This is a genomic window from Massilia phyllosphaerae (assembly GCF_034659755.1).
GTDB classification, from domain to species: domain Bacteria; phylum Pseudomonadota; class Gammaproteobacteria; order Burkholderiales; family Burkholderiaceae_D; genus Telluria; species Telluria phyllosphaerae.
Genome location: NZ_JAXSQX010000004.1, coordinates 627145 through 683443, shown reverse-complemented (window position 1 = coordinate 683443; position 56299 = coordinate 627145). Strand labels below are relative to the sequence as shown.

Below are 56299 nucleotides of genomic sequence, written 5' to 3'. Positions count from 1 at the left end.
GCTACGTGGTCGGCGGCTTCTACCGCGTGCACGCCGAGCGCGGCATCGACCAGAACCTGAATGCGCCGGGCTCGCAGTTCGTGCCGCTGGCGTTTGCCCAGCAGCACGCGATGCCGGACCTGAAGGCCAAGCCGGGGACGGCGGCGCCGAACCGTTTCTATGTGTACGGCGTGGTGGCAAGGCTGGCGCTGCTGGCGGCGTCACTGGAGCTGGAGCGTACCGATCCGGATCCGGAGATCTATTGATTGACATCGTAGCGTGGGCACCCTGTGCCCACGCGTGACGCAGGCACGGTGTTGGCCGTCATCGAAGGAAAGCCAACTCGATGCAAGCTTCCACGTGGGCACAGGGTGCGCACCCCACGTCCGGTCGACGTTCAGTCCTTGCGCGCCATATAGACGAAATGCGAGCGCAGCGGCGGTACCAGCGCCGTCAGCAGCTCGGGCACCAGCCATGGCAGGCGCGCGATCGCGCGGCTCAGCGGCGGCACCAGCATCAGCGTGCGGTAATGGCGCTTTTCGGCCGGCCAGAAACGCAGCAGTTCGACCTCGCTGACCTTGCGCACGTTGGGATTGCGTGGGTTGTTGTAGCGGAAATCGAAGATCATGGTCCAGCCGCCGGGACGCAGCACGCGCCACATCTCGGCCGCGAGCGCGCGCCGCATGTCTTCGTCGAGGATCGATGAAAATACGGTGTGGGCGCTGACCAGGTCGACGCTGTCGTCGGGGAAGGCGTCGAGCAGGCCGAGGTGCCAGCGCACGCTGGGCGCGGTTTGCACGCGGGCGCGGTCGAGCCGGTCCGGCTGCAGTTCGGTACCGGCCAGGCCGCCGGGCGTGGCGCCCCAGTCGATCAGCTGGCGCAGGAACAGGCCGTCGCCGCAGCCGACGTCGAGCGCGCGCAGCGTCGACAGATCCGGACCGACCGTCGCTGCCAGCAGCCTGGACAGTACACGCGCCCGCTGCGACGACTGGTGCACGATTTCCGGGCGGTGCCAGGCATAGCGCGCCAGCGCGGTGCCGCCATGCCACTGGCGATAGACATGGTTGATGCGTTCGTGCTCGGCCTGGTTCGTCATCGGTTCCTCCCAAGCCGTCATCTTCGCCAAGCACCTCGCATGCGCGCTTGAGAGACCGCAAACACGACCTGAATAGATGACTTTTTGCCAATAGGCATCGGCTGGGTTGACGCGACAGTCGCTTGCGGGTGCTTTCCGCGAGAATCCGTGTTTCCGGCTAAAATCAGGGCATTGCCTCGATTGGAACCCTCATGAAAATCGCTTTTCTCGCCGATCCGCTGTCCGGCTTCAAGACCTACAAGGATTCGACCTTCGCGATGATGCGCGAAGCGGCCGCCCGCGGCCACCGGATCTATGCCTTCGAACAGCGCCACATGGTGCTGGACCAGGGCGTGGTCAGCGCCGACGTCAGCGAGATCGCGCTGACCGGCGACGCCGACGACTGGTACCGCGTGCTCGGCACCGACAGCGTGCGCCTGTCCGAATTCGACGCCGTCCTGCAGCGCAAGGACCCGCCGTTCGACATGGAATACATCTACGGCACCTACCTGCTCGAGCTGGCCGAGCGCCAGGGCGCGCGCGTGTTCAACAAGCCGGCCGCCATCCGCGACCACAACGAAAAGCTGTCGATCGCCCAGTTCAGCCAGTACACCTCGCCGACGCTGGTGACCTCGTCCGGCACCCAGCTGCGCGCCTTCCACGCCGAGCACGGCGATGTCATCTTCAAGCCGCTGGACGGCATGGGCGGCGCCGGCATCTTCCGCGTCAAGGACGACGGCCTGAACCTCGGCTCGATCATCGAAACGCTCACCGACAACGGCGCGCGTACCATCATGGCCCAGAAATACATCCCGGCCATCGTCAAGGGCGACAAGCGGGTGCTCGTCATCGGCGGCAAGCCGGTGCCGTTCGCGCTGGCGCGCATCCCCCAGGGCGGGGAAGTGCGCGGCAACCTGGCCGCCGGCGGCCTGGGCGTGGCCCAGCCGATCACGGAACGCGAACGCGAAATCGCCGAGGCCCTGGGCCCGGTGCTGGCGGCGCGTGGCCTGTTGCTGGTAGGATTGGATGTGATCGGTGATTTCCTGACGGAAGTGAACGTTACCAGCCCGACCTGTTTCCAGGAGATCACCGACCAGACCGGCTTCAATGTGGCCGGGATGTTCATCGACGCACTGGAACAGGCGGTCACAGGAAACTGACATGGTAGGTATTCTGCTGATGACCCACGCACCGCTGGGTCAGGCATTCATCGCCGCGGTAGCACACGTGTTCCGCGGTCCCACGGAGTTGTTCGAAGCGATCGACGTGACGGCGGACCAGGACACCAATGAGGTCAACGAACTGGCGCGCCAGGCGATCAAGCGCCTCGACGACGGCGACGGCGTGCTGGTCATCACCGACATCAAGGGCGGCACGCCGTCCAATTGCTGCAACACGCTGGCGCAGGCCGGCCACGTGGAAGTCATCGCGGGCATCAGCCTGCCGATGCTGCTGCGCGCGATCACGTATCGGCGCGACACCCTCGACGTGGTGGTCGAGATGGCACTGGCGGGCGCGCAGAACGGCGCGGTCAGGGTCGACAACAGGATCCGGGTCGGCACCTGACCGGTCTTTTCAATTGGCGAGACGATAAAAAAACATGATTCAACAGGAACTCGAGATTATCAACAAGCTGGGCCTGCACGCCCGCGCCTCCGCCAAATTCACCCAGCTCGCCGCCCGCTACCAGAGCGACGTCTGGCTCACCCGCAATGCACGCCGCATCAACGCCAAGTCGATCATGGGCGTGATGATGCTGGCCGCCGGCAAGGGCGCCAAGGTGACGCTGGAAGCCGACGGTCCGGACGAGGAAGCGTGCATCGCCGCCCTGACGGCACTCATCAACGATAAATTCGGCGAAGGCGAATGAGCACCTCGAATAACCTGCTGCGCGTTGCACTGCCGCCCTGCGATGCTCGCCGTACTTCTCGTACGGCTCCGCTTCTCGAACGGCATTGCCGCCGCTCGCTACGGTTCTTCGAGGTGCTCTAATGCCGGAATCACGAGCCGGCCGCGGTCACCCGGGAAAATCGATGGCATCGTTCACCCTGCATGGCATTCCGGTCTCGCGCGGAATCTCGATCGGACGCGCGCACCTGCTGACGCCGGCCGCGCTCGACGTCAAGCATTACCTGGTGGCGGAAGAACAGGTCGAGGCCGAGGTCAAGCGCCTGCAGGAAGCCATCGCCCAGGTGCACCGCACCCTGCAGGACCTGTGGACCGACCTGCCCAAGGATGCGCCGACCGAACTGGGCGCCTTCATCGACGTCCACGTGCTGATCCTGTCCGACCCGATGATCTCGGAGGCGCCGCTCGACATCATCCGTTCGCGCCACTACAACGCCGAGTGGGCGCTGGTGACCCAGATCGACGAGCTGTCGGCGCAGTTCGACGAGATCGAGGATGCCTACCTGCGCGAGCGCAAGCAGGACATCCAGCAGGTCGCCGAGCGCGTGCTGAAGGTCCTGATGGGCACCGAGCTGTCGGCGCCGCCGGCGCCGGCGGGCGAGGACCACTTCCAGCCGCAGATGATCGTGGTCGCCCACGACATCTCGCCGGCCGACATGCTGGCCTTCCGCGACCGCTCGTTCGTCGGTTTCGTGACCGACGTCGGCGGCCAGAACTCGCACACCGCGATCGTCGCGCGCAGCCTCGACATCCCGGCCGCGGTCGGCATGAGCCAGGCCTCGCGCCTGGTCGAGCAGGACGACTGGGTGATCGTCGACGGCGATGCGGGCGTGGTGATCTGCAATCCGAGCGCGCTGGTGCTGGAGCAGTACCGGGCGCGCCAGACTGCCCTGATCAAGGCGCGCAAGCGCCTGCTCAAGCTGAAGAAGACGCCGGCCGTCACCCGGGACGGCACGTCCATCACGCTGCTGGCCAACATCGAGCTGCCCGACGACTGTCCGGCGGCGCTGGAGGCCGGTGCCCACGGCGTCGGCCTGTTCCGCTCCGAATTCCTGTTCATGGGCCGCGGCGCCCAGGCGCTGCGGGTGCCGAGCGAGGACGAGCAGTTCGAGCAGTACCGCAAGGCGGTGGTGGCGATGAAGGGCCGCGCGGTCACCATCCGCACCCTCGACGTCGGCGCCGACAAGCCGCTGGACCAGACCGAGCACACGGCGCTGAACCCGGCGCTGGGCCTGCGCGCGATCCGCTATTGCCTGGCCGAGCCGCAGCTGTTCCTGACCCAGCTGCGCGCGATCCTGCGCGCCTCGGCCTTCGGCAAGGTGCGCATCCTGATCCCGATGCTGGCGCACGCCTTCGAGATCGACCAGTCGCTGAACATGATCGCCCAGGCCAAGGCCCAGCTGCGCGAGCAGGGGATGGAGTTCGACGAGGCCATCGAGGTCGGCGCCATGATCGAGATCCCGGCCGCCGCGCTGGCGCTGCCGATGTTCGTCAAGCGCATGGATTTCCTGTCGATCGGCACCAACGACCTGATCCAGTACACGCTGGCGATCGACCGCGTCGACTACGAGGTGGCGCACCTGTACAATCCGCTCCACCCGGCAGTGCTGAACCTGATCGCGATGACGATCGCGGCCGGTGCCAAGGCCGGCATCGACGTCGCCGTGTGCGGCGAGATGGCGGGCGACATCAAGCTGACGCGCCTGCTGCTCGGCATGGGCTTGCGCGAATTCTCGATGCACCCGGCCCAGCTGCTGGCGGTCAAGCAGGAAATCCTGGCGAGCGACCTCAAAACCCTGACCACGCGCACCCGCCGCATCCTGCGTGCGATGGAACCCGGCGACATCGCCGAGGCCGTGGAGCAACTGCAGTCACTGTAATACCAGCGCTGTACTACTGAATAACGAAATCCATGGCTTCTCTCGGAACAGTCTCACCCCAGGCGATGCATTTCGCCGAACCGCTGCGCCTGCAAAGCGGCGCCGCCCTCGGCGACTACACGCTGATGTACGAAACCTACGGCACCCTGAATGCCGACAAATCGAATGCGGTGCTGATCTGCCACGCGCTGAACGCATCGCACCACGTGGCCGGCCACTACGCCAATGAACCGAAAAGCGCCGGCTGGTGGGACAACATGGTCGGTCCGGGCAAGCCCGTGGACACCGACCGCTTCTTCGTTATCGGCATCAACAACCTCGGCTCCTGCTTCGGTTCCACGGGGCCGATGCACATCAATCCGGACACCGGCAAGCCGTATGGCGCCGCCTTCCCGGTGGTGACGGTGGAAGACTGGGTCGCGGCCCAGGCACGCCTGGCCGACCGGCTCGGCATCGATTGTTTCGCGGCCGTGATGGGCGGCTCGCTGGGCGGCATGCAGGCTTTGGCCTGGTCGATCATGTTCCCGCAGCGCCTGCGCCACTGCATCGTGATCGCTTCGACACCCAAGCTGTCGGCCCAGAATATCGCCTTCAACGACGTCGCACGCCAGGCCATCCTGACCGATCCCGACTACCGCGGCGGCGACTTCTACGAATACGGCGTGGTGCCGAAGAACGGCCTGAAAGTGGCACGGATGGTCGGCCACATCACTTACCTGTCGAACGACGACATGGCGGAAAAGTTCGGCCGCAAGCTGCGCAACGCGTCCGAGAACGACGACTACAAGTTCGGCTTCGGGGTCGACTTCGAGATCGAGTCCTACCTGCGCTACCAGGGCGACAAGTTCTCGGAATACTTCGATGCCAACACCTACCTCCTGATCACCAAGGCGCTCGATTATTTCGACCCGGCGCGCGAGCATGGGGGCAGCCTGGAGAAGGCGCTGGAAAACACCCAGGCGCAGTACCTGATCGCCTCCTTCAGCACCGACTGGCGCTTCTCGCCGGAGCGCAGCCGCGAGATCGTGCAGGCGCTGCTGGCCAACCGCCGCAAGGTGACCTATGCCGAGGTCGACGCGCCGCACGGCCACGATGCCTTCCTGCTGGACGATGCGCGCTACATGAGCATCGTGCGTGCCTACTACGGCCGCATCTGGGAAGAATGTGTCGATGCCAAGGCAAAGGAGGCCGCATGAAATTCGAAGACCTGAGCACCCTGCGCCCCGACCTCGCCTTCATCGCGCACTGGGTCCGCAACGGTTCGCACGTGCTGGACGTGGGCTGCGGCGACGGCGCCATGCTGCGCTACCTGGAAACCGGCAAGCACTGCACCGGCTACGGCGTCGAGATCGCCGACGACAAGGTCCTGGAAAGCACGAAGCGCGGCATCGACGTCATCCAGCACGACATGGAGCAGGGCCTCGACCTGTTCGGCGACAATGCCTTCGACATGGTGCTGTGCCTGTCCTCGCTGCAGATGATGCAGCACGTGGAGGCGCGCCTGCGCGACATCGTCCGCGTCGGCAAGGAAGCCATCGTCTCGTTCCCGAACTTCGCGCACTGGCCGCACCGCATCTCGCTGCTCAAGGGCCGCATGCCAGTGTCGCGCTCGCTGCCTTACCAGTGGTTCGACACGCCCAACGTGCGCTACGCCACGATCAACGATTTCAAGGAACTGGCCGAGAAGTGCGGGCTGGAAGTGCTGGAATACGTGGCGCTGGCCGATGGCAAGCCGGTATCCTTCCTGCCGAACCTGCGCGGCAGCCTGGCCGTGTTCCGATTGCGCAAGAAGGACTTGGTCGTCACTTGATATGATGTGCAGTATTGACATCGATTGCAGGTGAGCACGACCATGAAAAAGTTATTTATCCTGGCGGCATTGTGCGCCGCCATGCAGGGCGTACCGGCCGCGGCACGCGAACCGGCACAGGATGGCAAGGGGCAAGTGGTGCAGGACGGGATCGCCGTCGAGCCGCTCAAGGATGGCATGTGGCGGCGCATGACCGCGCCCGAGCAGGCCATCAACGAACAGTCGGCCCAGCAGTACACGGCGCTGATGGGCCAGGCGCGCGAGAAGGGCGCGCTGGTGGCGCCGGCCGATCCGCAGGTCAAGCGCCTGCGTGCCATTGCCCAGCGCATCATTCCGCAGACGGCGCGCTGGAATCCCAAGGCGAACCAGTGGAACTGGCAGGTCAACCTGCTGCGCTCGAACCAGGTGAATGCCTTCTGCATGCCGGGCGGGCGCATCGCCTTCTTTACCGGCATCATCGACAAGCTGAAACTCACCGACGACGAGATCGCCGCCGTGATGGGCCACGAGATCGCGCACGCGCTGCGCGAGCACGGGCGCGAGCGCATGAGCAAGTCGACCACGACCAGCCTGGTCACCGGCATCGGCGGCGCCATCCTGTCGGCCTGGTCGGGCTACGACGTGCGCGGCGCGGCGAATGCGGCCGGCCAGATGGTGGTGCTGAAGTTCTCGCGCGACGAGGAACGCGAAGCCGACCTGGTCGGCCTCGACATCGCCGCGCGCGCCGGTTACGACCCGCGCGCCGGCATCGCCCTGTGGAACAAGATGGCGGCGCTGGACGGCCGCGGCGCACCGATCGAGCTGCTGTCGACCCACCCGGGCGGCAGCCATCGCATCGAGCAGATACAGTCCCACATGAACGTGCTGCTGCCGCTGTACGCCCGCAGCAAGGGCGTTCCCGTGGACCGGCTGCCGCCATACCGCACCAATCTCGCATCGCGCTGAAGGACTGCATGGCACGTTTCGTCAGGAAGGGCCACCAGGCCGAAGCCAACGCCCAGGTGCCGCTGCCGGTGCGCGACGGCGTGGCCCCCAGCTACCTGTGGATCAACGAGACCCGCACCGGGGGCATGCTGCCCTTTCTCGAAGCGCATTTCGGCGCGGTCGGCGGCCCGTCCTGGGCCGCGCGCCTGGCGCGCGGCGACGTGGTCGACGCGAGCGGCCAGCGCCTGCAGCCGGACAGCCACGTGCGCCAGGGCATGCGCATCTGGTATTACCGCGAGCTGGAAGAAGAGACGCCGATCCCGTTCGACGAAGCCATCCTGTTCCAGGACGACCACCTGCTGGTGGTCGACAAGCCGCATTTCGTGCCGATGATCCCGACCGGACGCTTCCTGCGCGAGACCCTGCTGGTGCGCCTGAAGCGCAAGCTCGACCTGCCGCACCTGACCCCGATCCACCGCCTCGACCGCGAGACCGCCGGCGTGGTCATCTTCTCGCACAACCTGGCCACGCGCGGCACTTACCAGTCGATGTTCCAGAAGCGCAGCATCCGCAAGGTGTACGAAGCGCTGGCGCCGGTGCTCGAAGGCCGCGCCTTCCCCTTTACGCACCGCAGCCGCATGGTCGACGGCGAAAAATTTTTCGTGATGAAGGAAGAAGAGGGCGAGCCGAACTCGGAAACGCTGGTGGAACTGATCGAGCGCCGCGGCGATATCGCGCGCTACCGCCTGCATCCGCATACCGGCCGCAAGCACCAGCTGCGCCTGCACCTGGCGTCCCTGGGCGTGCCGATCCTGAACGATGCCTTCTATCCGGTGGCGCTGCCGTGCAAGGGCGACGATTATTCGGCGCCGCTGCAGCTGCTGGCGCGCCGCATCGGCTTCGACGATCCACTCACCGGCGAGGCGCGCAGCTTCGAAAGCCGGCGCGTGCTGGAGTGGCCGCCGGTGTGACAATCCGCACATATTGCCTGATTACAACATGCTATCCTGACCGGATTTCCTGGATCACCGGTCATGACATTCATCCACATTCCTGATCTTGCCGGCTGCAGGCGGCGCCGATGAGAGAAGTCCGCAAGCGCGACGACCTGCCGCCCCACACTGCCCCGAGCGAGGCCCTTGGTATGGTGCTGCTGTGTTTTGGCAGTACCATTTTCGGCTCGCTGGCAGTCATGTCGGGTCCGGTACGCCTGGTGAGCTTCAGCGACGACGCTGTCGCCGCAGTCATCTTTTTTCAATGCGTACTGGGCATCATTGCGCTAGCTGTTCTGCATGTGCGCGCCTATCCGCTCAGGAGCCTGGTGCCGCGCCCGTCCTGGCGCGGCACCCTGGCCGGCATCGGCCTGTGCCTGTGCTGCGCACTGGTGGGCATGCTGGTATTCTGGCTCGCGCCGCACCCGTCAGGATCGCCGCTGGGTGACATGGTACCGGCAGCCCATGTCTCCTGGTACAGCATCCTGCTCATGGTACTCGTCGACGGCAGCTACGGAGAGATCTTCCTGCTGGCCTACCTGATGCGCGGCCTGCGCCGCTTCGGCGCATCGACGGCCATCGGTATCACCGTGCTGATACGCGTGCTTGGCCACATGTACCAGGGGCCGGCGTGCGCGCTGGCGATGGCGCTCTGCGGTGTCGTGCTGGGCATCTATTATCATTACCGGGGCCGCCTGTTCCCGGTCGTGCTGGCCCACGTCGTCTGCTACGTGGTTCCCTATTTTTATTTCTATCAGAGCGCGTAGTCGATGATCAGCGGCGCGTGGTCGGAAAAGCGCGCTTCCTTGTAGATCGACACCGCATGCGCCTTGGCGGCGATGCCCGGGGTGGCGACGTGGTAATCGATGCGCCAGCCGACGTTCTTGGCCCAGGCCTGGCCGCGGTTGCTCCACCAGGTGTACTGCTCGGGCTCCTGGTTGACCACGCGGTGCACGTCCACCAGGCCCAGTTCGTCGAAGATGCGCGTCATCCAGGCGCGCTCTTCCGGCAGGAAGCCGGAATTCTTCCTGTTCCCTTTCCAGTTCTTCAGGTCGATTTCCTTGTGCGCGATGTTCCAGTCGCCGCAGATCACGACTTCGCGGCCTTCGGCCTTCAATTGCTCCAGGTGCGGCAGGAAGACTTCCATGAAGCGGAACTTGGCCAGCTGGCGCTCGGGCGAGGACGAGCCGGACGGGCAGTACACCGAGATCACGGTCAGGTTGCCGACGTCGGCACGGGTGTAGCGGCCTTCGCCGTCGAATTCGACGCAGCCGAAACCGGTCGAGGTCATGTCCGGCTTGATGCGGCTATAGACCCCGGTGCCCGAATAGCCCTTCTTCTCGGCGTAGTGGAAATGCCCGTGGTAGCCGTGCGGCGCGAGGAATTCCTCGGTCATGTCGGCCTGCTGGGCCTTCAGCTCCTGGACGCAGATGAAATCGGCATCCTGCGTGGCCATCCAGTTGAAGAAACCCTTCTTGTGGGCGGAGCGGATGCCGTTCAGGTTGGCGGAAATAATTCTTGGCATGGTTATGAAAATAATACGGAGATGAGAGCCGGACGCTGCCGTTGGCTGCCGATGTGATGCTACAGCAACAGGATTGTAGCCGGATAGTGTAACGCGTTTTTTGCTCAGTAGGAACGTCGAACCGGCTGGCAAGCCTGCGTTGAAACTGCGGCGGCGGCCGCCACCCGGACGGTGCGGCGCATTACAATACGGGCTTTCGAATCCAGGGGAAGTCATGAGCAATCTGCGCCAACAATTTATCGCGTTTTCGGTCGAGGCCGGAGTCTTGAAATTCGGTCAATTCACGACCAAGGCGGGGCGCCTGTCGCCGTACTTCTTCAACGCCGGCCTGTTCCACGACGGCGCCACCCTGGGCCAGCTGGCCCAGTTCTACGCCCAGACCCTGATCGACTCGGGCGTCGAATTCGACATGCTGTTCGGCCCGGCCTACAAGGGCATCACGCTGGCCTCCGCGACCGCGGTGGCGCTGGCCGCCAAGGGCCACAACACTTCGTTCGCCTACAATCGCAAGGAAGCCAAGGACCACGGCGAAGGCGGCACCATCGTCGGCGCCGGCCTCAAGGGCAAGGTCGTCATCATCGACGACGTGATCTCGGCCGGCACCTCGGTGCGCGAATCGGTGGCCATGATCCGCGCCGCCGGCGCCGAACCGGCCGCCGTCCTGATCGCGCTCGACCGCATGGAACGGGGTGGCAAGGATGGCGTGCTGTCGCCGCTGTCGGCGGTGCAGGAAGTCAGCCAGAACTACGGCATCCCGGTGATCTCGATCGCCAACCTGGCCGACCTGTTCGGCTACCTGGAGGCGGATCCGTCGCTGGGCGATCACAAGGACGCGGTGGCGGCGTATCGCGCGCAGTACGGGGTCTGACATGCTGCGGCGGACGCGCCAAAGCGTGTAGCGAGATCGATGCGGCCGCTCACTCTTCCAGCCTGAGCACCTCGAACGACATGTTTTTCAGGGCGCTGCCGGGCCGCCAGGGCGGATTGATGACCGTGATGTCGCGCACGCCCAGGCGCGCGAAATCGTCCAGCGAATACGTCCAGCCGACCGCGTTCGGATCGCTGCGCTGGCGCCGCTGGTAGCGTTCTTCCTGGCCCAGCGTGACGTAGTCGGCGCGCACGCCGAGCGTCCTGAAGTACGCCTGCTCCTGCCGGGCGTCGTCCTTGATGGTGGAGGCGATCTGGTCCAGCATCGCCTTGCGTTTTTCGGGCGCCAGGGCGTCCAGCATCCGTTGCGTGGCGGGGTCGAACTGGAAGGTCTTGCTGCTGAGGCCACCGTGGAAGCCGATCACGGCGAAGTTGCTGACCAGCTTGTGGATCCCGGCCGGGAACACGTAGTTGGCGCAGGACGACATGCAGTATTCCATCACCTTCACGTCGAGCTTGTGGTCGCGCACCCAGCGGCCGAGCGCCAGGCCGTGGCTGGTGGTGCCGCCGCGGCTGCGGATCGACAGCACGGCCGGCTTGTCGGCGAGGCTGTCGTACAGCGCGAACAGGCGCGCGTTGGCGTGCGGCTCGAGCAGGCCGACGTACACCAGTTCGCCGTCGGCGACATACACCTGGGTGGGTTCTTCGCTGCCGCCATCGGCGTGGGCGCCGGCCACGCCGAACAGCAGGGGGAGGAGACAGGGCAGGGCAGCTTTGCGCATCGGACCATTCCTCGACAGGATATCGGCGGATTATAGCGATCCGGCCCGTCTTCCGATTTCAGCGAGGCGCAGCGGCGTAAAAAAACCGGGCAAGCCCGGTTCTTTGCAATACAGCCGGAAACTTAACCCGCCAGCTTCTTCTTCAGCAGCTCCGTCACCTGCGCCGGATTGGCCTTGCCCTTCGACGCCTTCATGGCCTGGCCGATCAGCGCATTGATCGCCGCTTCCTTGCCGGCGCGGTACTGCTCGACCGACTTGGCGTTGGCGGCCAGGACTTCGTCGACGATGGCTTCCAGCGCGCCCGTGTCCGAGATCTGCTTCAGGCCCTTCTGTTCGATCACGATGTCGGCCAGGTGCTCGTCTTCCGATTTGGCGTCCCACATCGCGGCGAACACTTCCTTGGCGGCCTTGTTCGAGATGGTGCCGTCGGCGATGCGCTTGAGCAGCAGCGCCAGCTGCGAGGCTTCGACCGGCGACTCGGCCAGGTCGACGCCCTCGCGATTCAGGGTCGACGAGACGTCGCCCATCATCCAGTTGGCGGCGGCCTTGGCGTTGTCCTTGCCGGCCTTGGCCACCACCGCTTCGTAGTAGTTGGCCATGACTTGCGAACCGGTCAGGATCAGGGCGTCATACTCGGGCAGGCCGTAGTCCTTGATGAAGCGGTCGCGCATGGCGGCCGGCAGTTCCGGCATGCTGGCCTGGATGCGCTCGATCCAGTCCTGCTGGATGACGAGCGGCGGCAGGTCCGGGTCCGGGAAGTAGCGGTAATCCTGCGCGTCTTCCTTGGTGCGCATCGAGCGGGTTTCCTTGCGGTCCGGGTCCCACAGGCGGGTCGCCTGGATGACCTTGCCGCCGTCTTCGATCAGCTCGATCTGGCGCCGCACTTCGTAGTGGATCGCCTCTTCCATGAAGCGGAAGGAGTTCAGGTTCTTGATCTCGCAGCGGGTGCCGAATTCCTTCTGGCCGAGCGGACGCACCGAGACGTTGACGTCGCAGCGGAACGAGCCTTCCTGCATGTTGCCGTCGCAGACGCCCAGCCACATCACCAGCGCGTGCAGCGCTTTCGCATACGCGACCGCTTCGGCGGCGCTGCGCATTTCCGGCTCGGACACGATCTCGAGCAGCGGCGTGCCGGCGCGGTTGAGGTCGATGCCGCTCATGCCGGCGTAATCCTCGTGCAGCGATTTACCGGCGTCCTCTTCCAGGTGGGCGCGGGTCAGGTTGACGGTTTTCGTTTCCAGCTTGCCGTCTTTTTCATAGGCGAAGCTGATGGTGCCGCCCTGGACCACCGGGTCGTCCATCTGGCTGATCTGGTAGCCCTTCGGCAGGTCCGGATAAAAATAGTTCTTGCGCGCGAAGATCGACTGCGGCGCAATCTTGGCGCCGACCGCCAGGCCGAAGCGGATCGCGCGCTCGACGGCGCCGTGGTTCAGCACCGGCAGCACGCCCGGCAGCGCCAGGTCGACCGGGCTGGCCTGGGTGTTGGGCTCGGCGCCGAAGCGGATCGAGCTGCCGCTGAAGATTTTCGAATTGGTCGTGAGCTGGACGTGGTTCTCAAGACCGATGACGACTTCCCATTGCATAGTGTTCTCTCTTTTTGTCTTTGCCGGCGTTGCGGCTGCACACCGGGGTCAGAGCCCTTTAGAAGCAAAACCGGGCTCTGACCCCTTCCTTACGACTGCTTTCGCCATGCGTAGGGTAGGCACCCCGTGCCCACGCGAACGTTAGACACCTTCAGGCGCCTGTTGGTGCCAGTTCGTAGCCTGCTGGTACTGGTGCGCGATGTTCAGCAGCTTGGCTTCGCTGAAGTAGTTGCCGATGATCTGCAGGCCGACCGGGCGCTTGGCGTTCTTTTCGCCCTGGCCAAAGCCGACCGGGATCGACATGCCAGGCAGGCCCGCCAGGCTGGTCGACAGCGTGAAGATGTCGGCCAGGTAGTTGGCGACCGGGTCGTCGGATTTCGCGCCGAGGTCCCAGGCGACGGTCGGGGCCACCGGGCCCATGATCACGTCGCACTTGTCCTTGAACGCGGCCTGGAAATCGTCGGCGATCAGGCGGCGGATCTTCTGTGCCTGCACGTAATAGGCGTCGTAGTAGCCGTGGCACAGCACGTAGGTGCCGACCATGATGCGGCGCTGGACTTCCTTGCCGAAGCCCTGCGCGCGGGTCTTCTTGTACATGTCCTGCAGGTCGGTGTACTCCGGGGCGCGGTAGCCGTAGCGCACGCCGTCGAAGCGCGACAGGTTGGACGAGGCTTCGGCCGGGGCGATGATGTAGTACACCGGGATCGACAGCGACGTCTTCGGCAGCGAGATCTCGACCAGGGTCGCGCCCTGTTTCACGAATTCGTCGAGCGCGGCGCGCACGGCCTGTTCGACGTCGGCGGCCAGGCCTTCGCCGAAGTATTCCTTCGGTACGCCGATGCGCAGGCCGGCCATCGGCGCGTTCAGCTCGCGCGTGAAATCTTCGCGGGCGTTGCCCTGGTCGGCGGTGAGGCTGGTCGAGTCGCGGCCGTCGAAGCCGACCATCTCGTTCAGCAGCAGGGCGCAATCCTCGGCGGTGCGCGCCATTGGGCCGCCCTGGTCGAGCGAGGAGGCGAAGGCGATCATGCCGTAGCGCGACACGCGGCCGTAGGTCGGCTTGATGCCGGTGATGCCGCAGAAGGCGGCCGGCTGGCGGATCGAGCCACCGGTGTCGGTGCCGGTTGCGGCCGGCGCCAGGCGCGCGGCGATCGCGGCGGCCGAGCCGCCTGACGAGCCGCCCGGCACGGCCAGTGCGTCCCACGGGTTCTTCACGGCGCCGAAGCTTGAGTTCTCGTTGGCCGAGCCCATCGCGAATTCGTCGCAATTGAGCTTGCCCAGCGTGACCATACCGGCATCGCCGAATTTTTCGACGACGGTCGCATCGAAGGGGCTGACGTAGTTGCCCAGCATCTTCGAGGCGGCGGTCGAGCGCCAGCCCTTGGTGACGAAGATGTCCTTGTGCGCGATCGGGATACCGGTCAGCGGGCCGGCGCTGCCCTCGGCCAGGCGCGCATCGGCAGCCGCGGCCTGGGCCAGCGTCAGTTCCGGATTGACGTCCAGGAAGGCGTTGTGCTGGCTGGCCGCGATGCGGTCCAGATAATGCCGTGCCAGCTCGGTGGCGGACACCTGTTTGGAATGCAGGAGCGTGGACAGCTCCTTGATGGTTTTATTATGCATGATGATTTACGGCGATCCCTGGCTGATATTTATTCGATAACTTTAGGCACGAGATAAAGGCCGTCTTGCGCTTTGGGCGCCGGCGCCTGGTAGTCTTCGCGGCGATTCTCTTCGCTCACCACGTCGTCGCGCAGACGCAGCGGCAATGCGAGCACGGCGGCCAGCGGTTGCGACAATGGCGCCACACCGGTGGTGTCGACCGCCTGCATTTGTTCGGCCAGGGCGAAAATCCCGTTCAGTTCGCTCAGTGCGATCTCGGCATGGGCGTCGTCCATATCGAGCTGGGCCAGGTTGGCGATCCGTTTTACGTCTGAAAGTGTCAGAGACATGGCAAATGAGGGCAACAGGAGATGGTTGTGCGGATGATGAAATTTGGATAACGGCGCGTTAAAGCTGATAAAAGCTTTCTAATACCGCTGATCTCGCTGGCTGATATCGGGGTGAAACCGCCCGTTTTTCAGCATTTAAACGCCAAATTATAAGGTAGAATGGCGGGCTAATGCGTTCTCGAGGGCGAAAGCGGCCTTCCCGCGCATGCAAGCCCGCGATGCGGATTCAACCGTCGCGGCGAGGATTCCCCGATTAATGTTAGGGACTTCGAAAAATCGAAGTTCGATTCAAGCGCTATCAGGTGCGCATCAGGACACACATGTTTGGTTTTCTACGCAGCTACTTCTCGAACGACCTGGCAATCGACCTGGGTACCGCCAATACCCTGATCTATGTGCGCGGCCTGGGCATCGTGCTGGATGAGCCTTCGGTCGTCGCGATTCGCCAGGAAGGCGGTCCGAACGGCAAGAAAACGATCCAGGCAGTGGGCAAGGAAGCGAAGCAGATGCTCGGCAAGGTGCCCGGCAACATAGAGGCGATCCGCCCGATGAAGGATGGCGTGATCGCCGACTTCACCGTCACCGAGCAGATGCTCAAGCAGTTCATCCGCATGGTCCACGATTCCAAGTTCTTCCGTCCGTCGCCGCGCATCATCATCTGCGTGCCCTGCGGTTCGACCCAGGTCGAGCGCCGTGCGATCCGCGAATCGGCGCTGGGCGCCGGCGCCTCGCAGGTCTACCTGATCGAAGAGCCGATGGCGGCCGCGATCGGCGCCGGCCTGCCGGTCTCGGAAGCGACCGGCTCGATGGTGGTCGACATCGGCGGCGGCACCACCGAAGTCGGCATCATCTCGCTGGGCGGCATGGTCTACAAGGGTTCGGTGCGCGTCGGCGGCGACAAGTTCGACGAAGCGATCGTCAACTACATCCGCCGCAACTACGGCATGCTGATCGGCGAGCAGACCGCCGAGTCGATCAAGAAGGCCATCGGTTCCGCCTTCCCGGGTTCCGAAGTCAAGGAAATGGAAGTCAAGGGCCGCAACCTGTCCGAAGGCATCCCGCGCTCGTTCACGATTTCGAGCAACGAGATCCTGGAAGCCCTGACCGACCCGCTGAACAACATCGTCTCGGCCGTCAAGAACGCCCTCGAGCAGACCCCGCCGGAACTGGGCGCCGACATCGCCGAGAAAGGCATGATGCTGACCGGCGGCGGCGCGCTGCTGCGCGACCTGGATCGCCTGCTGATGGAAGAAACCGGCCTGCCGGTGCTGGTCGCCGAAGACCCGCTGACCTGCGTGGTGCGCGGCTCGGGCATGGCGCTGGAGCGCATGGACAAGCTGGGTTCGATCTTCTCGTACGAGTAAGATACCTCGTCGATGAGAGCAGCGCGGACAGGGTGCGTGGCCGAGCCACGGCGCCTGTCCGCGCTGCTTCCTATTATTGATGCTGCCGGCGCACCGCGCCCGCATTATTGAAAGTCATGGAATACAGTCCTCCGCCGCTTTTCAAGCAAGGCGCCCCTGCGAGGGTGAAGGTGACGGTGTTTGCCCTGGTCTCGATCGCGCTGCTGGTGGTCGACGCGCGCCTGCATGCGCTCGACGCGGTGCGCCAGGTCGCGGCCACGGTCCTGTACCCGCTGCAGATGGCGGCGCTGGTGCCGCGCGACGCCATGTCCAACATGGGCGACTATTTTTCCTCGGTCTCGGCCCTGCAGAAGGAAGTGCGCGACCTCAAGAGCCAGCAGGTGGCGCAGGCCCAGGCCATGCAGCAGGCCCAGCTCCAGATGGCCGAGAACGCCCACCTGCGGCGCCTGATGGACGCGCGCGAGCACCTGCCGGTGCATTCGATGATGAGCGAGATCCTGTACGACGCGCGCGACCCGTCGACGCGCCGCGTGGTGCTCGACCGCGGCGCCCGTGCCGGCGTCAAGCTCGGCCTGCCGGTGATCGACAATGCCGGCGTGGTGGGGCAGGTGACGCGTGTGTTCCCGTTCACGTCCGAAGTCACGCTGCTGACCGACAAGGAGCAGGCGATCCCGGTGCAGGTGCTGAGGAGCGGCTTGCGCAGCGTCGCCTACGGGCGTGGCCACTCCGGCCTGCTCGACCTGCGCTTCGTGGCGCCGAACGCCGACATCCAGGTCGGCGACGTGCTGGTGACCTCGGGCCTGGACGGCATCTACCCGGCCGGCCTGGCCGTGGCCAAGGTGGTGCAGGTCGAGAACGTGGCCCAGGGCGCCTTCGGGCGCGTGGTCTGCCAGCCGCTGGCCGGCATCGACCGCCACCGCCAGCTGCTGGTCGTGATGTCCGACCAGCCGGCGGCGCCGCGTCCGCCCGAAGAAGCGCCCAAGGCCAACGGCAATACCGTCGCCAAGCGCAACAACCTGCCGAAGATGGCGCCGGTGCCGCCGTTGCCCTTGCCGCCTCAGCCGCTGCCGGCGGCGGCGCCTGCTGCCAACGGGAGCGCCAACGGGACCAGCAACGGCGCCGCGCCGGCCGCGGCCGGAACGGCCCCTGGCGCCAGACCCGCCGCCGTCCCGGCCGCGGCCACGCAGCCGGCACGCAGCGGCGCTGCGCCGGCCACGGCGCCGGCGGCACCTGCGCCCGCAGCCGCCGCCCCGGCTACGCGTTCGCCGGCCGCCGGATCGCCGGCCGCCGGATCGCCGGCCGCACCCGCACCGAAGGAAGGCACCTGATGGCCACGACGACCCGTCCGCATTACATCCTGCTGCCGGCCAGCCCGCTGTTCATCGCCTTCAGCCTGGTGTGCGCCTTCATGCTCAACCTGCTGCCCTGGGGCCGCTGGATCGGCGCGCCCGATTTCGTCGCGCTGGTGCTGGTGTTCTGGGGCATCCACCAGCCGCGCAAGGTCGGCATCGGCATCGCCTTCTGCATGGGATTGCTGATGGACGTGCACGACGCGACCCTGCTCGGCGAGAACGCGCTGGCGTATACTCTGCTTTCCTACCTGGCGATCATGATCCACCGCCGGGTGCTGTGGTTCCCGCTGATGACGCAGGCGATGCACGTGTTTCCGCTGCTGTTGCTGACCCAGGCGATCCAGGTGCTGGTGCGTTTCTTCGTGACCGGCCGCTTCCCCGGCTGGCTGCACTTCATCGAGAGCCTGATCGCGGTCGCCCTGTGGCCGGTGATTACCTGGCTGCTGCTGGCACCGCAGCGCCGCGCGGTCGACAAAGACCATACGCGCCCGATCTAAAGCGCACTTCAACCTTATCGCATGACCGAAATTAAAGACAGCGATCGCGAGATCCACCTGTTCCGCATGCGCCTGACGGCGATGGTGGTGTTCGTGTTCATCTGCTTCGGCCTGCTGGTCACCCGCTGGGTGTGGCTGCAGGTCGTCAAGCACAACCAGTACATGGCGCAGGCCGAGGACAACCGCATCGCGCTGGTGCCGATCGTCCCCAACCGCGGCCTGATCCTGGACCGCAACGGCGTGGTCCTGGCCAGCAACTACTCGGCCTACACGCTCGAGATCACCCCGTCCAAGCTGGAAGCCAACCTGGATTCCGTGATCGACGAACTGGGCAAGCTGGTCACGATCGAAGCCAAGGACAAGAAGCGCTTCAAGCGCCTGCTCGAGGAATCGAAGAACTTCGCCAGCGTCCCGATCCGCACCCGCCTGACCGACGACGAGGTCGCGCGCTTCACCGCCCAGCGTTTCCGCTTCCCCGGCGTCGAAGTGCAGGCGCGCCTGTTCCGCCAGTATCCGCTGGGCGAGATCGCCTCGCACGTGCTGGGCTACATCGGCCGCATCAGCCAGAACGACGCCAAGGTCATCGAGGCCGGCGACGACGCCGCCAACTACACCGGCACCGACCACATCGGCAAGGAAGGCGTCGAGAAGAGCTACGAAAAGCAGCTGCACGGCCAGACCGGCTACGAGGAAGTCGAGCGTTCGGCCGGCGGCCGCGCCATCCGCACGCTGTCGCGCACGCCGCCGGTGCCGGGCACCAACCTGATCCTGTCGCTCGACATCGAGCTGCAGAAGGTGATCGAGGAAGCCTTCGGCGACTTCCGCGGCGCCCTGGTCGCGATCGAGCCCGAGACCGGCGACGTGCTGGCCTACGTGTCGCGTCCCGGCTTCGACCCCAACCTGTTCGTCGATGGCATCGACAGCCAGAGCTGGAACGAGCTGAATACCTCGCTCGACCGGCCGCTGATGAACCGTCCGCTGTCGGGCACCTATCCGCCGGGTTCCACCTTCAAGCCCTTCATGGCGCTGGCCGCGCTGGAACTCGGCAAGCGCCGCCCGGAGCAGGGCATCAGCGACGCCGGCTTCTTCATGCTGGGCGGGCACCGCTTCAACGACGACAAGCCGGGCGGCCACGGCTACATTGACATGTACCGCTCGATCGTGGTGTCCTGCGATACCTATTACTACCAGCTCGGCAACGAGATGGGGATCGACGCCATCAGCGGCTTCATGAAGCAGTTCGGCTTCGGCTCGCCGACCGGCATCGACCTCGAGCACGAGAAATCGGGCGTGCTGCCGTCGCAGGAGTGGAAGCGCGAACGCTTCAAGCGCAACCGTGCGGCCCAGAAGTGGGTCGGCGGCGACACCATCTCGATCAGCATCGGCCAGGGCTTCAACAGCTATACCATGCTGCAGCTGGCGCATGCGGTATCGACGCTGGCCAACAACGGCGTGGTCATGAAGCCGCACCTGGTCAAGATCCTGGAAGACGGCGGTACCAAGCAGCGTACGCTGACAGTGGCCAAGGAATCCGGCCGCATCCCGCTCAAGCAGCAAAACATCGACGTCATCAAGAACGCGATGGTGGGCGTCACCAGCGACGGCAAGGCACCCGGCACCGGCTACATGGCCTTCCGCAACGCCGGCTACACGGTCGGCGGCAAGACCGGTACCGCGCAGGTGGTGGGCCTGAAGGGTGCCAAGTACAACCACAACATGACGCCCGAGCGCCTGCGCGACAACGCGCTGTTCACCGCTTTCGCCCCGGCCGACAAGCCGAAGATCGCGATCGCGATGGTAGTCGAGAATGCCGGCTTCGGCTCCACCTATGCGGCGCCGATCGTCCGCAAGGCGCTCGACTACTACCTGCTGGGCAAGCGTCCGGGCGAGAAGGCGAAGCCGGCGCCGGCGGCGGCGATCCAGAAGGAAGACATGGCGATCCCCGAAGAATCCTTCGGACCGAACGCCGGTGCGCCCAAGCCGCCGGGCGGCGAGACGCCGGGTAACAAGGAAGACTGAGCGATGGCCCACATCCCGGAAAGGCGCTCGCTGAGCCGGCGCCTGAAACCGTATTTCACCGTCTTCGACGGCCCGCTGGCGCTGATCCTGTTCCTGCTGTTCTCGGTCGGCACCCTGACCATGAGTTCGGCCGGCCACGACTTCCCGGGCCGCATGGAAGGGCAGATGCGCAATATCTTGCTCTCCTTCATCGTGATGTGGGTCGCGGCCAACGTGCCGCCCCAGACCCTGCTGCGCATCGCGGTGCCGATCTACACCTTCGGGGTGACGCTGCTGATCGCGGTGGCGCTGTTCGGCATCATCAAGAAGGGGGCGCGGCGCTGGCTGCACGTGGGGGTCGACATCCAGCCTTCCGAAATCCTCAAGATCGCCACGCCGCTGATGCTGGCCTGGTATTTCCAGACGCGGGCCGGGCTGCTGAACTGGAAATCCTTCCTGGTGGCGGCGCTGCTGCTGCTGATCCCGTTCGGCCTGATCGCGCGCCAGCCCGACCTCGGCACCGCGCTGCTGGTCGGCGCCTCCGGCTTCTACGTGATCTTCCTGGCGGGGCTGTCGTGGAAGGCGCTGGCGGCGCTGTTCGCCGCGGGCTGCGCCGGCCTGCCGGTGGCCTGGTCGATGCTGCACGACTACCAGCGCGAACGCGTGATGACGCTGATCGACCCCACTTCCGACCCGCTCGGCAAGGGCTTCCACATCATCCAGTCGGTGATCGCGATCGGCTCCGGCGGCGTGTCCGGCAAGGGTTACTTGAAGGGCACCCAGGCCTACCTGGAATTCATCCCCGAGCGCACCACCGACTTCATCTTCTCGGTGTATTCCGAGGAATTCGGCCTGGTCGGCAACCTGGTGCTGCTGTTCCTGTACCTGCTGCTGATCGGGCGCAGCATGATGATCGCGGCGAATGCGCCGAACCTGTTCACGCGTCTCGTCGCCGGCTCGGTGTCGATGATGTTTTTTACCTATGCGTTCGTCAACATGGGCATGGTCAGCGGCATCCTGCCCGTGGTCGGCGTGCCCTTGCCGTTCATGAGTTACGGCGGTACCGCGTTGATTACCCTGGGGCTATGCTCTGGTATATTGATGAGCATTCAAAAACACCGCAAACTGGTGCAGACCTGACATGAAAGACAAAGCACAGGCCATTCCGGTGCGCCTGTCGGCCGTCGTTGCGTTATTGGCAATGATGACCGGCTGCGGCACCACCAGCGAAAACGGCGAACACAAAAGCCTGATCCCCTTGCCCTGGAAGCACAAGGTGACGGCCAACCACGGCAAGCTCAATCCCGACCTGCCCAAGCTCCCGGCGGCCGGCTCCGGACGCGGCGGCTACTACCAGGACGACGGCCCCGGCGATAATCCGCCGCCCGGCCTGGCCGACGTGCCGGATGCGGTCGTCAAGTACGAACCCTACGCCAAGTTCGCCAACCGCCCGTACGCCGTGTTCGGCACCACCTACACGCCGCTGCTGGGCAACGAACCCTACGTGCAGCAGGGGATCGCCAGCTGGTACGGCGTCAAGTTCCACGGCCAGCGCACCTCGTCGGGCGAGCCCTACGACATGTACAAGATGACGGCCGCGCACCCGACGCTGCCGATCCCGTCCTACGCGCGCATCACCAGCACCGAAACCGGCAAGTCGGTGGTGGTGCGCATCAACGACCGCGGTCCCTTCCACTCGGACCGCCTGATCGACGTTTCCTACACGGCCGCGCTCAAGCTCGGCCTGCTGGGCAAGGGCAGCCACCAGGTCGAGGTCGAGCGCTTGTTCCCGGACGACGGCACCCGCATCGCCACCACGCGCCGCGCCGTTGCTTCGGCCGCCCAGGCGCTGCCGCCGCCGCCGGACATCGCGGCGCTGATGCTGGAAGACCGCGTCAACATGGACAGCGCCGCGGTGGCCAAACCGCAGCCTGCGTACCGGGCGGTATCGTCCGCTGCGTCCACTCCGACCGCTGCGGCCACGAATGCGGCGTCGGGCTTCTACCTGCAGCTGGGCGCCTTCGGGCGCGAAGGCAAGGCGGAAGAGATGAGCGAGATGCTGAAAAAATCGGGCGTTTCGCAGGCGCTGGAAGTGGTGCGTTCGGGCAGCGTGAATCGCCTGGTCAGCGGACCCTATGAAACCCGCGCCATGGCGCAGGATGCGGCGCGCGCATTGCCGTCGTCGCTGGGACTCAAGCCGATCGTCATCAAGCGCTGATCAGCTGCAGCGCTTCGCTTCCGCATCGTAGCGCTCGGCATAGCCGACGACGCGCTTGCGCGTGGCGTCGTCGAGGCCGCGCAGGCGGTACATGTAGCGCGTGGCCTGCGGGCCGCGCGGGGTGATGCGGGCAGTGTGCACGCCCTGCTTGCCGAGCTGGGCGAGCAGGTTCTGGGCGCCGCTCTCGGTCTTGAACAGGCCCAGCGAGATGCCGAACTTCAGCGGCGAATCGTCGCGGATGATGAAGAAATTGGTTACGCCCAGGTTGCGCAGTTCGTTCGCCTTGCGGTCGGCCGCTTCCTTGCTGCCCTGCGGCGGGATGTTGACCAGCCAGCTGCCGACGTCCTGCACCTGCACGGTCTGGCGGCCCGCGGCGGTGCGCTCGCCCAGGTCGAGTGCGGCCATGCGCGCCTCGAAACGCTTGGCCCCGTTGGCGCTGAAGGTGCCGATGTCGAGGCAGACCAGGTCGGCTGCCGGCGGACGCGCCGGCGTTGCCGGTTGCGGCTGCGCCTGTGGCGGCGCGGCGAGTGCGGCCGGTTTGGCGTCCGCCGCGGTGCTGTCATTCGCGCTGTCGTTCCCGCTGTCGCCGGGCGCGGTCGGTGCCGGCGCCGCCTTGGCCGCCGCTTCCGCCTGCTCGGCGCTCAGCACCACCAGCTTGGGTGTATTGAACTGGCGCTTCAGGCGCGCCGGTTCGTGGTCGTCGCCGTTGCCCGTGCCGAGATAGCCCTGGCCATAGGCGAACAGGGCGGCATTCAGGAACAGCAGCGACCAGAAAGCAAATCTCAGCAAGGCGGATTCCCCATGACGGAAGCGGCGGCGTGCAAGCCGACCAGGACGCTATTATCCAGCAAACGGTAGGGCACCGACAGCAAGGGCGCGACGTGGCTGGCGGCGCCGCCGGAAACGATGCACAGCGCGGCGCCGTGGGCGGCGCAGGCGCGCTCGATGGCGCCGGCCTGGGCCGACAGGCAGCCGGACAGGATCGCGTCCTGGGTATTGTCGGCGAACGTTGCAGGCAGGTCGCCCGTGGCCACCTGCGGCAACTGGGCGGTGCCGCGCGCCAGCGCGCCCAGCATCAGGCCGACGCCCGGCAGGATCATGCCGCCGATGAAGACGCCGTCGGCACTGACCGCATCGACCGTGGTGGCGGTGCCGCAGGTGGCCACCACCAGCGCCTGCCCCGGCGCCAGCGTGCGCGCGCCGAGCGCGGCGGCGAAACGGTCGCTGCCCAGCTGGCCGGGATTGCGGTAGCCGTTGCGCAAGCCGGCCAGTGCGGGCATTGACACGAACCATTCCGGTGCGAGATCCGGCAACAAGGCCGACAGCAGCGCCTCCAGCTCGGCGCGCATGGCCGCGCCGGCCACATTCGAGATGATGGCGCGGGTGATACCGTGTCCCAGCCATGCCGCCGGCAGGCGTTCCAGCTCGGCGTGCGGCACGGCGCCGTGGGTCACCCAGTCGCCCGCATCAAGCCCGTTGCCCGGCGCATCCGCCGCCAGTGCCCACTTGACCCGGGTATTGCCTGCATCGACCAGCAGCAGCATGTCCAGCCTCCTTCAGGTTTTGACGCGCAGCGACACGTCGCCGGCCACGATCGCGATGCGGCCCGCCTCGGTGTCGAGCAGCAGGCGGCCGCCATCGTCGACGCCGGCGGCCAGGCCTTCGTGCAGCACTTCGCCGCGGTCGACGATGGTCACCGGCTGGCCCTGGTAAGCGTGCAGCAGGTTCCAGCGCGCGCTGAAGGCGGCAAAGCCTGTGGCGGCGAATGCCTGCAGCGCCTGCGCCAGGCCGTCGAGCAGGGCCGCCATCAGGGCGTCGCGGTCCATGCGTGCCAGCCAGGGCACGGCGGCGACCGGGCGTCCGATCCTTGCTTCGAGTTCGTCGGGCATCGCGAGGTTCAATCCGATGCCGACGATGGCCCAGGTGCCGGCGGCCGCCGCCTGGGTCTCGACCAGGATCCCGGCCAGCTTGTCGCCGTCCTTGAGCAGGTCGTTCGGCCATTTCAGCTGGACCGGCTGGCCGAGCCGGCCGAGGGTTTCGGCCAGCGCCGTGCCGACCGCCAGCGGCAGGCCGGTCAGGGCCGGCAACCCGCCCTCGAAACGCCAGGCCAGCGAAAAGGTCAGCGAGTGGCCCGGCGCCGACAGCCAGCTGCGCCCGGCACGGCCGCGGCCGGCGGTCTGGTGTTCGGCGATCAGCAGCAGCGGTGCGGACAGCGTGGCGGCGCGCGCCAGCAGGTCGGCATTGGTCGAGCCGGTTTCCGCTACGACTTCGACCGCCACGCCGGCGGACGACAGGTCAGCAATGCGTTGCGCATCCATCACGCGGCTCCCGACGGCAGCTTGCGCGCCTTTTGCGGCGCACGCGAGAACAGGGCGTCGAACACGGCGTTCGGCAGCAGGCGCAGCAGGGCAGCGACGACGCCCATCTGCCAGGGAATCACGCGGAAGCTGCGGCCGCGCGCAATGGTGGACACGGCGCGGGCGGCAAAGCGCTCGGCGGACATCAGGAAAGGCATGGGAAAACGGTTGTTGCGGGTCATTGGGGTGGCGATGTAGCCGGGGGCGATGGTCACCACCCGGATACCGTATTGTTTCATCTCGAGACGCAGCGCTTCGGCATAGCTGTGCACGGCGGCCTTGGAGGCGCAGTAGGCGCCGGCGCCTTTCATACCTCTTATGCCGGCCATGCTGCCGATCGCGACCAGGCGGCGCGCGCCGCTGCCGTTCCTCATCGATTCGATGAACGGGGCGAAGGTGGCGATGGTGCCGGTCAGGTTCACGGCCAGGACTTCCTCGAACAGCGGCAGGTCTTCCGGCAGTTCGGTGAGGGTGCCGCAGGAGATGCCGCTCGAGGCGATCACGATGTCGGCGCCGCCCTCGCGTTCGATGAAGTCGTGCGCGGCGGCGGCCACGGCCGCGTGGTCGGTGACGTCGGCCGCATACACATGATGGGTGCCGGGCAGGGCGGCGGCGAGGCTGTCGAGCGCCTCGCGGCGCCGGCCGAGCAGGCCGAGGGTGGCGCCGCGCGCCGCATAATCGCGTGCCAGCGCGGCGCCGATGCCGCCCGATGCGCCGGTGATGAATACGCGCCGGGCGTCGCCACGCGGGGCGCGGTCCGTCATCGCTTCTCGGCTTTGGCTTTGTCGACCAGCCAGTCCATCACCTGCAGCGTGGCCTGCTGTTGCTGCATCTCGGTGTCGCCCTGGTGTACGCGCGACGGCGAGGTGACGTAGCGGCCGTCGACCGCCAGCATCGGCCAGTGGTCGACGTTATAGGCTTCCATCATGGCGCCGGCGCGGCGCAGCTTGGCCTGGATGCCGAACGAGCGGTAGGTATCGGCGAATCTGGCGCGGTCGATGCCGTTCTGGGCGGCCCACTCCATGACCTGCTCGTCGCTGCCGAGGCGCAGGCGCTGCACGTGCATGGCGTCGAACACCTTCTGGTGGTACTGGTCGAGCAGGCCCAGCGCATCCAGCGTGTAGAACAGGCGCTGCTGCGGCAGGGCGGACGCGCCGGCGCTCACGTGCACGCGCTTGAAGACGATGTTGTCGCCCTGTTTCTTGACCCAGGCCGCCAGCTGCGGCTCGAAGGCGTAGCAATGCGGGCAGTAATAGGCGAAGAATTCGATGACCTCGACTTTTTTACCCGTGTCGGTCGGTTGCGGCGTCGGTAGCGTCAGGTACTGGCTGCCGTTCTGCGGCTCGGCGGCGGAAGCGAAAGGCTGGACGGCGGCCAGGCCGACCAGGGCGATGCAGAACAGGCGGCGCAGTGGGCGCATGAAGACTCCTTGTCGAGATGACTGCGTGATGGATGCCTGCTTAGCGCTGGTTGCGCACGATCGCGACGTCGACGCCGCTGTCGAGCAGCTTGGCGCGCGCCTTGTTCATGGCTTCGACCTGGTTGAACGGGCCGAGGCGCACGCGGTGCAGCACGCCGCTGTCGTTGGTGTGGTCGCTGATCGTGGTTTCGAAACCGAGCAGGGCCAGCTTGGCGCGGGTCGCTTCGGCGTCCGACATGTTGCGGAAGGCGCCGAACTGCAGGTAATAGATGGTCCTGTCGCTGCCCGACGACGAAGAGGAAGAGGAAGAGGGCACCGGTGGCGCCGGCGTGGCCGCCGCCACCGGTGCCGATGGCCGCGTATTCATCGCCACCTGGCGGCTTTCGCTGCGGGCCGGTTCCGGACGCGCCTCGGCCGGTTCCTTCAGGCCGGCGATCGCCGCGCCCAGCGGATCGTCCGACGGCGCCGCTGCCGGTGCCTGCGTACGTGCCGGCGCCGGCGTCTCGGCCGGCCGGGCACTGCGCGCCGCCGCCTTTTCCGCGACTTCCTTGCTCGCCGTGCGCGCGGCGTCGCGGTTGCCGTACATCGGCTTGTTCGGATCGAGCGCCTGGCCCGGCGCCGGATCGGCCGGACGGCCGGCCTTCGCGGTCTTCTCCGTGAACGGGGAAGCGCCCTTGGTGATGGTGAGCGCCACCGCCACCGCGATGCCGAGGCCGATGACCAGGCCGATGATGATGCCGGTGAGCGTGCTGCCGCGCTGGCGGGTGAACGAACGCAGCTTGAACGAACGGAGGGGAGCGTGAAGGCCGGTCATGTGGTACGGGTTGTTGGTTATCTAAACGGTATGAACGCTTACATCTTGTCCGGCGCCGAGACGCCGATCAGGGCCAGGCCGTTGCGCAGCACCTGGCGCGTCGCCGTCGCCAGCGCCAGGCGCGCCAGCTTGAGCGCCTCGTCGTCGTCGAGCAGCCACTTGTGCGCGAAGTAGTAGCTGTGCAGTTCGCCGGCCAGTTCGCGCAGGTAGAACGCGACCTGGTGCGGACCGAGTTCGCTCTGGGCGCGCTGCAGCATTTCCGGATACGCGGCCAGCTTGGCCAGCAGGCCCGCTTCGTGCGGCTGGGTCAGCGGCGACAGGTCGACATTCGCCAGCGAAGCCACGTCGCCGCCCCAGTTGGCCAGCGCCGAGCAGATGCGCGCATGGGCGTACTGCACGTAGTAGACCGGATTTTCATCGTTGGTCGCCAGCGCCACGTCGACGTCGAACACGAATTCGGTGTCGGCCTTGCGCGAGATCAGGAAGAAGCGCACGGCGTCGCGGCCGCGCGTCACGTCGCCGTTGCCCGACCATTCGATCAGGTCGCGCACCGTGACGTAGGAACCGGCGCGTTTCGAGATCTTGACCTCTTCGCCGTTCTTCATGACGGTGACCATCTTGTGCAGGACGTAGTCGGGGTAGCCCTTCGGGATGCCGATGTTCACCGCCTGAAGGCCGGCGCGCACGCGCGCGATGGTGCCGTGGTGGTCGCTGCCCTGGATGTTGATGGCCTGGTCGAAGCCGCGCTTGAACTTCTGGATGTGGTAGGCCACGTCCGGCACGAAGTACGTGTAGGTGCCGTCGGACTTGCGCATCACGCGGTCCTTGTCGTCGCCGTAGTCGGTGGTCTTCAGCCACAGCGCGCCGTCCTGCTCGTAGGTGACGCCGGCGTCGACCAGCGCCTGCACGGCGGCCGCCACCTTGCCGTCGGCGTACAGCGACGATTCCAGGTAATAGTTGTCGAACTTGACACCGAAGGCCTGCAAGTCCTGGTCCTGCTCGTTGCGCAGGTAGGCGACGGCGAAGCGGCGGATCGACTCGATGTCGTCGACGTCGCCGGAACCGGTGGCCGGTTCGCCATCGCTGGCGGACACGGTTTTCTGCGCCATGAAGTCGGCGGCGATGTCGGCGATGTAGTCGCCGTTGTAGGCCGACTCCGGCCATTCGGCGTCGCCCGGCTTGAAGCCGCGGGCGCGTGCCTGTACCGAGTTGGCCAGGGTCGCGATCTGGACGCCGGCGTCGTTGTAGTAGAACTCGCGCGTGACCTGGTGGCCCTGCGATTCGAACAGGGACGAGAGGGCGTCGCCCAGCGCGGCCTGGCGGCCGTGGCCGACGTGCAGCGGGCCGGTCGGGTTGGCCGACACGAATTCGATGATCGCGTGGTGGCCGGCGCCCGAGGTGCCGCGGCCATAGTGCTCGCCCTGCTGCAGGATGGTGCGCGCCACCGACTGCTTGGCGGAGGCCGCCAGGCGCAGGTTGATGAAGCCCGGACCGGCGACGTCGGCCGACTCGACCAGGCCGGCGGCGTTCGGATCGGCCAGCAGGGTGGCGACCAGGCGGGTGGCCAGTTCGCGCGGATTCGTCTTCAGCGGCTTGGCCAGCTGCATGGCGATGTTGCAGGCGATATCGCCGTGGCTGGGATCGCGCGGACGCTCCAACACAATATTGGGCGTCAGTTCGGTGCCGGCGACGATCGGTGCCAGCGCGGCCTGGAACAGGGCGGCGATATCTTGTTTTTGTTGGGCGAGCATGGGCTGTGGTGAGAAAGTGGACAAACAGCAGTCATTATACTGGTTTGACGCAACGCGGAATATGTTCCCCGGCTTGCCCCACGGCTTCATAAAGGCATATTTAAGCCTGCGCAACGCCGACCCGCTACAATGTGCGCCTTTACGCATTGATCGATTGCCATGACCGAAAAGCGCCCGACGCTCACCCTCAAACCCAAGGCCCAGGCCGCGAAGCCCGCCAAGCCGGCCAAGCCCGCAGGCGGCCGCCCAGGCCAGCCGCGGCCGGGCAGCGCCCAGGGCCAGGGGAGGGCGCCGGCGGCGCGTCCGGCATCCGCGGAGCGTGCGGGCGAGCCGCGTCCGGCGCCCCAGCGCGCCCCGGCGCCGCAGCCGCGCGCAGTGGAAACTCGCTCGCCGGAAACGCGTCCGGTGGAAAGCCGTCCGGCGCCACGCGCCGACGACACCCGCCTGCGCCACAGCCATGAAGTCAAGAATCCGGTCCAGCTCGATTACCGTCCCGACCTGAAACCCGACTCGCTCGCCTTTGCCCTGCTCGGCGCCGCCAGCAGCCTGGCGCGGGTGCGCACCGGCACCGCGCTACCGCAGGCGCTGGCCGAGGTGTTCCAGGCGTATGACGCTACGGCGCAGGCGCGCGGCGCGATGCAGGACATCGCCTACCGCAGCATGCGCCAGCTGGGCCGCAGCGAAACCCTGCTGCACCTGATGACGACCAAGCCGCCGGAACCGCCGATGCTGGCCGGCCTGCTGTGCGCGGCACTGGCGCTGCTGGATCCGCCGCAGGACGGCGCGCCGCCCTACGAAGCGTTCACCGTGGTCGACCAGGCGGTCGGCGCCGCGGCGGCGCATCCGGATTTCGCCCATGCCAAGGCGATGGTGAATGCCGTGCTGCGCCGTTTCCTGCGCGAGCGCGACGCCTTGACCGCAGCCGCCCTGCGCGAACCGCTGGCGCGCTGGAATTATCCGCAGTGGTGGATCGACTCGGTACGCGGCGCCTATCCGGACGACTGGGAGCAAGTGCTCGCGGCCGGCAACAAGCAGCCGCCGCTGACGCTGCGCGTCAACGTCCGCAAGACGGGCGTCGAGGCCTACCTGGCTACGCTGGCGGCCGCCGGCATGGACGCGCATCAGGTCGGCCCCTCCGCCGTGCGCCTGGCGGTGCCGGTGAACGTGCACCAGATCCCGGGCTTCGACGACGGCCTAGTCTCGGTACAGGATGCCGGCGCCCAGCTGGCGGCGCCGCTGCTCGACCTGCAGGACGGCATGCGCGTGCTCGACGCCTGCGCGGCCCCGGGCGGCAAAAGCGGCCACATCCTCGAATTGGCCGAGGTCGAGCTGACCGCGCTCGACGTCGACGCGCGGCGCCTGGCCCGGGTCGAGCAGAACCTGCAGCGTCTTGGTTTGAGCGCAAATGTGACATCCGGTCCCGCCGAAGAGCGTGGCTGGTGGGACGGACGCCAGTACGATCGCATCCTGGCCGACGTGCCTTGCACCGCCTCCGGTATCGTCCGGCGCCACCCGGATATCCGTTGGTTGCGCAGGAAGAGCGATACCCACCAACTTGCAACACTTTCCACGAAAATACTCGACAATCTTTGGCAGATGCTTCGGCCCGATGGTAAATTGCTGTTCGTGACATGTTCGCTCTGGCCGCAGGAATCGGAAGCGCAGGCCGCCGCCTTTGCGGTGCGCCACGGTGCGGTCCGTCTCGATGCGCCGGGTCAGTTGCTTCCACGAAGCGGTACCGGGCAGGATCATGATGGTCTTTTCTATGCCCTGTTTCAAAAAGTCGGGGCGTAGAGCGCCACACAAGCGCCTATCAGCGCGCTTGACTTCTCCGATAACGCTTTTGTAAGGCCCCTAGTGACTGTACGATTTTTCCGCCTTCTCGCCTGCCAGCTGATGCTGGTATTCGCGTGCGTCACGGCGCAGGCGGCCGACGGGATCGACATCACGCGCGCCGGCATCGAAGCCTCCGACGACGGCTACCGGCTGTCGGCTTCCTACTCCTTCGATCTGACCACCAGCCTGCAGCAGGCGCTGCAGGGGGGCATGCCGGTGTACTTCACCACCGAGATCGAACTGACGCGCCCGCGCTGGTACTGGTACGACGACCGCGCCGTGGCGGCGCGCCGCACGGTGCGCCTCGACTACGACGTGCTGGCCCGGGTCTACCATGTGCTGGTCATCGGCAGCGTGCAGCAGACCTACGACACGCTCGACCAGGCGCTGCTGGCGATCCGGCGCCCGGGGCGCTGGCTGATCGGGCCGAAAGGGGCGCTCAAGCCCGGCGAATCCTATAATGTGACGCTGCGCATGTTCATGGACCGCGATTACCTGGCCAAGCCGTTGCAGGTGGACGCCCTGAACAATTCCGACTGGCGCCTGACCTCGCACAAGAAAACGTTTACCTATCGTGCTGAGTAAAGAACCGCGGTTCTCGACGATGACCAAGGCCCTGAGATATGCCCTCGTGGTCGGCAGTGCGCTGGCCACCATCCTGCTGTTCGTCCTGGCGTCGGCCTCCGACAATACCGGTTTCCTGGCACGTAATTTCTCCTGGCTGGTCGGCCTGAATGCCGCGGTGGCGGGCGTGCTGGCGCTGCTGGTGATCGTCTACCTGGTGCGCCTGTATTCGCGCTACAAGGCCGGCCGCTTCGGCTCGCGCCTGATGGCCAGGCTGGTGCTGCTGTTCGCCGGCATCGGCATCCTGCCCGGACTGGTGATCTTCATGGTCTCCTACCAGTTCGTGTCGCACTCGATCGATTCCTGGTTCGACGTCAAGATCGAGGCCGCGCTCGATTCCGGCCTGAAGCTGGGCCAGGCCGCGCTCGACGAAGCCTTGAGCGATCTCGGCGCTACCGCCGGTACCACCGCCGTCACCCTGGCCGGGCAAAGCGACGACAGCGCCCGCATCGTGCTGATGCGCACCGTCGACGATGGCATGCAGAGCGGCATGCTGCTCTCGAGCGAAGGCAAGCTGCTGGCGTCGGCCGCCGAAGACCGGCGCGCCGACCTGTCCGAAGACATGCCGACCGAGCAGATGCTGAAGCAGGCCGCCATGCCGGGCGGCTATGCGCGCATCGAAGGCAGCATGGACACCGAGTTCCGCGACAGCGGCGCCGAACACAACGGCCTGGACGCCGCCACCAACCGCCGCCTGCGGGTGGTGATCGCGGTGCCCGAGCCGCCCGGGGTGGCGCCGCGCTACCTGCAGCTGCTGCAGTCGGTGCCGGTCAACCTGGCCTCGAACGCCGAGGTGCTGAGCACCGCCTACCGCGAATACCAGGACCGCAAGGTCGGCCGAACCGGCCTGCGCAAGATGTACAAGGGCACGCTGACCCTGACCCTGCTGCTGGCCACCTTCGGCGCCATCGGCACCGCCTTCGTGATCGCCGGTAACCTGGCGCAGCCGCTGCTGGTGCTGGCCGAGGGCACGCGCGCGGTGGCCGAGGGCGACCTGTCGCCGCGGCCGATCGTCGAGACCAAGGACGAACTCGGCACCCTGACGCAATCGTTCAACGCCATGACCGGCCAGCTGTTCGAAGCCAGGTCCGCGGTGGAGCGCAACCGCGCCGCGCTGGAAAGCGCCAAGGCCCACCTGGAATCGGTGCTGGCCAACATGTCGGCCGGCGTGATCGTGCTCGACGCCGACGGCATCGTGGTCAACTCGAACGACGCCGTGCACCGCATCCTGCAGGTCGACATCGCCTCGCTGGCAGGCCAGCCGCTGGATGCGATCGAGGGTCTGGAAAGCTTCGCCGGTGCGGTCTCGCGCGCGTTCTCGGTGCAGAGCGCGGCCCAGAGCGCGGCGCAGAATCCCCATGGCGGCGCCAGCCGGCGCGGACCGCTGCGTTCGCACTGGCAGCAGCAGATCGAGATCCCGCGCCGCGCCGGCAGCGACGACGACCACGACATCACCGTGCTGGCGCGCGGCTCGCGCCTGCCGGTGGGGGTGGGCAGCGGCTACATCGTGGTGTTCGACGACATTTCCGACGTGATTTCGGCGCAGCGCTCGGTGGCCTGGGGCGAGGTCGCGCGGCGCCTGGCGCACGAGATCAAGAATCCGCTGACGCCGATCCAGCTGTCGGCCGAGCGCATGCAGATGAAGCTGGCCGACCGCCTCGATCCGCAGGGCGCCGAGCTGCTCAAAAAGGGCACCGACACCATCGTCAACCAGGTCGATGCCATGAAGCGCATGGTCGACGACTTCCGCGATTACGCCAAGGCACCGCCGGCGGTGCTGTCGCCGCTCGACCTGAACGACCTGATCGCCCAGATCCTGAACCTGTACCTGGCCGAAGACGATTCCGACGTGATCCACACCGCGCTGGCGCCGAAGCTGCCGCACGTGATGGGCGACGCCACCCAGCTGCGCCAGGTGATTCACAACCTGCTGCAGAACGCCCAGGATGCGCTGGCCGACCGCCCGCCGGAGCATGCGCTGCCGCGCATCGACGTGGTTACCGAAGCCATTCACTACGTCGGCGCCGACGGCGGCACCGGCACCGCGGTGCGCCTGGCGATCGTCGACAACGGTCCCGGCTTCGCACCGAAAATCCTGTCGCGCGCGTTCGAACCCTACGTCACCTCGAAGGCGCGCGGTACCGGTCTCGGCCTGCCGATGGTCAAGAAGATCGTCGACGAGCACGGGGGCCGGATCGATGTTGCCAACCGTTCGGATGGATCTGGCGCTTCGGTATCGATTTTGCTGTTAAAGTTAGCTCCAGAGGCGAACTTGGCCGCGAACTTGGCCGATGCCTGAATCGCGCATAGAATCTCGCTGTAATGGAAGCAAAACGCGTGAACGGAACGGGTCAGATCAGGAAGGCAAAATAAGAGATGGCAAACATACTCGTAGTTGACGATGAAATGGGCATTCGCGAGCTGCTCTCGGAAATCCTGGGCGACGAAGGGCACGCGGTCCAGCTGGCGGAAAACGCGCAGCAGGCGCGCCAGGCACGCCAGCAGGGCGCGCCCGATCTGGTGCTGCTCGATATCTGGATGCCGGACACCGACGGCGTGACCCTGCTCAAGGAATGGCAGCGCGACGGCTTGCTCACCATGCCCGTGATCATGATGTCCGGCCACGCCACCATCGATACCGCGGTCGAGGCAACCCGCATCGGCGCCCTGAATTTCCTGGAAAAGCCGATCGCGCTGCAGAAGCTGCTGAAGGCGGTGCAGCAGGGCCTGGCGCGCGGCCAGGAAGTGGCGCGCGCCCCGGCGGTCGCGCCGCGCCCGATAGCGGTCTCGCCGAGCGCCGCGCCGCTGCCGGAAGCGAGCATGCCGCCGCCGCAGATGTACGCGCCGCAGCCGCAGGGCGGCACCATGGGAGCGTCGATGGGCCTGGCGCGCACGCCCGGCAACGGCGAGGCGCACGCGCACGGCTACACGCTGTCCTTCGACCTGCCGCTGCGCGAGGCGCGCGACGCCTTCGAACGCATGTACTTCGAGCACCACCTGGGGCGCGAAGGCGGCTCGATGACGCGCGTCGCCGAAAAAACCGGCCTCGAGCGTACTCACCTGTACCGCAAGCTGAAGCAGCTGGGCGTGGAGCCGGGCAAGCTGGGCAAGAAAAACGCGCAGTAACGCAGCAAGCGCCGTGAGCGATCCTGCTGCAAGCCCGGCGCGCGTCGCCACCACCCTGGTCACGGGGCCGGGCGCGCGGGCGCGCGAGCAGGCCATCCTGACCGAACTGCAGCGCGCCGGCAGCGCCGGCGCTGCGGTGCACCAAGCCATCATCCTGGAGGGCTTGCCCTCCGGCGATTCTCCCCTCGATACCTTCTCGCCAGCCCCGCAACTTGCGCGTATCGCGCCCGGTTGCCTGTGCTGCACCGGCAATCTGGTTTTGCGTGTAACATTGAATCGCATGCTGCGCCAGCGTCCCGAGCGTCTCTTCATCGGGCTTGCGCGCAGCGAGCATCTTGATCAGTTGCGATCGTGGCTGCAAGCCGAGCCATACGATCAGCTGTTGATGCTGACGCCGGATCTTCAAGCGTAGAAAACGGTTCAGTTCAACCATTTCGAATACTTGAAATCGTCTGGTTCAGCCCCACCTCATGGTTGAAGTGAAAACTATTGAGTATGGAATGCCAGCCGTCCGCCGCCGGGCGGCACTTCGCAAATCTGATCGAGTGAGGGAATTATCATGAACATGATCTATAACAGCGAACAGTACAGCGTCGTCGAGTTTGGCGTCGACCATAACCTCGAAGCGCTGCGCTTCGGCGGCTATGAGATTGTCGACAAATCCGGCCGACGCGAAGCATTCATCGGCGGCAAACTTGCGCAATCGTTCCGTCGCGACGTGAACACCCTGATCGCAAGTGAACCGACGATGGAAGAGATCGACGACTTCCTGGGTTCCTACGACACCCTGATGAGCCAGCCTGTCGTACTGCACTGATCTTCCAGCCCCCGGGCCTGTCCTTGCGACCGGCCCGGCCGTTGTCCGTTTCTGCCGTCCGTTTCCGCCGTCTGTTTCATTTCGCACACTCCCCTGTTTTATCGTCCGCGCATGGTAAGCTTGACCCATGTGTCAGCTACTCGCCATGAATTGCAATGTCCCTACCGACATTGTCTTCAGCTTTACAGGCTTTGCCCACCGCGGCGGCCGCACCGATACCCACCATGACGGCTGGGGCATCGCCTTCTTCGAAGGCGCCGGCGTGCGCCATTTCGTCGATCACCAGGCGGCCGTCGCCTCGCCGATCGCCGAGCTGATCAAGCGCTACCCGATCAAGTCCCTGAACGTCGTCGCCCACATCCGCAAGGCTACCCAGGGTCAGGTGGCGCTGGAAAACTGCCATCCCTTCGTGCGCGAGATGTGGGGTCGCTACTGGGTGTTCGCCCATAATGGCGACCTCAAGGAATTCGATCCCGTTCTCGACGGCCCGTTCCGCCCGGTCGGGAACACCGACAGCGAACGCGCTTTCTGCTTCCTGCTGCAACAGCTGCGCGAGCGTTTCGGTAACCAGCATCCGGGATTGCCGGCCTTGCGCGCCGCCATCGCCGACCTGCTTGCGGTGATTGCCCGCCACGGCACCTTCAACATGATGCTGTCCGACGGCACCGCCATGTTCGCGCACTGCTCGACCAAGCTGTGCTACATCGTGCGGCGCTACCCGTTCACCGCCGCCAGCCTGGCCGACGAAGACCTGTCGGTCGACTTTTCGCAGGTGACCACGCCCGACGACCGGGTGGCCATCATCGTCACCACGCCGCTGACCACGAACGAGCAATGGACCGAGTTCGCGCCCGGCGAACTGAAAGTCTTCGTTGACGGTCTGCCGCAAACGTGAACGCCATGACACGTTTTATACAGGAAATTAATTTCGGCTAGTCACTATTAAGGCGGAATGCGGTAAAGTAGCTTCATAGCACTTCGTTGCGTTCCATCAGTGAATCAGAGAGCCGACATGACCGATACCGTGAGCCTGGACCAGGCCGACCTGCCCCTGCGCGTGCGTGACTTTTACCTGGGCCGGCAGCCTGTGCTCGACCGCAACCAGGCGCTGTACGGCTATGAACTGCTGTTCCGCAACGCCGGCCAGGACGAGGGCGCATCTGCTCAGGGGGCACAAACGGGCTTGCCAGCCACCGCCACCGTCATCGCCCACGTCGCCCAGCTCGGCCTGGCGCGCGCCATCGGCGACGCCACCTGCTTCCTGAACGTCGACCGCGACGTCCTGTTCAGCGACATCTTCGCCTTCCTGCCGCGCGAACGCACCGTGCTCGAAATCGTCGCCGCGATGGACCCCGACGAGGCCGTGCTGGCACGCATGCAGGAACTGGCGCGCCACGGCTTCCGCTTCGCGCTGGACGGCGTCGGCGGCGACAGCGCGCGCCTGCAGCGCCTGCTGCCGCTGGCCGCCTTCGTCAAGCTCGACCTGCGCAGCACGCGCCGCGACACCCTGGCGGGACTGGTCTCGCGCCTGCAGGGCCTGGGCAAGACCGTGATCGCCGAAAAAGTCGAGACCCGCGACGAATACCACGTCTGCCTGGACGCCGGCTTCGATTACTTCCAGGGCTTCTATTTCGCGCGGCCGGCGGTGCTCGGCGGCCGCAAGCTGTCGCCGTCGCAGGCGACCGTGGTGTCGCTGATGAACCAGGTCATGTCGGACGTCGACAACGCCGACATCGAACGCGCCGTCAAGAAGGACGTGACGCTGGCCCTGAACCTGCTGCGCCTGGTGAACACGCCGGCCGTCGGCGCCCCGCAGCGCATCGATTCCCTCAGCCAGGCGCTGATCGTGCTGGGCCGCCGCCAGCTGCAGCGCTGGCTACAGATCATGCTGTACGCCGAGCCGGGCAACCGCGGCCATAACCAGACCCCGCTGCTGATGCTGGCCACCACGCGCGGCCGCTTGATGGAACTGCTGGCCAAGCGCCTGCGCCCGGGCCAGCGCTACCCGGGCGACACTGCGTTCACGGTCGGCATCATGTCGCTCATGGACGTGCTGTTCGGTATTCCGATGCAGGATATCCTCGACCAGATCCCGGTCAGCGACGAGATCCGGCTGGCGCTGCTGAAGCGCCAGGATTTCTTCGGCCAGCTGCTGAAGCTGGCCGAGAACATCGAGCAGTCGGATGACGATGTGCTGCCTTCGCTGAAGGAGCTGCAGATTTCGGGTGACGACATGGTCGAGCTGGAGATGTCGGCGTTCCAGTGGAGTGACAGCGTGGTGCGGTACGCAATTTAAACACGGCCTGGAACGTCAGCACGACGGGCAAAAGCCAACGAGGAATAAGCGCACGAGCAGTTCAAGCCGACCAAGCAACTCACCCCGAGTAGGAGCACCATGTCCTCCGTGCTGTTAAGCGTCACCAATCTCGTCAAATCCTACGGCACCCGCCGCGCCGTCGACGGCGTCTCGTTCCGGGTGCATGCCGGCCAGACCGTCGGCCTGCTCGGCCCCAACGGCGCCGGCAAATCCACTACTGTCGCCATGCTGTGCGGCCTGCTGCGGCCCGATGCCGGCGAGATCCTGCTGGACGGCCAGCCGGTTGTCGCCGGCGCCGCCGCCGTCAAGCGCCGCATCGGCATGGTGCCGCAGGACCTGGCGCTGTACGACGATTTGTCGGCGCGCGAAAACCTGCGCCTGTTCGGCGCGCTGTACGGCCTGAAGAGCGGGCCGCTGGCGGCGCGCATCGAGCACGTGCTGGGGCTGGTCAACCTGCAGGACCGCGCGCGCGACAAGCCGGCCACCTTTTCCGGCGGGATGAAGCGGCGCCTGAACATCGCCGCCGCGCTGCTGCACGAACCCGACCTCCTGATCCTCGACGAGCCGACCGTCGGCGTCGATCCGCAGAGCCGCAACGCCATCTTCGACACCCTGGAAGCGCTGCAGGCCCAGGGCCGCGCGCTGATCTATACCAGCCACTACATGGAAGAGGTGAAGCGCCTGGCCGACCACATCGTGATCATCGACCACGGCAAGGTGCTGGCCGACGACACCCCGGCCGCGCTGCACAGGCATCTCCCGGCGCGCGCCGTGCTGCGCGTCGACCTGGCCGAACCGGCCGGCGAGGGCGTGCTGGCGGCGCTGCGCACGCACGCGGGCGTGACCGCGCTGGCGCAGGACAACGCCACGCTCGACATCGCCCTGGTCAACAATACCGACGCCGTGCCGGTGCTGGGCTGGCTGCAGCAGAACGGGCAGCGGCCGCTGCACTTTTCCACCGCGCGCGCCTCGCTCGAAGACATCTTCCTGAACCTCACCGGCCGCACCTTGAGAGATTGAACGAAGGGGACTGGAAATGAACGCCTTTTTCGCCCTGGTCCGCAAGGACCTGATCCTGTACGTGTCCGACCGCCGCGCGCTGCTGATGCACCTGGTGCTGCCGATCGTGATCGCGGCCTTTTTCGGTTCGGTGTTCGGCGGCAGTGCCAAAAACGGCGCGATCGACGTCGCGCTGGTGCAGCAGGACGCAAGCGAAGCCGGACGCCGCATCGGTGCCGGCCTGCAGGCCGATCCCAACCTGCACGTGACGGTCATGGACCGTGCCCAGGCCGAGCAGGCGGTGCGCAAGGGCAGCCAGGCGGTGGCGGTGGTGCTGCCGGCCGGCTTTGCCGAAGCGGCGGGGAGCACGATGTTCACGCCCGGTCCCAAGCCGGTGATGGAACTGCTGTACGACCCGTCGCAGACGGCGGTGCTGGCGATGGTGAAGGGCATGCTGACCCAGCAGGTCATGTCGGTCGTCAGTGCCGAGATGTTCGGCGGGCCGATGGGACGCAAGCTGACCGAACGCAGCCTGCAGCAGCTGGACGCCGGCAGCATCGCCGATCCGGCGCTGCGCGACATGCTGGCGGCGGTGCGCACCTTCCAGGCGCAGCCGCAGCAGACCGGCGCGAATGGCGGGGAAGCCGCGCCGCACGGCCTGTCGATGCCGTTCACCACCCGCGACCAGGGCCTCAGCAACGCGCCGGCGCTGCAGGGCTATAACCCGTATGCCCACGCTTTTTCGGGCATGGGCGTGCAATTCATCCTGTTCATGGGCATGAACATGGGCATCGCCATGCTGGCGGCGCGCCGCGACGGCATCTGGAACCGGCTGCTGGCGGCGCCGGTGTCGCTGGCGCTGGTGGTGCTGGCGCGCGCGGTGTCGGCCACCATCATTGCCTTCTGCCTGCTGTGCATCGTGTTCGCGGTGGCGGTGCTGGCCTTCGGCGTGACGGTCAGCAGCGTGCCGGGTTTCCTCGGCGTCGCCCTGTGCTTCGGCGCGCTGACGGCCGGCTTCGGCCTCCTGATCGCGGCCTTCGGCAAGACGCCGGAAGCGGCGCGCGGCATCGCCATGTTCGCCACCCTGATCATGGTGATGCTGGGCGGCGCCTGGGTGCCGACCTTCGTGTTCCCGGCCTGGGTGCAGCAGGCAACCATGGTCGTGCCGACGCGCTGGGCAATCACAGGCCTGGATGCCGTCACCTGGCGCGGCCTGGGCTTGCCGGAGGCGATGCCGGCGATGGCGGCGCTGCTCGGCTTTGCCGCGCTGTTCATGGCGCTCGCCATATGGCGCTTCCAGAAGGCGCCGGCCTAGAGCGGTGCGCTTAATGCAGCCTGACGTTGGCGACGGTAGGGCCATCCTCGCGCACCGTGATCACGGCATCCTCGAACGACGGCGGCCCGAACTTGCCGCGCGCATCGCGGCTGAAACCGTAGTTTTCGCTCGGGATGCCGATGAAGTTGCGGTCCAGTTCGCCGTTGCCGTTGACGTCCTGGAAGGCCAGTACCGCCCAGTTGCCGGCCGGGACGTCGCGCACCGCGATCGTGTTGTCGCCCTCGTGCGCCGGCGCCGAACCCGAATACAGGCATTGCTTCAGGAAGCGCGCCTGGTCGCACACGGCGACCTTGACGCTGCCCTTGCCGGCGGCGACGCCGGTCACGTGCACCTCGACGGTGGCGGCGGATGCCACGAAGGGCAGGCAGGAAAGAAGGGCGCCGAGCACCGTGTTGCGGAAAGCTGCAATCATAAAAGTGAAATCCTCATGTTATGGTAGGCTGTGATCATATTTTTAACGGAATCCCCGACCGCCATGCTGTGGAATGCCTTCATCGTCGTACTCACCGTCGCTTTCATGGAAGTGTTCTCCATCGTCGCGCATAAGTATGTGATGCATGGCTTCGGCTGGGGCTGGCACCGCTCGCACCACGAGCCGCGCCACGGCTGGTTCGAGAAAAACGACTTGTTCGCGATCGTGTTCGCCGGCGTGGCCATCGCCCTGATCTATGCGGGCAGCATCGGCCACCATCCGCTGGAATGGATCGGCGCCGGCATGACGGCTTACGGCCTGCTGTACTTCGTCGCCCACGACGGCCTGGTGCACCGGCGCTGGCCTTTCCAGTACGTGCCGCGGCGCGGCTACCTGAAGCGCCTGTACCAGGCGCACCGCATGCATCACGCGGTGGCCGGCAAGGACGGCGCGGTGTCCTTCGGTTTCCTGTACGCGCCGCCGGTCGACACCCTCAAGCGCCGGCTGCATGCATTGCATGCGGGCCCCCTGAAGAAGGCGCAGGCTCCGCACCCGGACGGCGCCACAGCTGCGCCGGACGCGGCCCCGTTCGAGCCCAGCGGGAACTGAGCGCCCCCGCGCCGCCCTTCGCCAGCAGCCACAGCTTGGTGGCTTTCGAGGTGCCGGCGCGTTCGTCCCAGGCGCGTGCGCCGCGCCGCTTGACCACGATCCCGATCTCGCGATAGACGTTGCGCGCGCTGGCGATCGCCCAAGCCGAGCGCAGCGGCAGCGCCGCGATGCCGTCCAGCGCCGAATCGTAATACGGCTCCGCATGATCGACCAGGCGCGCCGCCAGCCGCGCCAGCGCCGGGCGATGGCGTTCCAGTGTGATCTCGTCGCGCGGGATGCCGGCCTCGCGCAGCCAGGCGGCCGGCAGGTAGCAGCGGCCGACGCGCGCATCCTCGACGATGTCGCGTGCGATGTTGGTCAGCTGGAAGGCCAGGCCGAGGTCGCAGGCGCGGTCCAGCGTGGCCTCGTCGTGTGCGCCCATGATCGAGGCCATCATCAGGCCGACCACGCCGGCCACGTGGTAGCAGTAGCGCAGCGTGTCCTCGATGGTTTCGTAGCGCATCTCGTCGACGTCCATGGCGAAGCCGGCCAGGTGGTCGTAGGCGTAGCGCGGTGCGATCGCGTGGCGCCGGGCGACGTCTTGGAAGGCGGCAAAGGCGCGGTCTTCCATCGGTTCGCCGGCATAGGCGCGGCGGGTCTGCTCGCGCAGCAGCTCGAGTTGGCGCCGGGCTTCCTGCGGCGTCTGCGCGACGGCAGCACTATTGATGCCCAGCTCCTGGCCGTCGACCACGTCGTCGCAATGGCGGCACCATGCATACAGCATCAGCACGCCGCGCCGGGTTTCCGGGTCGAACAGTTTTGCGGCCGCGGCAAAGCTCTTGGAGCCGACCTCGATGGTCTGGGTGGCGTGATCCAGTAAAGCTTCGCTCATGCGTGCACACCCTCCAGCATCAGCCCCGCAGTCGCCTTGGCCGAACCGATCACGCCCGGCACGCCCGCGCCCGGATGGGTGCCGGCGCCGACCAGGTACAGGTTCGGCAGGTCGGCATCGCGGTTATGCGGGCGGAACCAGGCGCTTTGCGTGAGGATCGGCTCCAGCGAGAACGCCGAGCCCAGGTGCGCGTTGAGCTGGTCGCGGAAGTCGAACGGGGTGAAGATGCGGCTGGTGACCAGCTGGCTGCGCAGGCCCGGCATGTAGCGCTGTTCCAGGTAGTCGAAGATGCGTTCGCGGTACAGCGGCCCCTCGACTTCCCAGTCGATCGGCGCATTGCCCAGGTGCGGCACCGGCGCCAGCACGTAGTGGCTGCCGCAGCCGGGCGGCGCCAGCGACGGGTCGGTGACGCAGGGCGCGTGCAGGTACAGCGAAAAATCGTCGGCCAGGGCTTCGCCGTTGAAGATGTCCTTGATCAGCTCGCGGTAGCGCGGCCCGAAGCACACGGTGTGGTGCTGCAGCTGGCTGTGATGGTGATCGAGCCCGAAGTACAACACGAACAGCGAATTGCTGAAGCGCTTCTTGCCCAGTGCCGCACCCTCGGCCACGCCGCGCGGGTGCTGGCCCAGCAGCGCTTCGTAGGTGTGGACCACGTCGGCATTCGACGCCACCGCGTCGGCGGCGAACACGCGCCCGTCCTGCAGGCGCACGCCGCTGGCGCGGCCGCCGCTGGTCTCGATCGCGGCCACCGGCGCATTCAGTTCGATCCGGCCGCCGATGTCGGTGAACAGCTTGACCATGCCCTTCACCAGCGCCCCGGTGCCGCCGCGCGGGAACCACACGCCCCATTTGCGCTCGAGCGCATGGATCAGCGTGTAGATCGAGGAGGTGGCGAACGGATTGCCGCCCACCAGCAGCGAGTGGAAGGAAAACGCCTGGCGCAACTGCTCGTCCTGGATGAAGCTCGACACCATGCCGTACACGCTGCGCCAGGCCTGCAGGCGCGCCAGCTGCGGGCCGGCCGCGATCATGTCGCGGAACGAGAGGAAGGGCACGGCGCCCAGCTTGAGGTAGCCTTCCTCGAACACGGCCTTCGAGTACGCCAGGAAGCGCTGGTAGCCGGCGACGTCGGCCGGGTTGCGCGCGTGGATCTGGCGGTCCAGCGCCTCCTGGTCGTTGACGTAGTCAAAGTGGCGTCCGTCTTCCCAGCACAGGCGGTAGAAGGGCGAGACCGGCAGCATCTCGACGTAGTCGCTCATGCGCTTGCCGGCGGCGGCGAACAGTTCTTCCAGTGCCGACGGGTCGGTGATGACGGTGGGGCCGGCGTCGAAGGTGAATCCCTGGTCTTCGTAGACATAGGCGCGGCCGCCCGGCTTGTCGCGTTTTTCGAGCAAGGTGGTTTGCACGCCCTGGGCTTGCAGGCGGATGGCCAGTGCCAGGCCGCCGAAACCGGCGCCCACGACCACGGCGGTCTTCGATGCGTTCATGCGGGAGTCCTGATCTGGTGAGGGTGAGTCTTGCGTGCCGCGGACAGCGCCTGCAGCACGGGTACGGGAGGTTTGCCGCTCAGGATGCGCGCCTTGTCGGCCAGGGTCAGGCGCCCGGCATAGAAGTGCGCGATCAGCGGAGCGGGCAACTGGTAGAACTTCTGCATCACGCGCCAGCGCGCATCCGGGCTGCCGGCCAGGAACAGCATGCGGTTGAGCAGGCGGAAAAAGCCCTGCTTGTGCCACGCGGCGCTGGCCTCGGCGCGGATGGCCGCGAACAGCGCCGGCGCGTCGAGCGAGGGCAGGGTGGCGATGGCATCGGCCAGGCGCACCGCATGCGGCAGCGAATAGCCGGTGGTGAAATGGAACAGGCCGGCGCGCAGGCCGGCGCAGGGCTGGTCGTCCTGCCGGTCCCAGAAGCGTTCGATATCGCCGGCCAGCACGATCGGCAGCGCGCCCTGTTCTTCGCGCAGCACCGCGTCGACCTGCCAGCCGCGCGCCTGCACATAGGCCGCGATGTTGGCGCGCAGCTGTGCGGGGTCGCGGCCGGCATCGTCGATGTAGTGGGTATCCTCGACCAGCAGCCGGTCCGGCCCGAAGGGCAGCACATAGACGAAGCGGTAGCCGCCCTGCTGGGCCACGCCGGCATCCATGATGATGGGCGAGGTGAGGCCGTGCGGCGCCTTCAGCTGCAGCTCCTGCCCGAGGAAGGTCTGGTAGCCCAGCGCCAGGTCGGGCGTCGGGGCCGGGCCGCGGCCGTCGATCACGGCGCGCGCATGCAGGACTTCACCGTCGGCCAGTTCGACCCGGGTCGGGTGCACCCGGGCGACGCGCACGCCGGTGCGCAGGCACTCACCCAGCGCCGGCGCCAGCACGCGCGCGAAATCGTCGGACAGGATGCTGCAGTAACCGCCTTCGAGCGTGCGCGTCAGGTCCGGGAAAATCACCTGGTAGCCGGGCCAGCGCCACGACACCAGCGGCGCGATCCAGGCGCGCTCGGCGGCGCTCAGGTCGCTGGCGTGGAAGGACCAGGTGTGGTTGCCGCCGAGGTGCGTCTCCTGTTCCAGCAGCAGGATGCGCAGCTCGGGGCGCCGGGTGCGCAGGCGCCAGGCGATCAGGCCGTTGGCCAGGCCGCCGCCGGCCAGGATCAGGTCGTAGGTGGGTGTGCTCATGCCGGGGCCGAGTCTGCGTGGACAGGATGCGGCGCCTGCCCCAGGCCGAGCGCGGATTCGACGATGTCGGCCGCGCGCGCGGTACCGCCGGCACGCGCCACGCTGGCCGCCAGCGGCGCCAGGTGCTGCTTGAACGACGGCTCGGCGAGCAGGCGCTGCAAATGCCTGGACAGAGTGCCGGCGCCCGTAAAGCGCGCCGAGGCCTGGATGCCGATGCCGGCATGGCGCACGCGCGCGGCGCCACCCGGGTGGTCGAAGGCGATCGGCAGCGCCAGCATTGGCGTCTGCGCCGCGATCGCATCCATGATCGTGTTCCAGCCGGCGTGCGAGATCACGGCGTCTGCCCGTTCGAGCGCGGCCAGTTGCGGCGCAAACGCGACCACCCAGTCGGCGCCGGCGCGTTCCAGTGCGCGTTCCTGCGCCGCATCCAGCGCGCCGCAATGGGCGAGCAGCAGCTGCACGTCGGCCTGCCTGCAGGCCTTGGCGATGCGCTTGAACAGATCGATGCGGCCGCCCTGCATGGTGCCGAGCGAGGCGAACACGAAGGGGCGGTCGGCGGCGATGGCGGGCAGGGGAGTCAGCGCCGCGCCGGCGATGGTGGCGCCGGTCTTATGCAGTGGCCGTAGCGGCCCCACGTGATGGAAGTGCGGTGGCAGTCCCTTGCGCGGGAATTCGAACTCGGCCACGGTCTGGCTGACCTGGGCCAGCGGCGACAGGCATTCGTGCAGCATGCCGCGCGCCGGAATGCCGAGCCGGCGCGCCTGCGCCTCGATCGCGCGCCGGTGCGGCCCCATCATCCAGTCGTAGACCCGGGTGCTGCCCTCGACCATCTTTAACGAACGTTCGTCGGTACCGTAGCCGAAGGGCATGACCGGCAGCGGCACGCCCGGCTCGCGGTTGACCGGCAGCGCGCAGGCGACCGACACGAACGGGAGACCGAGCGCTTCCGCCACCATGCCGCCGGCCGCTTCCATCTGGTCGGCCAGGATCGCATCGATGCCGAGTTCTTCGATGGCGGCGGGCAGGGTCTCGCACAGCATCGTGGTCGAGTGCGCCATGTCGTCGATCACGCGGCGCAGGCCCAGCGGGCTGCCGGGATTGGCGGCCAGGCGCAGCGATGCCGCCAGCGTGCCGGCCGGGTGCGAATCGAGGCCGACCGCGTGGAACGCCAGGCGCGGGTCGCGCACGTAGGCGGCGGCGTCGGGACGATGGAGGAAGGTGACGCGGTGGCCACGCTCGGCCAGGGCGCCGGCGAGCGCGCCCAGCGTCGTGAAATGGCTCAGGAACGCAGGGCCGACCACACCGAAGTGTGCCATACGGTGTCCTCGTGGCTCAGTTGGGCGCGTAGGACGGCGCCGCCGCCGAGAAAGCCGGTGCGGCGGTGCCGCCGAACAGGCCTTCCACGAAACGGCGCGTGCGCTGGCGGCTGCCGAGGGCGGCGCCCAGGCAGCGCTCGGCATCGGCCAGGTGGCCGGCCAGCTGGCGCCGCGCCTCGTCGAGGCCGACGGTATTGATCAGCGTGGGCTTGCCGGCGTCCTTGCCGGTGTCCTTGCCGGTGACGGCGCTGTCGTTGCCGGGCACGTCCTGGAAGTCGTCGCGCAGCTGGAAGGCGTGGCCGGCGGCCAGCGCAAAGGCGCGCAGCGAAGCCGCCACCTTGTCGTCGGCCTGGGCGATGATGGCGGCCATGTCGACCGCGACGCCCAGCAGCACGCCGGTTTTCAGTTCATTGGTGGTGGCGATGTCGTCGACCGTGGCGCGCTTGCCGTGCAGGTCGAGGAACTGGCCCTTGACCAGGCCTTGCGCGCCGATGGTCTCGGACAGCTTGCCGACCAGGCGCGCGCGCACCGCAGGCGGGATGTCCGGCGCCGCCGCCAGGATGCCGAAGGCGCGGCTGAGCAGGGCGATGGCGGCCAGGATGGCGACGTCCTCCCCGAACTGCACGTGCACCGTCGGCTGGCCGCGGCGCAGCTGGGCGTTGTCCATGCAGGGCATGTCGTCCAGGATCAGCGAGGACGCGTGCACCAGCTCGACCGCGCAGGCGACGTCGACCAGCGCCGGCGAGACGCAGCCGAGGTCGCGCGCGACTAGCATGGTCAGCAACGGGCGCATGCGCTTGCCGCTGCTGAGGGCGCCGGCGCGCATCGCCGCGCTCAGCTTGTCGTCGCGCGCAGCGCCCTCGAGAAGCCAATAGGCGATGCGCTCCTCGACGGCCTCGCGCATGGCGCGCAGCTCGGCCGCGGGATCGATCCGTGCTTCCATGGCAAAACCATCGAAGGCCTCGAATGTTTTGATGCCATCGAATCCATCGTACCGCCGTGTCTGTGTGCCCATTGCATCCCCGCCGCGCTGAATAAATGAATTGACGAATTTAGGCAATGATACCGGAAACAATCTTTCTCATTCATTAACTCTCTCTCCAACCGTGCGGAGCCTGCCTGGAGCGAAAAAAAAGGCCGGCGAATGCCGGCCTCAGTATTGACAGCTCAGTTGCTTACAAGTTCGGCGCCAGGTGGCGCTCCAGCTCATCCTTCGGCATGCCGCGGCGCTGCGCCATGTCGTCGAGCTGGTCCTGGCCGATCTTGCCGACCACGAAATACTTCGATTCGGGGTGCGAGAAGTAGAAGCCGGACACCGCCGCGCCCGGGGTCATGGCGAAGGACTCGGTCAGGCCCATGCCGATTTCCTCGGCCTGCAGGGTCTTGAACAACGCGGCCTTGACCGTGTGCTCGGGGCAGGCCGGGTAGCCCGGCGCCGGGCGGATGCCGACGTATTCTTCCTTGATCAGCGCCTCGCTCGATAAATCTTCGCCGGCGGCATAGCCCCACAGGTCGGTGCGCACGCGCTCGTGCATGTACTCGGCAAAGGCTTCGGCCAGGCGGTCGGCCAGGGCCTTGACCATGATCGACGAGTAATCGTCGCCGGCGGCTTCGAAGCGCTTTTCGATCTTCTCGGCACCCAGGCCGCCGGTCACGGCGAACATGCCGATGTAGTCGGCGATGCCGGACGCTTTCGGCGCGATGAAGTCGGACAGGCACTGGTTCGGACGCTGCACGCCATCGACCACCGGCTTCACGCCCTGCTGGCGCAGGCCGTACCAGGTAAAGGCAACTTCGTCGCGGTTTTCATTGGTGTACACCTCGATGTCGTCGTCGTTGACCGTGTTGGCCGGCAGTAAACCGACCACGCCATTGGCGGTCAGCCAGCGCCCTTCGATGATCTTCTTCAGCATCGCCTGGCCTTCCTCGAACACCTTGGTAGCCGCTTCGCCGACGATCTCGTCGGTCAGGATGGCCGGGTAGGGGCCGGCCAGGTCCCAGGTCTGGAAGAACGGACCCCAGTCGATGTAGCGCGCCAGCAGCGCCAGGTCGACGTTCTTGAACAGGCGCCGTCCGATGAACTTCGGTTTCACCGGCGCGTACTCGAGTTTCGCCTTGTTGGCGCGCGCCTGCGCCAGCGACACCATCGGCAGCGCCTTCTTGTTGGCATGCTGTTCGCGGATGCGGTCGTAGTCCTGCGCGATCTCGGCGACATAGGCGTCGCGGGTGTCGGCGGTGACCAGCGACTGGCCGACCGACACCGAACGCGAGGCATCCGGCACGTACACCACCGGGCCATCGTAGTGCGGGGCGATTTTCACGGCGGTGTGGGCGCGGCTGGTGGTGGCGCCGCCGATCAGCAGCGGCGTCTGGCGCTCGCGGAACCACGGGTCGCGCTGCATCTCGCGCGCCACATACGCCATTTCTTCCAGCGACGGCGTGATCAGGCCGGACAAGCCGATGATGTCGGCATTCTCTTCCTTGGCCTTGGCCAGGATCTCGGCGGCCGGCACCATCACGCCCATGTTGACGATCTCGAAGTTATTGCACTGCAAGACCACCGACACGATGTTCTTGCCGATGTCGTGCACGTCGCCCTTGACGGTCGCGATTACCATCTTGCCCTTCGGCTTGGCGACCACGCCGGTGCGGCGTTCTTCTTCGGCTTTCTCTTCTTCGATGTACGGCACCAGGTGGGCCACGGCCTGCTTCATGACGCGCGCCGATTTCACCACCTGCGGCAGGAACATCTTGCCCTGGCCGAACAAATCGCCCACCACGTTCATGCCGTCCATCAGGGGGCCTTCGATCACGTGGATCGGACGGCCGCCTTCGCTGTCCACCTGCTGGCGCGCTTCCTCGGTGTCTTCGACGATCCACTGGGTGATGCCGTGCACCAGCGCGTGCGCCAGGCGTTTACCGACCGGGGCATTGCGCCATTCGAGGTTCTGTTCCTGTTTGGCGCCGCCGGCCTTCAGCGTGCCGGCGAATTCGATCATGCGCTCGGTGGCGTCCGGTCGGCGGTTCAGCACCACGTCCTCGACGCGCTCGCGCAGCTCGGCCGGCAGGTCGTCGTAGACACCGACCATGCCGGCATTCACGATACCCATGGTCATGCCGGCCTTGATCGCGTGGTACAGGAACACGGTGTGGATCGCTTCGCGTGCCGGGTCGTTGCCGCGGAACGAGAACGAGACGTTGGAGACGCCGCCCGACACCTTGGCATGCGGCAGGTTCTCGCGGATCCAGCGGGTGGCGTTGATGAAGTCGACCGCGTAGTTGTCGTGCTCTTCGATGCCGGTGGCGATCGCGAAGATGTTCGGGTCGAAGATGATGTCTTCCGGCGGGAAGCCGACCTTCTCGACCAGGGTGTCGTAGGCGCGCTTGCAGATCTCGGTCTTGCGCTCGAAGGTGTCGGCCTGGCCCTTCTCGTCGAAGGCCATCACGATCACGGCGGCGCCATAGCGGCGGCACAGCGCGGCCTGGCGCAGGAATTCGGCTTCGCCTTCCTTCATCGAGATCGAGTTGACGATGGCTTTACCCTGCACGCATTTCAGGCCGGCCTCGATCACGCTCCATTTCGAGGAGTCGATCATGATCGGCACGCGCGAGATGTCCGGTTCGGACGCGATCAGGTTCAGGAAGCGCGTCATCGCCGCCTGCGAATCCAGCATCGCCTCGTCCATGTTGATGTCGATGACCTGGGCGCCGTTCTCGACCTGCTGGCGCGCGACCGACAGCGCCTCGTCGAACTGCTCGTTCAGGATCATGCGCGCGAAGGCCTTGGAGCCCGTCACGTTGGTACGTTCGCCGACGTTGACGAACAGCGAGCTGTCGTCGATGGTGAAGGGTTCCAGCCCCGACAGGCGCAGCGCGGTCGGCACTTCCGGCACGGCGCGCGGCGTCGCTTTCGACATCGTCTCGGCGATCGCCTGGATGTGCTCGGGCGTGGTGCCGCAGCAGCCGCCGGCGACGTTGATGAAGCCCGACTCGGCGAACTCCTTCAGCAGGCTCGAGGTATCGGCCGGCAGCTCGTCGAAGCCGGTATCGCTCATCGGGTTGGGCAGGCCGGCGTTCGGGTAGATGCAGACGTAGGTGTCGGCGATCCTGGAGAGTTCCTGCGCATACGGACGCATCAGGGCGGCACCGAGCGCGCAGTTCAGGCCGACAGTCAGCGGCTTCGCATGGCGCACCGAATTCCAGAAGGCCGGCACGGTCTGGCCCGACAGGATGCGGCCGGACGCGTCGGTGACGGTGCCGGAGATCATCAGCGGCAGGCGGGCCGTAGCAGGGTGCTCGTCGAAGTACTGGTCGATCGCGAACAGGGCGGCCTTGCAGTTGAGCGTGTCGAAGATGGTCTCGACCAGCAGCAGGTCGACGCCGCCGTCGATCAGGCCGCGCAGCTGCTCGTAATACGAGGTTACCAATTGATCGAACGTGACGTTGCGAGCCGCCGGGTCGTTAACGTCCGGCGAGATCGAGGCGGTCTTCGGGGTCGGGCCGAGGGCGCCGGCGGCAAAGCGCGGCTTGTCGGCAGTCGAGTATTTGATGCAGGCGGCGCGCGCCAGCTTGGCGGCTTCGACGTTCATTTCGTAGGCCAGGGACGCCATGTGGTAGTCGTCCTGGGCGATGCCGGTGGCACCGAAGGTGTTGGTCTCGATGATGTCGGCGCCGGCGGCAAGGTAGCGCTCGTGGATTTCCTGGATGATGCGGGGCTGAGTCAGATTCAGCAGTTCGTTGTTGCCTTTTACAAACAGCTCGCGCGCACCGCTGTTGGCGGGTGCCGAGAAATCCGCGAAGCGTTCGCCACGGTAGGCGGCTTCGTCAAGCTTGTACTGCTGGATGATCGTACCCATTGCGCCATCGAGGATCATGATGCGGTGCGCCAGAATGGCGCGCAGCTGGGCGTCGACGGGAGAGAATGCGGGGAGGGCAGTGGTCATCGGTATGCTTTCCTGCGGCAGCCTCGACGGCTGGGGCGCAGTGTCTATATATTAGGCGGTCTACGATTATACCGTTCCTGGCCGAGTTTGTTCCCGGCGCCGGCGGCCGATGCAATACGCATCAAGCCTCTATCGTGTAAAGCCATGTAAAGACATTTGTAACGTATTATTTCGTAGTTACGTTTGTTACAGTGAGATACAAATTGCGGCAAAACAGCAATTTCCCGGATACATACAGCGACCACAATAAGCACCATGGAACCGCCACTGCGTGCGGTCCCTAGTCCAATTAACGGAATGGGCGGACCCGTCGCTCCGCCGCCTCAATGGGAAGATTGCCATGAACAAAGAATATGTGCCCGAGTGGGACCACGCTGCTGCACGCACTGAAGACACCGCACCGGCCAAGCAGCACGCTGCCGCAGGCGTGAAGCAGATCGTCACGATCCGCCTGGATGTGGACATGCTGGAATGGTTCAAGTCGGCAGGTCCGGGTTACCAGACCCGCATTAACCAGGTGCTGCGCGAGTACATGGAAGCCAATCGCGTGCGTGCGCACGGCGAATAAGCTATAGCAGGAAAAATACAGCAGGAAAAAATCGGGCGGTGGGATTGATGTCATAGCATCAATGCCACCGCCCGTTGTCGTTCTAGACGTTGCGTTCTGTTCGAATGCTGCGTTCTATTCGAACACCAGTCCCTCGAACGAAAAGCCCTTCAGGAATTCCGCTGCCGCCAGGCGCTTGCCGCCGGGCTTCTGCAGTTCGGTCAGTCGCAAGGCGCCCTCACCGCAAGCCACCACGATGCCTTGGGCATCCGCCGCCAGCACCTGGCCCGGCGTACCCTGGCCGTCCGCCGGCTCGGCGTTCCAGATCTTGACCGTCACGCCGCCCGCCTGCCCGTGCGCGCCGGGGAAGGGGTTGAAGGCACGCACCTTGCGCGCCAGCTGCACGGCCGGCAGGCTGAAGTCCAGCTTGGCTTCTTCCTTGCTGATCTTCGCGGCGTAGGTCACGCCTTGCTCCGGCTGCGGCACCGCGTCCAGCGGCCCGGCCGCCATCCGGCGCAAGGCGTCGACGATCATGCGTCCGCCCAGCGCGGCCAGCTTGTCGTGCAGGCTACCGGTGGTGTCGCGGTCCTCGATGGCGATGCGTTGCATCGACAGCATCGGGCCGGTGTCCAGGCCTTCTTCCATCTCCATGATGGTCACGCCGGTTTCCGGATCGCCGCTTTCGATGGCGCGGTGTATCGGCGCGGCGCCGCGCCAGCGCGGCAGCAGCGAGCCGTGGATATTGATGCAAGGCTTGATGTCGAGGGTGGCGCGCGGCAGGATCAAGCCATAAGCGGCCACCACCATCACGTCATAGTCCGTCGCCAGCAGGCGCGCATGCGCAGCGCGCGCTTCCTCGGCGCGCTGCGGATCCTTGGCATCCATGCGCAGCGACAGCGGCTGCAGCACTTCAATGTCATGGGCCAGCGCCACCTGCTTGACGGCGGACGCCTGCAGCTGCATGCCGCGCCCGGCCGGACGGTCGGGCTGGGTCAGCACCAGCGGGACGACGAACCCGGCCGCCAGCAGCTCGCGCAGGGCGACCGCCGCAAATTCCGGGGTGCCGGCAAAGACGACTTTCAGGCCGGCCATCACGCGCGGCGGCCGCTGCGCTCTTCCTTGAGCAGCTTGGTCTTGATGCGGTTGCGCTTCAGCGGCGACAGGTATTCCACGAACACCTTGCCCATCAAGTGGTCCATCTCGTGCTGGATGCAGACCGCCAGCAGGCCGTCGGCTTCGATCTCGAACGGCTTGTTGTGCTGGTCGACCGCACGCACTTTCACGCGCGCCGGACGCTCGACGCCGTCGTACACACCCGGCACCGACAGGCAGCCTTCGTCGTAGACCTGCTTTTCTTCGCTGGCCCAGACGATTTCCGGATTCACGAAGACCATCAAGTCATCCTTGGTCTCGGTGATGTCGATGGTGATCAGGCGCTCGTGCACGTCGATCTGGCTGGCGGCCAGACCCACGCCGGGGGCGTCGTACATGGTTTCGGCCATGTCCGCGACCAGCTTGTCGAGGCGCTCGCCGAATTCGGTGACCGGCTTGGCCACTTTGTGCAGACGTGGGTCGGGATAGCGTAGGATATTCAGTAAGGCCATGGCTTTTTTCTATTCGTTTAAAACATACAGGCGGCACCCCGTTCCCGGGCTGGAACGCGGTTTGTCTTGCTAGTTCAAGGATTTCTCGGCAGAATTTGATTCAGTGCGGCAACCTTTGCCGTGTCTTGCGCTGTGGCAGCCATTCCGTCAATGCCGCACTTTTCGGACTCTCTGATGAAAAATTTTAGCACAGGCGCTGCCTCCTCGCTCCTGGTCCGCAGCGCCGCTGTTGCCGCGCTCGTCTGCGCGACGATCGCGCCGGCCCAGGCCGCCACCAATTGCACCTTCCGTCCGAACGCGCCCGACCAGCACCGCGTGGTCAAGGGCGATACCCTGTGGGACATTTCCGGCACCTTCCTCGAGCATCCATGGTGCTGGCCGCAAGTGTGGGGCATGAACCGCGAAGAGATCCGCAACCCGCACTGGATCTATCCGGGCCAGATCATTTATTTCGACCGCGCCCACGGCCGTCTGACGCTGACCCGGCCCGGCCAGCCGGACCCGAATGCCGGCCAGCCGCCGCTGACGCGCCTGTCGCCGCAGCTGCGCACCGAGAACATGGGCTCGGACGGTGCGGTGCCGGCGATTCCGGCGGCCGCGATCGAACCCTTCCTGACCCAGCCGCTCGTGGTCGAGGCCAATGCCCTGGACGCCACCCCGCGCATCGCCGCCACCCAGGAAGAGCGGGTCTGGCTGAGCGAAGGCAACCGCGCTTACGTGCGTGGCGACCTGCATGGTGCCACCAGCTTCCAGGTGTTCCGTCCAGGCAAGCCGATGATCGACCCCGACACCGGCAAGGTCGCCGCCTGGGAGGCCGCTTTCGTCGGCACCGTACGCGTGGTGAGTGTGGCCAAGCCGGGCGTCGACGTGCATACCGTTGAAGTCACCCGTTCGCTGCAGGAAATGGGCATCGGCGACCGCCTGCTGCCGATGCCGCCGGCCCCGGTGCGCAACTATGTGCCGCATGCGCCGGCGCAGCTGGTGGCGGGCCGCGTGATGGCGGTGCCGGACGACATGATCAACGCCACCCAGAATCAGGTCGTGGCTGTCAATCGGGGTTCGCTTGACGGACTCGATGTCGGCGCCGTGCTGCAGCTCTATCATCTGGGCCAGACCGTAACGGACCCGGGCAGCAAAGGCTTCCTCGGCTTCGGCAAGGACAAGTTGCGGCTCCCGGACGAACAAATTGGCGAACTGTTCATCTTCCGGGTCTTCGGGCACGTGTCGTACGGCCTGATCATGCAAGTGACGGGACCGGTGCGAATCGGCGACGTGGCGAAATCACCGGAGTAACCCTACCGTGCAGGACACGGACTCCTTCACCGATGTGTCCGTGTCGATGTCGCCAGCCCAGCTGGCGGCCTGGATGCGGCTGGAACGCACCCACGGCGTCGGCCCGCGCACCGCGCCGGCCTTGCTGGCCGCATTCGGCAGCCCCGAGGCCATCTTCGCCGCCGATCACGATCTGCTGGCCGCGTACCTGAGCCCGGCGCAGGCACGCGCCATCCGGCAACCCGCTTCCGCCGACACCGTGCGCCTGGTCGACGCCACGCTGCGCTGGATGGAGCACCCCGGCCACACGGTGCTGGCGCTGGGCCAGCCCGGCTATCCGGATTTGCTGGCGGCCATCCCCGATCCACCGCTGCTGCTCTATATAAAAGGATGTCCTGATTTGCTGGCCGGCCCGGCGCTGGCCATCGTCGGCAGCCGCAACGCCAGCACCCAGGGCAAGGCGAATGCGCTGGCCTTTGCCGAGGCCTTGTCCTGGGCCGGCCTGGCCATCGTGTCCGGCCTGGCGCTGGGCGTCGACGCGGCCGCGCACGAAGGCGCGCTCAAGGAGGCGGGGAGCACGGTCGCCGTGATCGGCACCGGCCCCGACCTGGTCTACCCGGCACGCAACCGCGCGCTGTTCGAGCGCATCGCCGCCGATGGCTGCATCGTCAGCGAATACCCGGTCGGTACGCCACCGTTGCCAGGCAATTTCCCAAAACGTAACCGGATCATCAGCGGGCTGGCGGCCGGCGTGCTGGTGGTCGAAGCCGCGGCCCAGTCCGGCTCCTTGATCACGGCGCGCCAGGCAGCCGAGCAGGGCCGGGACGTGTTCGCGATTCCGGGTTCGATCCATGCGGCGCTGTCCAAGGGCTGCCACCTGCTGATCCGCGAAGGCGCCAAGCTGGTCGATAGCGCCGGCGACGTGCTAGAGGCGATGGCCTGGTCGCCGCTGGCCGGGCGGCGACCCTCGCCGCGGCTGCCGGCGGCGGAACCAGAAGCAGCGTCGTCCGCAGAAGACGACAGCCTGCTGGCCGCCCTCGGCCACGACCCGGTCGAAGCCGACACCCTGCTGGCGCTGGTCGGCGGCACCCCGGGCGAACTCAGTACGCGGCTGCTGTTGCTGGAACTCGCCGGCACGGTCGAGCGGTTGCCGGGCGGGCAGTTTCAAAGAGTCGTGCGCACTGAATAAAATGGCAAAATGAAGAATATGCGGCAGGAATAGTAAAAGGGAATTCCACCACAAAATGACGACACTACATAGCGAAGTGAATAAGGCCGATAAACAACGTTGATGTTTTCCACCTGGCAACTGTCTTCGTGCCACACTTGTGCCGCGCCGAGCTTAACTGCTACAGTAGCGTCACTATGTTCGACATCCTAGTCTACCTCTACGAGACGTATTATCGTCCCGATGCCTGCCCCGAGCCGGCAGCCCTGGCGCGCAAACTGTCTGCCGTCGGTTTCGACGATGTCGAGATCACCGAGGCGCTCGACTGGTTGAACGGACTGACCGAAATGGCCAGCGCCGTCGATCCTTTCCTCGAATCGAGCGGTACCCGTTTTTATATTGCACAGGAAGTCGATACCCTCGGCAGCGCCGCTGTCGGCTTCATCCAGTTCCTGGAACTGGCCGGCCTGCTCAGTGCCATGCAGCGCGAGATCGTCATCGAGCGCGCGCTGGCGCTGGACGAATCGCCGGTCACCCTCGGCAAGCTGAAGATCATCGTCCTGATGCTCCTGTGGAGCCAGGGCAAGGAGCCGGACGCACTGATGTTCGACGACCTGTTCGGCTCCGACGACGAAGACGCCGAGCCGCGTTTGTTGCACTGAATACCCATGCTGTGGATGGACAAAACGGGGCTGCGGCCCCGTTTTTTCTTGCATTGAAGCAAGGTGAAGCGTATTTTGCCAAAAAGTAAGACAGGCACAGTCTACTTGCGGATAGCGCGTCAACGCGCTTATCATTTGC

General features: G+C 66.3%; 54 protein-coding genes (1 of these 54 cut by a window edge). 32 read left to right on the top strand and 22 right to left on the bottom strand.

Annotated features, from left to right (window positions below):
• Window positions 1-245, top strand: partial view of a glutamate--cysteine ligase gene (gene gshA / locus U1H99_RS18900; RefSeq protein ID WP_141838909.1) — the 3' end only. The gene continues 1057 nt to the left of window position 1, outside the view; the window shows 245 of its 1302 coding nt (coding positions 1058-1302); the start codon falls outside the window, past its left edge; it ends in the stop codon at window positions 243-245.
• A 131-nt stretch (window positions 246-376) separates the two neighbouring features.
• Here gshA and U1H99_RS18895 read toward each other — a convergent pair whose 3' ends face one another.
• Window positions 377-1075 carry a class I SAM-dependent methyltransferase gene (locus U1H99_RS18895; protein ID WP_323143242.1) on the bottom strand — a complete coding sequence of 233 codons (699 nt, stop codon included), beginning with the start codon at window positions 1073-1075 and terminating at the stop codon, window positions 377-379.
• 191 nt (window positions 1076-1266) lie between these two features.
• Between U1H99_RS18895 and gshB the strand changes: the two genes are divergently transcribed.
• From gshB to U1H99_RS18850, 9 genes are all read left to right on the top strand, one after another.
• Complete coding sequence (gene gshB, locus U1H99_RS18890; RefSeq protein ID WP_141838905.1) at window positions 1267-2214, top strand: glutathione synthase; 948 nt, start codon at window positions 1267-1269, stop codon at window positions 2212-2214.
• Window position 2215: 1 nt separating this feature from the next.
• Complete coding sequence (locus U1H99_RS18885; RefSeq protein ID WP_323143241.1) at window positions 2216-2620, top strand: PTS sugar transporter subunit IIA; 405 nt, start codon at window positions 2216-2218, stop codon at window positions 2618-2620.
• A gap of 34 nt (window positions 2621-2654) precedes the next feature.
• Window positions 2655-2924, top strand: a complete 270-nt coding sequence (locus tag U1H99_RS18880; protein ID WP_141838901.1) for an HPr family phosphocarrier protein — start codon at window positions 2655-2657, stop codon at window positions 2922-2924.
• A gap of 163 nt (window positions 2925-3087) precedes the next feature.
• Window positions 3088-4842 (top strand): phosphoenolpyruvate--protein phosphotransferase, encoded by a 1755-nt coding sequence (ptsP, locus tag U1H99_RS18875; protein WP_323143240.1) that lies wholly within the window; start codon window positions 3088-3090, stop codon window positions 4840-4842.
• 65 nt (window positions 4843-4907) lie between these two features.
• Entirely contained in the window at window positions 4908-6038 is a 1131-nt protein-coding gene (gene metX, locus U1H99_RS18870; RefSeq protein WP_375341631.1) for a homoserine O-succinyltransferase MetX, read from the top strand.
• Window positions 6035-6652, top strand: coding sequence for a methionine biosynthesis protein MetW (gene metW / locus U1H99_RS18865; RefSeq protein WP_323143238.1), 618 nt, complete (start codon window positions 6035-6037; stop codon window positions 6650-6652). The genes metX and metW overlap by 4 nt, the downstream gene beginning before the upstream one ends.
• Before the next feature lie 42 nt (window positions 6653-6694).
• Entirely contained in the window at window positions 6695-7597 is a 903-nt protein-coding gene (locus U1H99_RS18860; RefSeq protein WP_323143237.1) for a M48 family metallopeptidase, read from the top strand.
• A gap of 8 nt (window positions 7598-7605) precedes the next feature.
• The gene (locus U1H99_RS18855; RefSeq protein WP_323143236.1) at window positions 7606-8547 is read left to right on the top strand and encodes an RluA family pseudouridine synthase; all 942 of its coding nucleotides are present in this window, start codon (window positions 7606-7608) and stop codon (window positions 8545-8547) included.
• A 110-nt stretch (window positions 8548-8657) separates the two neighbouring features.
• The gene (locus U1H99_RS18850; protein ID WP_323143235.1) at window positions 8658-9335 is read left to right on the top strand and encodes a CPBP family intramembrane glutamic endopeptidase; all 678 of its coding nucleotides are present in this window, start codon (window positions 8658-8660) and stop codon (window positions 9333-9335) included.
• Here U1H99_RS18850 and U1H99_RS18845 read toward each other — a convergent pair.
• Entirely contained in the window at window positions 9323-10093 is a 771-nt protein-coding gene (locus tag U1H99_RS18845) for an exodeoxyribonuclease III (RefSeq protein WP_323143234.1), read from the bottom strand. The genes U1H99_RS18850 and U1H99_RS18845 overlap by 13 nt on opposite strands.
• A gap of 214 nt (window positions 10094-10307) precedes the next feature.
• On the opposite strand from U1H99_RS18845, the gene pyrE reads away from it, so the two are divergent.
• Entirely contained in the window at window positions 10308-10961 is a 654-nt protein-coding gene (gene pyrE / locus U1H99_RS18840) for an orotate phosphoribosyltransferase (protein WP_323143233.1), read from the top strand.
• A 49-nt stretch (window positions 10962-11010) separates the two neighbouring features.
• On the opposite strand, the gene U1H99_RS18835 is transcribed toward pyrE, so the two are convergent.
• From U1H99_RS18835 to gatC, 4 genes are all read right to left on the bottom strand, one after another.
• A complete protein-coding gene (locus U1H99_RS18835; RefSeq protein ID WP_323143232.1) occupies window positions 11011-11742 on the bottom strand; it encodes a hypothetical protein in 732 nt (243 codons plus the stop codon).
• Between the two features lie 122 nt (window positions 11743-11864).
• Entirely contained in the window at window positions 11865-13325 is a 1461-nt protein-coding gene (gene gatB, locus U1H99_RS18830) for an Asp-tRNA(Asn)/Glu-tRNA(Gln) amidotransferase subunit GatB (protein ID WP_323143231.1), read from the bottom strand.
• 141 nt (window positions 13326-13466) lie between these two features.
• Window positions 13467-14942: an Asp-tRNA(Asn)/Glu-tRNA(Gln) amidotransferase subunit GatA gene (gatA, locus tag U1H99_RS18825; protein ID WP_323143230.1), complete on the bottom strand. Its 1476-nt coding sequence runs from the start codon at window positions 14940-14942 to the stop codon at window positions 13467-13469.
• 29 nt (window positions 14943-14971) lie between these two features.
• Complete coding sequence (gene gatC, locus U1H99_RS18820) at window positions 14972-15271, bottom strand: Asp-tRNA(Asn)/Glu-tRNA(Gln) amidotransferase subunit GatC (protein WP_141838873.1); 300 nt, start codon at window positions 15269-15271, stop codon at window positions 14972-14974.
• A gap of 320 nt (window positions 15272-15591) precedes the next feature.
• Between gatC and U1H99_RS18815 the strand changes: the two genes are divergently transcribed.
• From U1H99_RS18815 to U1H99_RS18790, 6 genes are all read left to right on the top strand, one after another.
• Window positions 15592-16635, top strand: a complete 1044-nt coding sequence (locus U1H99_RS18815) for a rod shape-determining protein (protein WP_025511657.1) — start codon at window positions 15592-15594, stop codon at window positions 16633-16635.
• A 116-nt stretch (window positions 16636-16751) separates the two neighbouring features.
• Window positions 16752-17963 (top strand): rod shape-determining protein MreC, encoded by a 1212-nt coding sequence (gene mreC / locus U1H99_RS18810; RefSeq protein ID WP_323143229.1) that lies wholly within the window; start codon window positions 16752-16754, stop codon window positions 17961-17963.
• A complete protein-coding gene (mreD, locus tag U1H99_RS18805) occupies window positions 17963-18484 on the top strand; it encodes a rod shape-determining protein MreD (RefSeq protein ID WP_323143228.1) in 522 nt (173 codons plus the stop codon). The genes mreC and mreD overlap by 1 nt, the downstream gene beginning before the upstream one ends.
• 21 nt (window positions 18485-18505) lie before the next feature.
• Entirely contained in the window at window positions 18506-20503 is a 1998-nt protein-coding gene (gene mrdA / locus U1H99_RS18800; protein WP_323143227.1) for a penicillin-binding protein 2, read from the top strand.
• 3 nt (window positions 20504-20506) lie between these two features.
• Window positions 20507-21622: a rod shape-determining protein RodA gene (rodA, locus tag U1H99_RS18795; protein WP_323143226.1), complete on the top strand. Its 1116-nt coding sequence runs from the start codon at window positions 20507-20509 to the stop codon at window positions 21620-21622.
• A gap of 1 nt (window position 21623) precedes the next feature.
• Window positions 21624-22700 (top strand): septal ring lytic transglycosylase RlpA family protein, encoded by a 1077-nt coding sequence (locus tag U1H99_RS18790; RefSeq protein ID WP_323143225.1) that lies wholly within the window; start codon window positions 21624-21626, stop codon window positions 22698-22700.
• Here U1H99_RS18790 and U1H99_RS18785 read toward each other — a convergent pair whose 3' ends face one another.
• The 7 genes from U1H99_RS18785 to argS are packed head-to-tail and all read right to left on the bottom strand — an operon-like array spanning window position 22701 to window position 29042.
• Window positions 22701-23489 carry an SPOR domain-containing protein gene (locus U1H99_RS18785; protein WP_323143224.1) on the bottom strand — a complete coding sequence of 263 codons (789 nt, stop codon included), beginning with the start codon at window positions 23487-23489 and terminating at the stop codon, window positions 22701-22703.
• Window positions 23483-24244, bottom strand: a complete 762-nt coding sequence (locus U1H99_RS18780) for a type III pantothenate kinase (protein ID WP_323143223.1) — start codon at window positions 24242-24244, stop codon at window positions 23483-23485. The genes U1H99_RS18785 and U1H99_RS18780 overlap by 7 nt, the downstream gene beginning before the upstream one ends.
• Window positions 24245-24256: 12 nt before the next feature.
• Window positions 24257-25018 (bottom strand): biotin--[acetyl-CoA-carboxylase] ligase, encoded by a 762-nt coding sequence (locus U1H99_RS18775; RefSeq protein ID WP_323143222.1) that lies wholly within the window; start codon window positions 25016-25018, stop codon window positions 24257-24259.
• Entirely contained in the window at window positions 25018-25821 is an 804-nt protein-coding gene (locus U1H99_RS18770) for an SDR family oxidoreductase (protein ID WP_323143221.1), read from the bottom strand. Before U1H99_RS18770 ends, U1H99_RS18775 begins: the two co-directional genes overlap by 1 nt.
• A complete protein-coding gene (locus U1H99_RS18765) occupies window positions 25818-26477 on the bottom strand; it encodes a thiol:disulfide interchange protein DsbA/DsbL (RefSeq protein ID WP_323143220.1) in 660 nt (219 codons plus the stop codon). The genes U1H99_RS18770 and U1H99_RS18765 overlap by 4 nt, the downstream gene beginning before the upstream one ends.
• A 40-nt stretch (window positions 26478-26517) precedes the next feature.
• A complete protein-coding gene (locus U1H99_RS18760) occupies window positions 26518-27291 on the bottom strand; it encodes an SPOR domain-containing protein (protein ID WP_323143219.1) in 774 nt (257 codons plus the stop codon).
• A gap of 38 nt (window positions 27292-27329) precedes the next feature.
• Complete coding sequence (gene argS, locus U1H99_RS18755) at window positions 27330-29042, bottom strand: arginine--tRNA ligase (protein ID WP_323143218.1); 1713 nt, start codon at window positions 29040-29042, stop codon at window positions 27330-27332.
• Between the two features lie 159 nt (window positions 29043-29201).
• Here argS and rsmB point away from each other — a divergent pair, with 159 nt between their 5' ends.
• The 10 genes from rsmB (at window position 29202) to U1H99_RS18705 (ending at window position 40076) form a co-directional block, all read left to right on the top strand.
• Window positions 29202-30836 (top strand): 16S rRNA (cytosine(967)-C(5))-methyltransferase RsmB, encoded by a 1635-nt coding sequence (gene rsmB / locus U1H99_RS18750; protein ID WP_323143217.1) that lies wholly within the window; start codon window positions 29202-29204, stop codon window positions 30834-30836.
• A gap of 63 nt (window positions 30837-30899) precedes the next feature.
• Window positions 30900-31463 carry a DUF4390 domain-containing protein gene (locus U1H99_RS18745; protein ID WP_323143216.1) on the top strand — a complete coding sequence of 188 codons (564 nt, stop codon included), beginning with the start codon at window positions 30900-30902 and terminating at the stop codon, window positions 31461-31463.
• A 19-nt stretch (window positions 31464-31482) separates the two neighbouring features.
• The gene (locus tag U1H99_RS18740) at window positions 31483-33801 is read left to right on the top strand and encodes a sensor histidine kinase (protein ID WP_323143279.1); all 2319 of its coding nucleotides are present in this window, start codon (window positions 31483-31485) and stop codon (window positions 33799-33801) included.
• A 77-nt stretch (window positions 33802-33878) separates the two neighbouring features.
• Window positions 33879-34628: a response regulator gene (locus U1H99_RS18735; RefSeq protein WP_323143215.1), complete on the top strand. Its 750-nt coding sequence runs from the start codon at window positions 33879-33881 to the stop codon at window positions 34626-34628.
• Window positions 34629-34641: 13 nt separating this feature from the next.
• A complete protein-coding gene (locus tag U1H99_RS18730; RefSeq protein ID WP_323143214.1) occupies window positions 34642-35040 on the top strand; it encodes a GTPase in 399 nt (132 codons plus the stop codon).
• A gap of 147 nt (window positions 35041-35187) precedes the next feature.
• Window positions 35188-35445, top strand: a complete 258-nt coding sequence (locus tag U1H99_RS18725) for a BTH_I0359 family protein (RefSeq protein WP_141838839.1) — start codon at window positions 35188-35190, stop codon at window positions 35443-35445.
• Between the two features lie 127 nt (window positions 35446-35572).
• Window positions 35573-36340 (top strand): class II glutamine amidotransferase, encoded by a 768-nt coding sequence (locus tag U1H99_RS18720; RefSeq protein WP_323143213.1) that lies wholly within the window; start codon window positions 35573-35575, stop codon window positions 36338-36340.
• Between the two features lie 117 nt (window positions 36341-36457).
• On the top strand, window positions 36458-37741 hold the full coding sequence (locus U1H99_RS18715; protein ID WP_323143212.1) for an EAL and HDOD domain-containing protein: 1284 nt from the start codon (window positions 36458-36460) through the stop codon (window positions 37739-37741).
• A gap of 99 nt (window positions 37742-37840) precedes the next feature.
• Window positions 37841-38782: an ABC transporter ATP-binding protein gene (locus U1H99_RS18710; protein ID WP_323143211.1), complete on the top strand. Its 942-nt coding sequence runs from the start codon at window positions 37841-37843 to the stop codon at window positions 38780-38782.
• 16 nt (window positions 38783-38798) lie between these two features.
• Window positions 38799-40076 carry an ABC transporter permease gene (locus tag U1H99_RS18705; RefSeq protein ID WP_323143210.1) on the top strand — a complete coding sequence of 426 codons (1278 nt, stop codon included), beginning with the start codon at window positions 38799-38801 and terminating at the stop codon, window positions 40074-40076.
• A gap of 10 nt (window positions 40077-40086) precedes the next feature.
• Here the strand turns inward: U1H99_RS18705 and U1H99_RS18700 are convergent, their stop codons facing one another.
• The gene (locus U1H99_RS18700) at window positions 40087-40509 is read right to left on the bottom strand and encodes a DUF2141 domain-containing protein (protein WP_323143209.1); all 423 of its coding nucleotides are present in this window, start codon (window positions 40507-40509) and stop codon (window positions 40087-40089) included.
• A 63-nt stretch (window positions 40510-40572) separates the two neighbouring features.
• Between U1H99_RS18700 and U1H99_RS18695 the strand changes: the two genes are divergently transcribed.
• Complete coding sequence (locus tag U1H99_RS18695) at window positions 40573-41118, top strand: sterol desaturase family protein (protein ID WP_323143208.1); 546 nt, start codon at window positions 40573-40575, stop codon at window positions 41116-41118.
• Here U1H99_RS18695 and crtB read toward each other — a convergent pair.
• The 6 genes from crtB to metH form a co-directional block, all read right to left on the bottom strand.
• The gene (crtB, locus tag U1H99_RS18690; RefSeq protein ID WP_323143207.1) at window positions 41003-41989 is read right to left on the bottom strand and encodes a 15-cis-phytoene synthase CrtB; all 987 of its coding nucleotides are present in this window, start codon (window positions 41987-41989) and stop codon (window positions 41003-41005) included. The two genes, U1H99_RS18695 and crtB, sit on opposite strands and share 116 nt — an antisense overlap.
• Window positions 41986-43476, bottom strand: a complete 1491-nt coding sequence (locus tag U1H99_RS18685; RefSeq protein WP_323143206.1) for a phytoene desaturase — start codon at window positions 43474-43476, stop codon at window positions 41986-41988. Before U1H99_RS18685 ends, crtB begins: the two co-directional genes overlap by 4 nt.
• Entirely contained in the window at window positions 43473-44648 is a 1176-nt protein-coding gene (gene crtY / locus U1H99_RS18680; RefSeq protein WP_323143205.1) for a lycopene beta-cyclase CrtY, read from the bottom strand. Before crtY ends, U1H99_RS18685 begins: the two co-directional genes overlap by 4 nt.
• Window positions 44645-45964, bottom strand: coding sequence for a glycosyltransferase (locus U1H99_RS18675; protein ID WP_323143204.1), 1320 nt, complete (start codon window positions 45962-45964; stop codon window positions 44645-44647). The genes crtY and U1H99_RS18675 overlap by 4 nt, the downstream gene beginning before the upstream one ends.
• Before the next feature lie 16 nt (window positions 45965-45980).
• Entirely contained in the window at window positions 45981-46907 is a 927-nt protein-coding gene (locus U1H99_RS18670) for a polyprenyl synthetase family protein (protein ID WP_323143203.1), read from the bottom strand.
• Window positions 46908-47139: 232 nt separating this feature from the next.
• The gene (metH, locus tag U1H99_RS18665; RefSeq protein WP_323143202.1) at window positions 47140-50907 is read right to left on the bottom strand and encodes a methionine synthase; all 3768 of its coding nucleotides are present in this window, start codon (window positions 50905-50907) and stop codon (window positions 47140-47142) included.
• Between the two features lie 340 nt (window positions 50908-51247).
• Between metH and U1H99_RS18660 the strand changes: the two genes are divergently transcribed.
• A complete protein-coding gene (locus U1H99_RS18660) occupies window positions 51248-51475 on the top strand; it encodes a BrnA antitoxin family protein (protein ID WP_141838814.1) in 228 nt (75 codons plus the stop codon).
• Window positions 51476-51589: 114 nt separating this feature from the next.
• On the opposite strand, the gene fmt is transcribed toward U1H99_RS18660, so the two are convergent.
• Together fmt and def are read right to left on the bottom strand one after the other, a co-directional pair.
• Window positions 51590-52537, bottom strand: coding sequence for a methionyl-tRNA formyltransferase (gene fmt / locus U1H99_RS18655; RefSeq protein WP_323143278.1), 948 nt, complete (start codon window positions 52535-52537; stop codon window positions 51590-51592).
• Between the two features lie 8 nt (window positions 52538-52545).
• Window positions 52546-53058 carry a peptide deformylase gene (gene def / locus U1H99_RS18650; RefSeq protein WP_323143201.1) on the bottom strand — a complete coding sequence of 171 codons (513 nt, stop codon included), beginning with the start codon at window positions 53056-53058 and terminating at the stop codon, window positions 52546-52548.
• Between the two features lie 174 nt (window positions 53059-53232).
• Between def and U1H99_RS18645 the strand changes: the two genes are divergently transcribed.
• The 3 genes from U1H99_RS18645 to U1H99_RS18635 all read left to right on the top strand — a co-directional run bounded on the left by U1H99_RS18645 (window position 53233) and on the right by U1H99_RS18635 (window position 56160).
• Complete coding sequence (locus U1H99_RS18645; RefSeq protein WP_323143200.1) at window positions 53233-54351, top strand: LysM peptidoglycan-binding domain-containing protein; 1119 nt, start codon at window positions 53233-53235, stop codon at window positions 54349-54351.
• A gap of 46 nt (window positions 54352-54397) precedes the next feature.
• Entirely contained in the window at window positions 54398-55519 is a 1122-nt protein-coding gene (dprA, locus tag U1H99_RS18640) for a DNA-processing protein DprA (RefSeq protein WP_323143277.1), read from the top strand.
• Window positions 55520-55695: 176 nt separating this feature from the next.
• On the top strand, window positions 55696-56160 hold the full coding sequence (locus U1H99_RS18635; RefSeq protein ID WP_323143199.1) for a Smg family protein: 465 nt from the start codon (window positions 55696-55698) through the stop codon (window positions 56158-56160).
• Window positions 56161-56299 lie beyond the last annotated feature (139 nt).

Bases quoted from the DNA above. Each gene is read 5' to 3' on its own strand.
- U1H99_RS18780 (WP_323143223.1), bottom strand. From the start codon at position 24,244: ATGCTGCTGCTGGTCGATGCAGGCAATACCCGGGTCAAGTGGGCACTG.
- U1H99_RS18695 (WP_323143208.1), top strand. From the start codon at position 40,573: ATGCTGTGGAATGCCTTCATCGTCGTACTCACCGTCGCTTTCATGGAA.
- U1H99_RS18770 (WP_323143221.1), bottom strand. From the start codon at position 25,821: ATGACGGACCGCGCCCCGCGTGGCGACGCCCGGCGCGTATTCATCACC.
- U1H99_RS18700 (WP_323143209.1), bottom strand. From the start codon at position 40,509: ATGATTGCAGCTTTCCGCAACACGGTGCTCGGCGCCCTTCTTTCCTGC.
- U1H99_RS18725 (WP_141838839.1), top strand. From the start codon at position 35,188: ATGAACATGATCTATAACAGCGAACAGTACAGCGTCGTCGAGTTTGGC.
- ptsP (WP_323143240.1), top strand. From the start codon at position 3,088: ATGGCATCGTTCACCCTGCATGGCATTCCGGTCTCGCGCGGAATCTCG.
- U1H99_RS18850 (WP_323143235.1), top strand. From the start codon at position 8,658: ATGAGAGAAGTCCGCAAGCGCGACGACCTGCCGCCCCACACTGCCCCG.
- mreC (WP_323143229.1), top strand. From the start codon at position 16,752: ATGGAATACAGTCCTCCGCCGCTTTTCAAGCAAGGCGCCCCTGCGAGG.
- U1H99_RS18845 (WP_323143234.1), bottom strand. From the start codon at position 10,093: ATGCCAAGAATTATTTCCGCCAACCTGAACGGCATCCGCTCCGCCCAC.
- U1H99_RS18715 (WP_323143212.1), top strand. From the start codon at position 36,458: ATGACCGATACCGTGAGCCTGGACCAGGCCGACCTGCCCCTGCGCGTG.
- metW (WP_323143238.1), top strand. From the start codon at position 6,035: ATGAAATTCGAAGACCTGAGCACCCTGCGCCCCGACCTCGCCTTCATC.
- mreD (WP_323143228.1), top strand. From the start codon at position 17,963: ATGGCCACGACGACCCGTCCGCATTACATCCTGCTGCCGGCCAGCCCG.
- U1H99_RS18645 (WP_323143200.1), top strand. From the start codon at position 53,233: ATGAAAAATTTTAGCACAGGCGCTGCCTCCTCGCTCCTGGTCCGCAGC.
- gatC (WP_141838873.1), bottom strand. From the start codon at position 15,271: ATGTCTCTGACACTTTCAGACGTAAAACGGATCGCCAACCTGGCCCAG.
- rsmB (WP_323143217.1), top strand. From the start codon at position 29,202: ATGACCGAAAAGCGCCCGACGCTCACCCTCAAACCCAAGGCCCAGGCC.
- dprA (WP_323143277.1), top strand. From the start codon at position 54,398: ATGTCGCCAGCCCAGCTGGCGGCCTGGATGCGGCTGGAACGCACCCAC.
- U1H99_RS18760 (WP_323143219.1), bottom strand. From the start codon at position 27,291: ATGACCGGCCTTCACGCTCCCCTCCGTTCGTTCAAGCTGCGTTCGTTC.
- U1H99_RS18765 (WP_323143220.1), bottom strand. From the start codon at position 26,477: ATGCGCCCACTGCGCCGCCTGTTCTGCATCGCCCTGGTCGGCCTGGCC.
- U1H99_RS18860 (WP_323143237.1), top strand. From the start codon at position 6,695: ATGAAAAAGTTATTTATCCTGGCGGCATTGTGCGCCGCCATGCAGGGC.
- metX (WP_375341631.1), top strand. From the start codon at position 4,908: ATGCATTTCGCCGAACCGCTGCGCCTGCAAAGCGGCGCCGCCCTCGGC.
- metH (WP_323143202.1), bottom strand. From the start codon at position 50,907: ATGACCACTGCCCTCCCCGCATTCTCTCCCGTCGACGCCCAGCTGCGC.
- gatA (WP_323143230.1), bottom strand. From the start codon at position 14,942: ATGCATAATAAAACCATCAAGGAGCTGTCCACGCTCCTGCATTCCAAA.
- U1H99_RS18740 (WP_323143279.1), top strand. From the start codon at position 31,483: ATGACCAAGGCCCTGAGATATGCCCTCGTGGTCGGCAGTGCGCTGGCC.
- U1H99_RS18895 (WP_323143242.1), bottom strand. From the start codon at position 1,075: ATGACGAACCAGGCCGAGCACGAACGCATCAACCATGTCTATCGCCAG.
- U1H99_RS18855 (WP_323143236.1), top strand. From the start codon at position 7,606: ATGGCACGTTTCGTCAGGAAGGGCCACCAGGCCGAAGCCAACGCCCAG.
- U1H99_RS18675 (WP_323143204.1), bottom strand. From the start codon at position 45,964: ATGGCACACTTCGGTGTGGTCGGCCCTGCGTTCCTGAGCCATTTCACG.
- def (WP_323143201.1), bottom strand. From the start codon at position 53,058: ATGGCCTTACTGAATATCCTACGCTATCCCGACCCACGTCTGCACAAA.
- U1H99_RS18685 (WP_323143206.1), bottom strand. From the start codon at position 43,476: ATGAACGCATCGAAGACCGCCGTGGTCGTGGGCGCCGGTTTCGGCGGC.
- U1H99_RS18815 (WP_025511657.1), top strand. From the start codon at position 15,592: ATGTTTGGTTTTCTACGCAGCTACTTCTCGAACGACCTGGCAATCGAC.
- U1H99_RS18790 (WP_323143225.1), top strand. From the start codon at position 21,624: ATGAAAGACAAAGCACAGGCCATTCCGGTGCGCCTGTCGGCCGTCGTT.
- U1H99_RS18635 (WP_323143199.1), top strand. From the start codon at position 55,696: ATGTTCGACATCCTAGTCTACCTCTACGAGACGTATTATCGTCCCGAT.
- U1H99_RS18775 (WP_323143222.1), bottom strand. From the start codon at position 25,018: ATGGATGCGCAACGCATTGCTGACCTGTCGTCCGCCGGCGTGGCGGTC.
- U1H99_RS18835 (WP_323143232.1), bottom strand. From the start codon at position 11,742: ATGCGCAAAGCTGCCCTGCCCTGTCTCCTCCCCCTGCTGTTCGGCGTG.
- rodA (WP_323143226.1), top strand. From the start codon at position 20,507: ATGGCCCACATCCCGGAAAGGCGCTCGCTGAGCCGGCGCCTGAAACCG.
- U1H99_RS18660 (WP_141838814.1), top strand. From the start codon at position 51,248: ATGAACAAAGAATATGTGCCCGAGTGGGACCACGCTGCTGCACGCACT.
- crtY (WP_323143205.1), bottom strand. From the start codon at position 44,648: ATGAGCACACCCACCTACGACCTGATCCTGGCCGGCGGCGGCCTGGCC.
- crtB (WP_323143207.1), bottom strand. From the start codon at position 41,989: ATGAGCGAAGCTTTACTGGATCACGCCACCCAGACCATCGAGGTCGGC.
- U1H99_RS18705 (WP_323143210.1), top strand. From the start codon at position 38,799: ATGAACGCCTTTTTCGCCCTGGTCCGCAAGGACCTGATCCTGTACGTG.
- gatB (WP_323143231.1), bottom strand. From the start codon at position 13,325: ATGCAATGGGAAGTCGTCATCGGTCTTGAGAACCACGTCCAGCTCACG.
- U1H99_RS18880 (WP_141838901.1), top strand. From the start codon at position 2,655: ATGATTCAACAGGAACTCGAGATTATCAACAAGCTGGGCCTGCACGCC.
- U1H99_RS18670 (WP_323143203.1), bottom strand. From the start codon at position 46,907: ATGGAAGCACGGATCGATCCCGCGGCCGAGCTGCGCGCCATGCGCGAG.
- U1H99_RS18885 (WP_323143241.1), top strand. From the start codon at position 2,216: ATGGTAGGTATTCTGCTGATGACCCACGCACCGCTGGGTCAGGCATTC.
- mrdA (WP_323143227.1), top strand. From the start codon at position 18,506: ATGACCGAAATTAAAGACAGCGATCGCGAGATCCACCTGTTCCGCATG.
- U1H99_RS18735 (WP_323143215.1), top strand. From the start codon at position 33,879: ATGGCAAACATACTCGTAGTTGACGATGAAATGGGCATTCGCGAGCTG.
- gshB (WP_141838905.1), top strand. From the start codon at position 1,267: ATGAAAATCGCTTTTCTCGCCGATCCGCTGTCCGGCTTCAAGACCTAC.
- pyrE (WP_323143233.1), top strand. From the start codon at position 10,308: ATGAGCAATCTGCGCCAACAATTTATCGCGTTTTCGGTCGAGGCCGGA.
- argS (WP_323143218.1), bottom strand. From the start codon at position 29,042: ATGCTCGCCCAACAAAAACAAGATATCGCCGCCCTGTTCCAGGCCGCG.
- U1H99_RS18720 (WP_323143213.1), top strand. From the start codon at position 35,573: ATGTGTCAGCTACTCGCCATGAATTGCAATGTCCCTACCGACATTGTC.
- U1H99_RS18710 (WP_323143211.1), top strand. From the start codon at position 37,841: ATGTCCTCCGTGCTGTTAAGCGTCACCAATCTCGTCAAATCCTACGGC.